Genomic DNA, 57,671 nt, shown 5'->3' with positions numbered 1-57,671 from the left:
GTCCGATCGGTGAACGTGCCGCTGCCACTGGCGCGCGCCTTCGAGTTGTTCACCACCCGGATGACCGAGTTCTGGCCCAAGGAGCATTCGATCGGCAGCTCGGAGCTCGCAGAGGTGGTCTTCGATCATCCCGATGGCTGGGCCGGGACCCTGGCACGCTTTGTCGGCATCGCGACCGAGACGGGTCAATGACCACCATGCAGCTGGCGTGCGAGGAGCGCCAAGACTTCGCGGACCTGCTCGCCGGGCTGGCGCCGGGGCAGTGGGAACAGCCCAGCTTGTGTGAGCGCTGGCGGGTGCGCGACGTCGTCGCCCACGTGCTCAGTTGCGACGAGCTCAGCCGGTGGGGGTTGGCGCGGCGGTTCCTTCGCGCGGGGTTTGTCCCCAGCTGCGCCAACGCGATCGGTGTCGCGGAGTACGCAGTTCGGTCCCCCGAGCAGCTCACCGAGCTGATGCGCGCCTGCAGCCCGCCGCGGGGCCTGACGGCGGGCTTCGGGGGTGATCGCGTTGCTAGACGGAGACGGCATGATTCACCAACAGGACATCCGACGACCGCTCGGTCTCCCGCGTGACATCCCGCCACAGCGGCTGCGGACCGCACTGGACTACGCGCTGACGTCTCCCGCGGTGCGCGGTGCCCGGCGGCCCGCGGCGCACGACTGGTCGCAACCGACCTCGACTGGACGCACGGCAGCGGTCCTGAGGTCACCGGTCCCGCGCAAGCGCTCCTGATGGCGATGGCGGCACGTCACGATGCCCTCAACCAACTATCCGGCCCGGGGAAAACGATTCTGGCCCAACGCATCTGAAGACGGGCTTAGTTCAGAAGCTCATATTCAGGACAAGACAGGGGTCTGCCCGAGTCAGGTGGCGGGGGTGCCGGTCTTGCGGTAGTGCTCGGCCTCGAGTTCGGCGATCGCGCGGGACGTGCGTTCGCGCAGCAAGATTGCGGCCGTCACACCGGCCACGACGGCGACAACCAGCGCGACCCAGGAGAACCGTGTCAGCCAGCGTTCGGCGGCCACCCCGGCGTAGTAGACGAGCGCGGTAGTCCCGCCGGCCCAGCAGATGCCGCCGGAAATGTTGGCCGCCAGGAAGCGCGGGTAGGGCATCTTTAGCGCACCGGCAAGCGGCCCGGCGAATATTCGCAGCAGCGCGATAAAGCGGCCGAAGAATACCGCCCGGACACCCCAGCGGTTGAATGTTCGCTCGGCGAGCGCCACGTGCCCGGGACCGAAGTGCGTCGGAAACCGCCGGCCCAGCCGGTCGAAGAGCGGCATGCCGAACCGGCGTCCGATCGAGTAGCCGATCGAGTCGCCGGCAACGGCGCCGATCACCGCCGCGACGCCTACGCCGATCGGGTTGACAGCCAGATCGTCATGCGACGCGAGCAGTGCCGCACTGACCAGCACGATCTCGCCGGGGAGGGGCACGCCCAGGCTCTCGATCCCGACCACACCGCCGACCAGTAGGTAGACCGCGAGCGGCGGGATTGACTGCAACAGGGCGTCGACATCCATGGGTCAAGAATGCCTCACGCACGGGGGGCGCACGCCGAAACGTCTTCGCATCGCGCGCCGACACGTTCCAACTGCGGACGCTTGGGGACTCGCCCGGGGGCCAAGGAGTAGCCGCGCAGCCGCCTCCAGAACCACGGCAGGAACAGGCCTTGCATCCAGCGCAGCTGAGCATAGCCGCGGGCCGCGAATGACGGTCGCACCGAATTGCTGCTTGCTTTGGCCCAATCATGGTTGCTGCCAGGCAAATTGATAGCTTCGGCCGCCGCGGCAGCGAACCGGAGGTGCCCTCCGGTGGACGCATGAAAACGGTCGATGGTCCGCATTTCCGGGTCGCGGACCGAGGCAGCTGTGTACAGGTCCACGAGGGCGAACCCGTAGCGGTCGATGGCCGCTCGGAGGGTCGTGTTGATGCGCGCGATCAGGCCAGACACGATCCGGCCAAGCGGGGTGAGTTGCGCGACGTTCGGGAAGGTCGTCGTCACCACCGTCACCCGGGATTCGGCGAGCGCCGCGTAAAGGTGCTAACGACGGTGAGGGACTTCATGCGAGGTCGGGACAGAAGCGCTTGCGCAGCCGGTTGAACGCCGTGGGTTCCCGGCAGGCCTGGTAGCGCTCGTGGAGTTGGCGCGCCAGCACCGGGGCCGGGGTGGCCGTGGTGTCCAGCTCGAAGTCGTATTCGGTGTCGGCGTGGGCGGCGCGGGCGCTGCCCCGGTTCCACCCGGGGTGGCGGTCGGCGCGTTCTTCCTCCCGGCGCGCCCCTTCCTCGTCGGACACGTGGACTCCCACCATCCAGACCCGACAGCCGTCGAAGGTCCGCAACGCGTCCACCAACCACTCGCGCTTCCAGATCACGTCGTCGGCAATGACGTTCATGCCGTAGTCCAGGTAGGCCCTGATGGCTCGGTGGCGGGCATGCATGGCCTTGTCCAGAAGCGGACCAGGGTGGATGGTGAACCACTCCCGGCCGTCGGCCTCGACCACACTGTCCCAGGTGTAGTACTCGGGCCGTACCCGCGCGAGGTCCAGCTGCTCCGGCGGCAGCGCGAACCAGAACAGGTCGATGCCCAGGTGCATCCAGCATTCGGCGGCCAGATCCTGAAACGCGCACGCGAGCGACGTCTTGCCCGCGCTGGATCCGCCGTTGAGGATGATCAGCTTGCCACTTGCCGGAACCGTCATAGCCATAGCCGCCCTAGGGTATCGGATCCGGTGGTTCGCAGACGGTGTCCGATCACCCTTGCGATAGCCATGGTTGCTCCATGGGCCCAAAATGACTGAGCCCGTCCACCGGTATCGTCGGGGTCCCGCTGAGACGCGCAACGCTGGCGATCGTCTCCTGCTGCACCGTCGGGGTCAACGTCCCGAAGACGTGGGTCAGCGGACCGTCACCACCAAAGTCGTGCAGCGCGACCGAGTGACCGTTGGGGCCGGGAACCTGCACCGGCTGCGGTTCATGCGGCCGAGACTTGTTTGATTGCGGCATAGGTATGCGAGGGAGGCTAGTGCCATTAAGACCTTCCTGCGCGTGATCACCAGATGCTGATGGTTTTGCTTGATTCGCTCTCGGGTTGTGGTCGATCGATTGTCCCCGCGCCGAATGCCGACGGTGGCTTGGCTACTGCGGGCCGGTGCTGCGGGGCGGGAGTCTGTGGGCAGACTGTCGGTGTTGTTCGCGGCCGCGGGTTGGATCCCAGCAGAAATTAACCGCATGCATGACAACAGGTTTCGTGAATCCATTTCCGCCGTGCGTACCGTTAGTGCATTGGCCGAAGAGCCGCGTGTCTGATCCGGTGGTATTGGCGAACGGGTCGTGAGACAAGGGAATTCTCTGACACGGAGTCACGGTTAGGCGAATGGTCTTCGAGTTGTTCGCTGCCGGGATAGGATCGATTGCTGCCGGGTGCTTGATCATGGGGCTTTCCTGATTGGGAGGTTGGCGGATGTCTTTCGTAATCGCGGGGCCGGAGGCGGTGACGGCGGCGGCGTCGAATTTGGCGGGGATCGGGTCTGCGCTCACGGCGGCGAACGCGGCGGCGGCGTTGCCGACGACGGCAGTGGTGGCGGCCGCGGCGGACGAGGTCTCGGCGGCGGTTGCGACCGTGTTCGGGTCGCACGCCCAGGGCTATCAGAGCCTCAGCGCGCAAATGTCGGCGCTGCACGACCGGTTCGTGCAGACCCTGGCGGCGGGTGCGGCCTCGTATGCGGCCGCTGAGGCCGCGAATGCCTCGCCGCTGGAGCAACTGCTGGGTTTGGTGAATGCCCCCACCCAGGCGTTGTTCGGGCGCCCGCTGATCGGCAACGGCACCAACGGCGCTGACGGGACAGGGGCTCCCGGCGGGCCGGGCGGGCTCTTGCTCGGCAACGGGGGCAACGGCGGTTCCGGCGCGGCGGGCCAGCCGGGTGGTGCCGGCGGGCCGGCCGGGCTGCTCGGTAACGGCGGGATCGGCGGGAAGGGCGGGGATTCGGTAACCGGGAACGGTGGCGCCGGTGGTGCCGGCGGTTCCGGTGGGTGGTTGCTGGGCAATGGTGGGACGGGTGGCGCCGGTGGAGCCGCGGGGACCGGCGGAGTCGGAGGTACTGGCGGGGTGGGCGGCGCGACGGGGTTGATCGGCAACGGGGGAACGGGTGGCTTTGGCGGGGCGCTGGGGACCGGAACCGCGGGCGGCGTGGGTGGGACCGGTGGGGTTGGCGCGGTGTTCGGTAACGGCGGCTTCGGCGGGCACGGCGGCCTCGGTGGCCCGACCGGCGGAGGCGGCGTTGGGGGCATGGGCGGGGCCGGCAGCTTTTTCGGTGGCGGCGGCGTTGGTGGCGTTGGTGGGGACGGCGCGGCCGGCGGGAACGGCGGCCCCGGTGGGTTCATCGGCAACGGTGGTATCGGCGGGCAGGGCGGGGCCGGCGCGCCCGGCGGTAACGGCGGTGCCGGTGGCACGTTGTTCGGCGACGGTGGCGCCGGCGGGCAAGGCGGGCCGGCCTTGGCGGGAATCCTCGGCGGCCTTCCCGGACAGGGCGGTAATGGGGGCAACGCCAACTGGTTCGGCTCCGGCGGCGCCGGTGGGCAGGGCGGTACCGGTCTGACGGGGGCAAACGGCCAATCGCCCGGTCCCCCTGCTGCGCCCGGTAACCCCGGTGCGGACAACACCGGCACCGGCGCTCAAACTGGCGGCAACGGGGATCCCGGTGCCGATGGCACCGCCGCCACCAACGAGAGCGGCGGAACCGGCGGCAAAGGCGGGCTAGGGCAGTCGACCGACGGCTTCGACGGCACAGGTGGCAACGGCGGCGATGGCGGGAAGGCTGGCACGGACGGTGGCAGTGGCGGCAGCGGCGGCGCCGGCGGCACCGGCCAAACCGACGGCAGCAACGGGGGTAAGGCGACCGGAGGTAACGGGGGCCAAGCTCAATCGGGTTCGACCAATGGCGGCGACGGTGGTGACGGCGGCGCGGGCGGCCTCGGCAACAACACGGGCAGTGGTGACGCCGTGGGCGGCAACGGCGCAAACGGCGGTGCCGCCAGCACCGCAGTGGGCGCCAATGGCCAGAACGGCGGCACTGGTGGTGCCGGTGGCAATGGCGGGCGCGGCGGCATGTTCGTCGGCAATGGCGGTGCCGGCGGCGCCGGCGGGATCGGAGGGACCGGTGGTGCCGGCGCCGCGGGCTTCTCAGGTGGTGACGGCGGGGCCGGCGGGGCGGCCCAGAGCGCCGGTGGGGCCGCCACTGGAGGCAACGGCGGATCGGCTGCCGCGGCCGGCAGTATTGGCGGGAACGGCGGTATCGGCGGCACCGGGGGCGTCGGCGGACACGGCGGCGCGGCCGGGTCGTTCATCGGTATCGGCGGCGCCGGCGGTGCCGGTGGTGTCGGTGGCACCGGCGGGGTCGGCGGTGTCGGTGGCGCTGGCGGCAGCGGTGGTGCCGGCGGCTCAGCCACCACCACCAGCAGCGGCATTGCAACTGGTGCCGCCGGCAATAACGGCCTGGTAGGCCTCGCCGGCGGCACCGGCGGTGTCGGGGGCGCGGGTGGCACCACCGGTGGCAGCGGCGGAGCCGGCGGGCTCATCGGATGGGCCGGCGCCACGGGCGCTGCCGGCGCCGGGGGCAACGGCGGCATGGGTGGCCAGGGTGGCGCCGGCGGCAGTGGCGGCGACGGCGGGAACGCTGTTGGTGGAGCGGGCAGCAAGGGCGGCACGGGTGGAAACTTCGCGTTGGGCGGCCAGGGCGGAGCCGGTGGCGCAGCCGGGGGGCCGGGCGGCCATGCCGGCAACGCGGGTCTACTGGGCGTTCCCGGCGACCCCGGCAAGGCCGGAACGACCACCATCATCCCGTGATGTCTGTTCGCCGGCCCTATCGCAGGTACCGTCAGTGTCATGCAAGCGAAGAGGGAGCGGGCGGCCGATTCGCTTGCGCCGCAGTATCCGATCGAATCGGTGGACAATGCGCTGAAGCTGCTGCTGCTGTTGGGCGAACGGCCGCACATCCGGTTGAGCGAGGCAACCCGGTATCTGGGTGTGGCGTCGTCCACCGCGCACCGGCTGCTGGCGATGCTGACCTATCGGGGGTTCGTCCGCCAAGACCCGGTGTCCAGGGCCTACCTGCCCGGACCGGCGTTAACAGGTGTGGCGTTTGCGATCTTCGGTCGCATCGACATCCAAGGCACCGCACTGCCGATCATGCGCAGCCTCAGCGAGCGCCTGCGGGAAACGACTCATGTCGGCATGCTGGACGGGCCGAGCGTCCGGTTCGTCGCCGCGGTCGAGGGCCCGACGGCGGTTCGGGTGGCCTCCCGGCTGGGCCGCACGCTGCCCGCGCACTGCACCTCGACGGGCAAGGTCTTGTTGGCCCAGTTGTCGGAAACCGAACTGCGGCAACTGCTTCCGCATGAAAATCTGGAGCGCGTCACCGCCCGCTCGATCGGCATCCGCACCGAGCTAGAGGCCGAGCTCTCCCGCATCCGCGAGCGGGGCTATGCCGTCAATCGTGAGGAAAGCGAGGAGGGCGTCGCCTCCGTCGCGGTGCCGATACCGACCCGGGCGCCGGGCCTGCGTCTCGCGCTCAACGCCGCGGCCCCACACAACCGGCTGGACAGCTCCCGGTACTCGACGATCGCCGCCGCACTTGTCAAGGCGGCCAAGGAGATTGGCGATCAACTCGGTTAGCGTCCGGTGACGATGCGGGCCCTGAGGGAGTCGAGGTGGGGGTACGCCCCCAGAGGGTGGGGGCACCTCCCGCTTGCGGGGGAGTGCCCCCACCCGCTTGCGGGGGCGAGGCGGACAATCCGACTTCGCCCAGCCGGGCGACCTCATGCCGCCACGCCGCTTCGACGGCGAAGGCCGGCCCCAGGTCCGGCAGGTCGTCCCAGTCCCGCTCGTCGATGTCACGCGGGACACCGCCGGCGGCGCGCACCCGCAACGACATTCGGGCGAGCTCGTCGAGGCTGATCGCCTGCAGGACGGTCTGCGCGACGGTGGCGGCGGCGCTGGTGATTCCGTGCCCGCGGCAGATCACCACCGGGCCGCCGCCCATCGCCGCCACCATTTCCTTGCCCAGCCGCGAGTTTCGGATCAGCACCGCGCGTTCGTAGACCGGCACCCCGCGGCGCGCCAGCCAGGCGCCGGAAATGTCGTAGGCCCCGTAGATCGGCCGGATCGCGATGCCGGCCAGGTCCGCGGCGACGATGGCCGCCGGGTGCAGGTGCGCGACGGCCCGAAATGTCCGGTCGGACAACATGGTTTCGATGTGGATCGGCAGCTCGTTGGGGACCCGGTATCCGTCGAGTTCTCCCTCGGCGCCCGCGGTGCCGTCGAAGGTGACGAGTCGAATATCGCTGGGGCGGGTGAATGCCAGCCCGGTGTCGGTGTCGCTGCGGCAGCGGATAAGCAGATGCTCGTCGTCGACCCGCAGGCTCAGATGCCCGAGGATGCCGTCGACCAAGCCACGCGCCGCGGCGACGCGGCAGGCTTGTGCCACCAACGCACGCTGCCGGTCGAGTTGGTCGGTCACGACCGCGCTCCGACGCCGAATCCGCCGTCCGGGTGGATCGTTTCGCCGGTGATGCCGCGGGAGCGGCCGGAGGCCAGGAACACGAAACTCCAGGCGTGGTCTTCGCCGGTGAGCGCCACGTTCAGCGGCGTGCGCACGGCCAGATAGCGCGCCCTGTCCGGGGTGTCGTCGAGGCGCGTGGTGTCGAGTCCGAGGCTGGACAGCCCGCGTAGGTCGGTGTTGAGGGTGCCGCCCGGCGCCACCCCGTTGACCCGGATCCGCGGCGCCAGCTCGTGCGCCAACGACGCCACCAGCCCGCGCACGGCGAACTTCGACGAGACGTACAGCACGCCGCCGCGCCCGGGATAGTACGACGACACCGACTCGGTCAGCACGATCGAGGATCCGGCGCCGGCCTGTAGCGCCGGGACCGCGGCCTGGACGGACCGCAGATGGCTCAGCACGTTGGTCCGGAACATTTCCTCGAACGCCGTGGGGAGGTCATCGGCGTCGATGTCGATGACGCCCTTGTAGAAGTCGAAAACGCCGACGCAGTTGACGAGCGTGTCGAGACCGCCGAACGCGGCGACCGCGGCGGCGATGGCGCGATCGTTGGCATCGCGGGTCACCGCGTCACCTTCGGTCACCGGCACCCCGGGCAACTGCTCGCGCAACTGGTCGCACTTGCCGCGATCACGTTCCAGCACGGCGACTTTCGCTCCTTCCGCGCGAAACGCGTCGACGACGGCCCGCCCGATGCCGGAACCGGCTCCCACGATCAGGGCCCGTTTGCCGTCAAGCCAGCCTGTCATCGTGGCCCTCGATCTCGTGGGGGTCATCGGGTAGCAGCGGGGCGCAGGAATTGCCGACCATGGCGGCCAGCGTGCGGGTGTTCTGCCAGGTCAACGCCTCGACCTCGAGCGCGTCCAGGGTGATCCACTGCCCGGTCCTGGGTGCGGTGATCAGTAGCCGCGATCCGTTGCGGGTGTCGACCCGCTGGATGACCACTTCGGTGAATTCGTTTGCGACGGTGATGGGCTCGCCGACCGGGTTCATAGGAACACCGCCAGGTTCTGCATCCGCAGCACCGCCTCGTCGGCAATGATCGTGCGGCGGGCCAGTTTCCATCGACCGTCACACGAGCGTAATAGGTCCTCGCGGCCGCAGGACAGCAATATGCCCTCGTTGACGTCGCCGCGGCTGCGGAACAGCAGCTCGGCCGATTCGACGATCAGGTGGTTGTCGTCCTCGCCCTCAAACGTGCGCACGTTGGTGACGAAGTGGCGCAGCCGCGATGGCGGATCTTCGGTCCAGGCGTGCTCGGTGGCGAAACGCGCGACCCGCTGGCTCAGCGAGTACTTGTCCTCGTCGAAATGGGCCATCCCCGGTGACGTGTCGAACCCGGCGCCGCGTGCGGTCGTGACGCGGACCGGCATCACATAGCGAATGTCGTCGGTCAGCGTGTCCAGCCACGTCCCATACAGCTGGGCATCCAACAGGTAGGCCTCGTCCACCAGGAACTGATGCGCCTGGAGATGACGAATGTCGTTGAACAGCAAGGGGTTTTTCATGCCGAGACCGCCAAGGGCCGCTCCAGATGGGCGGCCCACAACTTGAGCAACTCGCGCTGGTTGTACTCGTTGTAGCCAACCTGCGCCCGTCCCGGCCCGTGGAAGGACTCGGGCGGCAGCGCCTCGACCACGGGACGGTCGTCGGCGAGCAGGCCCATCCGGCTGTTCAGCAGCAGCCGCCGTGCCATCGAGCCGCCCGCGGTGGTGGTCAGCGACACCCAATTCTCCACGTCGTCCTGCTCGAACATGCCGGTCGACCCGAAGCACATCAGGTAGGCCCGGTAGGAGTTCTGCTGGAATTCCTCGGGTGCGGCGGCGTCGACCGCGAACCACGAACACACCTCGGTTTCGTGCTCGCTGACGGGCTGCCACTGCCGGATCGAGATGAAGGGCACCACTTCGTTGGTGCCGGGGAGCTTTGGCCAGTTGTGCACGAAACTCAGGTTAGGGAAGCAGGTGGCGGCCGAGATCATGAACCCGTCCTCGCCGACCACTCGCCGCTGCCGCGGGGTCCAGAGTTCTTTGATCCGGCTGATCATGTCGTCGGGGTAGCCGACGTAGCGCATGCGTTCCTCGAAGCTGCCCGGCGGCAGCTTGTAGGTGGTTCCGCCGCCACGGTCCGCCCAGTAGGTGGCGCCGTCTTTGCGCTTTTGCGCCTTGGGCTCGCGGAACAGGCCGATGTCGACGATCGACGCGTGCGTGTGCGGCGTGTGGTACATGTCGCCGGCGAAATTCTCGGCGCCGATCTTCCAGTTCGCCTTGATCCGCCAGCGCTGCGGTCCACGCAGTTGCAGGCCCCGGGCGCTCTGTTTGGTGTAGAAGTCCAGATAGAACCCGAAGTCGCCCAGGAAGTCCGCGAGCGGCTGGGCGGCTGGGTCCATGCTGATGAACAGCAGACCGTTGTAGGACGCCAGGTTCGGCGCGGGCAGCAAGGTCTGGCCGCTCTTCGCGAACCCCTCCTCCCCGCCGTACGCGTCACGGTGGAACGGCAGGCCGGTGAGCCGGCCGTCGTTGCGGTAGGACCAGCCGTGGTATGGGCAGCGGAAATTGGACGCGTTGCCCATCTCCACGCGGCATACCTGCATCCCACGGTGCAGGCACATGTTAAACATGGCGCGCACATCGCCATGGGAATCGCGGGCGATGATGAACGAGTCGTCGAGCACCCGGCGCACCACGTAGTCGCCCTCCTGCGGGATCTCGGACTCGTGGGCCACGAACATCCAGGCCCGGCTGAACAGCCGCTCCTTCTCCAGCGCGAACAGCTTCTTGTCGTTGTAGATGTGGGCAGGGATCATGCCCCGGCGGATGTTCTGGAAGACGTCGCGATGGTCTGTCACGGGGCCTCACAATCGCAGAAGAAATTTCTGTTATACAGAATATACCTCTGCTATAAAGAGATACTCGGGTGACAGCGCCTCCACATACAACGTCGAGCTAACTCACAGACAGCTCACAATGAACGATCAGCGGCGCCGGGGAATGCCGACGTTACGGTGATCACGGTGTGCCCGATGTGCACGAAGGCGCGAATCGGCCGGACGCCAACCGCCGTCTTTGCGTCTGAAAGGAGTAGCCACGTGAACGCCTACGACGTGCTCAAGGAGCATCACGTTGTGATCAAGGGGCTCGGCCGCAAGGTCAGCGAGGCGCCGGTGAACAGCGAAGAGCGCCATGCCCTTTTCGACGAGATGCTGATCGAGCTGGACATTCACTTCCGCATCGAAGACGACCTGTACTACCCGGCCCTATCGGCGGCCAGCAAACTGATCGCGATCGCCCATGCCGACCATCGCCAGGTGGTCGACCAACTTGGCGAGCTGCTTCGCACCCCGCAGTCCGCGCCCGGTTACGAGGACGAGTGGAACCTGTTCAAGAGCGTGCTGGAGGCGCACGCCGATGAAGAGGAACGCGACCTGATTCCCGCTCCCGCCCCGGTGCAGATCACCGACGCGGAACTCGAAGAATTGGGTAACAAGATGGCCGCCCTTATCGAGCAGTTGCGCGGCTCCGCCCTGTACCAGCTTCGTACGAAGGGCAAGGCAGCGCTGCTGAAGGCCGTCTAGCCCGCTCTAACGGTGGCCGATTCCGGCCATCATGATTGGCGTGAAGACCCGGATGTCCTCCCCGAACCGGGCGGACGCCGCCGCGGCGTCCTCGGCCGAGATCAGGCCCTCTCGGACCACGGCTTCCCGCAGGCTCTCGAACGAGAGCCTGAAGAAGTCGAAACCCGGTGAACGGGAGTCGATCACCCGGGCGCGGCCCTCGCCGCGCACGTCGATCAGCCCGGCGGCAGCCATGTCGGCGACGACGTGACGGCCGTAGTGAGGCTCGAAGCCGGCGCGCTGCATGAAGCGGATGATCGCCTCGGTCACCCGGTCGAGCCGAGCGTCACCACCTTCGAACCCGAAGGCGGTCCAGTCGTAGTCCTCGATCACTATCCACCCGCCGGGGCGCAACGTCGTGATCAGGCGGTCGAGGATCTGCCGGCGCTCGGCCAGGTGCTCGAGCACCAGCCTGGCATGAACCAGGTCGAACTCTTGCCGCGGCAGCTCGTCGCTTCGTATGTCGACGCGCCGGATTTCGATCGTGTCGCTGGCCAGCGGTTCGATGAAACGCGTGTCGATGTCGATCGCCACCACCGTGGCGCCGCGGCCGGTCATCCATTGCAGCAATGAGCCGCCGCCCGCACCGACTTCCAGGCAGTGCCAGGGCTTTTCGGCCCCGCCGATGCCGAGCTCGTCGAGGAGCGTTCGAGTGCCCGGGTCCCACAAACTCTCGATGCCACCCAGTCGGGTTCGCTCCTCGGAGAAGCCTTGGTCATAGACGTAGTCACGGGGCATGGCGCCAAGGCTAGTAGCCTCTCGCTTCGTGGAGGCCGCAGTGGACGGTGTCGCGTCGCAAGGCGAGATCACGGCGGAGATTGCCGCGATCGCGGCCGACTACCGGCGCTTGGGCGGCGGGGAAACCCAGCCGCGCCTCGACTACCCGCCGTATCGCAGCAGCGCCCTGCGTCATCCCAAGTTTCGGCCGCTGGCCGTTGATCCCGAGGAGGTCGAACGCTGGGCGCCGTGCTTCGGCCATCAGGACGTCGACCCCCTCGACGCTGATCTGACTGCCGGCCATCCGGGCGAGCCGATCGGGGAGCGCATCATCGTCACCGGGCGGGTGCTCGACGAATCCGGCCGGCCGGTGGCGGGCCAGCTGGTCGAGATCTGGCAAGCCAACGCCAGCGGCCGCTACCGCCACGAGTGCGACCTGCACCCGGCGCCGCTCGACCCGAACTTCATCGGCGCCGGCCGTTGTTTGACCGGGCCGGACGGGACATACCGCTTCATGACGGTCAAGCCCGGCCCGTACCCGTGGAGCAATCATCACAATGCCTGGCGGCCGGCTCACATTCACTTCTCGGTCTTTGGAACCGCTTTCACGCAACGCCTGGTCACCCAGATGTACTTTCCCGGCGATCCCTTGTTCGGATTGGATCCCATCTTCCAATCGATCGTGGATCCCGTTGCGCGCCAACGGCTGATCGCCGCCTACGACCACGACCTCACCCAGCCCGAATACGCGACCGGCTATCGGTGGGACATCGTGGTCTCCGGCAGTGACCGAACCTGGACCGAGGGGGTTCGGAATGGCTGAATTGGCCTGCACCCCGGAGCAAACCGTCGGACCCTTCTTCGGCCTCGGGATGGCGTATCCACGCGACAGCGAATTGGTCGGGGATGCGTATCCGGGGGCCATCCGGTTACACGGCATGGTTTACGACGGCGCCGGCGTCGGCGTCCCCGATGCCCTGATCGAACTCTGGCAGCCCGACACCGCGGGTCGGATCTCCCGGGCGGTCGGCTCGCTGCGGCGGGACGGTTGGACTTTTACCGGATGGGGTCGAGCGGCGACCGACGCGGACGGCCACTACGGATTCACCACCGTGATACCAGGTGCAGTGAGCGCAGGCCGACCGCCGTTCTTTGCGATCACAGTCTTCGCGCGGGGGCTCCTGCGTGGCCTGTTCACGCGCGCCTACCTGCCCGATGGTGACCTTGCCGCCGATCCGCTGTTGTCCACCGTCGACCCCGGGCGACGGGACAGCTTGGTGTGTATCGCCGAAAGTGCTTCGGGCCGATTACGATACCGCTTCGACATTCACCTGCAGGGCCCGAACGAGACGGTGTTCCTGGCGTACGAGGACGATCAGCGGTGACCAACCTGCTGTGGCCCGGGGACCAGCGGGCCGGCGAGCACATGACGGACCAGGCGCTGCTGCGATCGATGGTCGCGGTGGAATCCGCCTGGTTGGGCGCCCTGGCAGCCGCCGGCCTGGCGCCGCTCGACTGTGCCGGCGCTGACCTGTGGCGCCTAGTGGGTCACAACGACCGCGAGCACCTCGCGGTCAGCGCCGAGGACGGCGGCAACCCGGTCATCGGCCTGGTCGCACTGCTGCGCCGGCGAGCCGTCCCGGCGGTCGCCCCGTGGATCCACCGGGGCCTCACCAGCCAGGACGTTGTCGACACCAGCCTGATGCTTGGGGTGCGCGGCGTGGTCGATCACCTGATATCGCTTCTTGTGGAACAGATTTCAGTACTGTCGGCGCTCGCGGCCGCGCACCGGGCCACGCCGATGGTGGCCCGAACCCTGACCCAGCACGCGGCACCCACCACATTCGGTGCCAAGGTCGCCGGCTGGTTGAACGGTGTCGTCGACGCCCACCGGCAGCTGACCGAGCTCGTCACGCCGGCGCAGATCGGCGGTGCCGTCGGAACGCGGTCGGCCACCACAGAATTGGCGACCTTGCTCACCGGGGCGACGGACCCGGCAGCGGTCGCGGATCGCGTGGCACGCAGCGCCGCAACCACTTTGGGTTTGGACACCCGCTCACCATGGCACACCACACGGACGCCGGTCACCGCGGCCGCGGACGCCTTCGTCGGGTGTACCGATTGCTGGGGCCGCATCGCCTCGGATATCGTCATCCTGGTTCGCCCGGAGATCGGCGAACTAAGCGAGCCCGCCGCCGAAAATCGCGGCGGATCGTCGTCGATGCCCCACAAGCGCAACCCGGTGTTGTCCATCTTGATTCGACGTGCCGCCATTTCGGCGCCGCAATTGGCGGCGACGTTGCACACCGCGGCCGCGCTGGCCAACGACGAACGACCCGACGGCGCATGGCATGCCGAATGGGACACCCTGCGGAAGCTGGCCCGGTGGACCATTGTGGCGGGTTCGCAGTGCGGCGAGCTGCTGGCTGGACTAAGGGTTCACGCCGAGCAGATGGCAAAGAATCTCAGTGCGACAGCTGTGCTCGGTGAACAGCGCGCCATCGCCGACCTGGTGGGCAAGGAGCCGTCGGCAACCTATTTCGGTGCGGTCGACAGGTTGATCGACGAAACCCTGCAGCGGGCCGCGCGGGTTCTCAATGCTCGTTCGTGAGGCGTAGCAGGAATCGCGCGGTCGCTACGCGGGGTCTTCGTCGTCTTCGTTGTGTAGCAGTTTTTCGGGGTGGTGGAAGGTGTTCGTGCTAGGTTGGCTGCGGTCTAGGTGGGGCGGGGGTATCCATTCGGTGTCGCCGTTGGCGCGTTTGCGGGTGGTCCAGCCTTGTTCGGCTAGTGGGTGATGGCCGCCGCGGGCGAAGGTCAGGTCGTTGACGTTGGTGGTGCGGCACTGGGCGTAGGGGGTCAGGTGATGGACTTCGGCGTTGTAGCCCTTGACGTCGCACCCCGGCGCTGAGCAGCCGCGGTCCTTGGCGTACAGGACAATTCGTTGCCCCGGTGAGGCCAGGCGTTTGCTGTGATAGAGCGCCAGGGCCTTGCCCTGGTCGAAGATGGCCAGATAGTGCCTCGCGTGGCGGGCCAGGCGGATCACGTCGCTCATCGGCAGGATGGTGCCCCCGCCGGTGAGTGCGGTGCCGGCGGCGGCTTCCAGCTCGGCCAGGGTGGTGGACACGATGATCGACGCCGGTAGCCCGTTGTGCTGGCCCAAATCTCTGGAGGCCCAGCATGGCGCGTAGCGCGGCGTTGAGGCCGTCGTGGTTGCGCTGGCTGGCGGTGCGGGTGTCGGTGTCGATGGCGGTTTGGCTGGGGGTGGCGTCCACACAGGGGGTGTCGCTGTCGGGGTTGCACATGCCGGGGGCGGCCAGTTTGGCCAACACCGCCTCCAGGGTGGCGCGCAACTCGGGGGTGATCATCCCGCGCAGCTCCGACATGCCGTCGGACTGTTGGTTACCCAACCTCAGCCCGCGCCGCCGCGCCCGGTCCTCGTCGCGGTAGGTGCCATCGGGGTTGAGGCAGTCGGCGATGGTGTCGGCCAGCCCGGCCAATTGTTCGGGCCGGTATTGGGTGCCCTGGCGCGCCAGGTCGGCTTGGGCCTTATCGCGGGTGGCCGCGTCGACCCAGCCGGGCAGCTGGTGGTGGACGCGGCGGATCACCGCGACCTGACCGGCGCCGAGTTTCCCGGCTTTCTGCGCGGCGGCCGTCGCAGCCAGCGTCGGCGGTAGGGGTTCGCCGGTGAGCCCGCGGCGCGGCCCGAGGTCGGCGGCCTCGTTGATGCGTCGGGAGGCTTCGGCGCGGCTGGTCAGTGTCTAGTCGGCGATCGCATGCGAGAGCTTGGCGCCCAATTCTTCGGTAGTGGCTTGGCGGGCCAGGTTGTTGATCAACTGATGTTCGGGCACCGGCAGCCGACGGCGCACCCGCTCAACGCGTTCCAGCAGCGTCAGCCACTCCCGGGTGCTCAACGCATCGAATCTCAGCCCGACCACGCCGTCGACCGCGGCATCGAGTGCGTCGAACGCCGCGGTGATTGCCTCGCGATCCATACCGCGAAACTATCGCAGGCCACCGACAAGAAACGCCGCCCACAAACCACTGAAACCACAGTGACACAAGTGATTTCGTCAAATACCGAACCGCTTAGCGTTGAGCCCGGTTCGGCCTATGGTCGGCTAGGCGCTATCGCGTCGTGCCCTGGCCAATCGCGCGGCGTCCTGACTGACCGGAAAATGACCAAGGTGAGTGGGCGCCGCGAAGCGACCCGGCGGAGTGCAGCGGGCTCGATGGTGACCCGGTAGCCCATGGCGGCACGTTGTGCGAGGTAGTTGCGTAGTCGTCGTTGGGTGACGATGCGGTCGGTGTAGTAGTCGGGGGCGAGGTCATGGAAGCGGGTGGCCGGGTTGACCAGCAGGTGCCAGACGATGACCAGGATGGAGCGGGTGACCGCGACGAGGGCTTTGAGTTTGCCGCGGCGTTTGACTAGGCGCCGGTAGCGTTGGCCGAGGACGGTGTTGGTTTTGGCGGCCGCGGTCGCGGCCTCGCCGAGCGCACCTTTCAGATGCGGGTTTGCCTTGCCGGTCTTGCCGGCGCGGGTAACGGGCCCGGACTCGATGGTGCGCGGGCACAGCTTGGCCCACCGGCCCCGACACCACCACCGGCTTCTGCTTGTGCCTGCGTCGTGCTGCCACTTTCCTTGCCCTCCAATCCTCCCTGCCCTGAACAGCATGCGCCGAACGGCGCCGCCGTCAAGGCCCCCTACGGGCCGCTACGCGGTCGGGCTACGCCCGAGCTTGACCCCGACGCCTCCTTCGACGCGCCCAGCCAGGACCAGGAAGCCCCAAAACAAAGCAAAAACAAACGCAGCCGGGCCTTGACCGGCCCCGCTCCTTCAGGAATGACCTGCGGTGTTGTTCCCAAATTGTTAGTGGCCGTGCGGGTTTCGGTGTGGCGTTGACCTGCGGAAACCGAGTTGTCGCGCGTAGGTGGGCAGGGCGACCATCGCCTCCGGCAGAGGCCAGTGTTGCGGATGTGGCTAGAGCGCAATACAGACGGCTGGAGCAGCATTCGGGTCAATTGAGTCATGTTGCGCGCCAACGTAGTCCGGAGTGGCAGCGATTCGCTATCCTGGCGTCCAGATGCTCCTGAGCGACCGGCCCGCCATGAAGACTCCAGCAGCGCGCCGGGTTTTAGTGCACAATTTTCGACGCGTTACGAAGCAAACTCACAGGTCAGCGGGCTGCAATGATGCCGAGCTGCGAATCGTGAGCCAAGTCGGGTTACACAAGTGGTTTCGTCAAATACCGAACCGCTTAGAGTTGAGCCTGGTTCGGCCTTGGCCGGCTAGGCGCTATCTGCGTCGTGCCCTGGCCAATCGCGCGGCGAACTCCGGTGACTGGATCGATTTCGCCTGCGGCCCAAGCTCTAAGCGCTTGGCGAGTTCGTGGTGCTCGTTGTCGAGCGACCCCGGGTTTGCGGTGGCGCGCATCGTGGCCTTGGTTGCCAGCACCACCTCGCGCGGCGCGGCCGCGGGTCCGGCGGCCAGCTGCACCGCCGCACCGACGGGGTCGTCGGCAACACAAAGCGCCAAGCCGTGCCGCACAGCGGATTCGGCGTCGAAGCTCATCCCGAACAACAAGGCCGCGCGGGCGACTTGTGGTCCCACCGCTCGGTGCAGCATCCAGGTCGCACCCCCTCCCGGGTGCAATCCGAGCCTCTGGAAGCGGGCGTCGAACAGCGCGGCGGGGCCGGCGATGCGTACGTCTGCGGCCAGCGCGAGGTTCAGTCCGGCGCCGACGGCCGCGCCGTTGACCGCGGCAATCGTGGGCAGGCTGCAATTGCCGACGGCCATGAATCCGTCATAGAGCCGTATCAGTCCCGGTTCCGCCTCGCCGCCCGCGCCGGCGCCCAGGGCGCTCAGGTCGGCACCGGCGCAGAATGCTTTGCCTGCTCCGGTGATCACGACGGCGTGCACGCCGGGGTCGGCTTCGGCCCGTTCCACCGCGGCGCGCAGCCGTGTCGACATCTCGTCGGTGACGGCGTTTCGTCGATCGGGATCGTTGACGGTGATGACCGCGACGCGATTGGTGATGCTGAACAGGACAAGGTCGGACTGGACCATCTGGCACCTCCGTGCTGTCAGGGTTCATGAGGGCGGGCGTGACCCCGTGGGCCGGGCGTGGTCAGCAGCTCGACATCGTGTCCTCGGGCGAGGGTCGGCGCCCGGACGTTTTCCCGCAGCCGATCACCGACGGCGGTGTATTCACCGGTAAGTCGTTCCCGCGCGCGTTAGAGCTGGCTCGCCACGAAAGCCGCCGCCTGACTGGGCATCCCGGAGTGCAAATAGGATAGGTGCTCCGGGGAAAACAGCTCGTCATGCGTCGGCAGCGCCAGCCCCCCGGGAGAGCACACCGGATCGCCGGGCGCACATAAGTCAATGGCCTTCGCCCCATACCACGGGCTGATCTCGCTTATCGGCCCCCCGAGGAATCTGGTCGTCGGATTCCCGAAGACGGCGACCGCAGCGACATGCTCGGCCTCGTCCGCCGATAGCGTCGCGGCGTTGAAGCCCGCAACGGATGCTCGGGCGATGGTGATCAGATCTATCACCCCCGCGCCCTGCGAATATCCACCGAGTACAAGTTTGGTACTGGGACAGTTCGCAACCATCGACTGAACGTGAGCGCTCGCATCGCTGGCACCGGCGGATGCAGACGGAGCCAAATCCTCGGTGGCGGGGTAGTTGACCGGATACACCCCGATGGACCGACCCCCAACCCGCGAGCGCAGTGAATCGATAAATTCCTGTCCGACCCCACCAACACCAGGTGCCTCGTTGGTGCCGCGGGCGAATGTCACCTCGACGTCGGGGCAGGGAGCAGCGGAGGCGGGGACAGGGGCGATCGGTGCGCTTAGCGTCGCGCAGGTCGTCGCCACCGCGACACCCAGCAAACGAGTGAAATGGCGTGCGTTCACGTACCAATGCTGACACATCGCGACCGAAGCGTACCGCCCAAATTGCACGGCCTGCCCGACCGGATCGTGGGCTGCCCTCAGCGGGGTGGCGAATGCCCGCGGGGCGGCGGTCCTACGATCCGCCGCCGAGCGCCGCACCAGCGGGGCGGCGCGATCGCAATGCGCCGGCGATCGAACTGGCTGTTCCCCAAGTCGGCGACGTGGGCGGGCCGTCGCGCACGCCGAGATCGAACCGCCCCTGACCAGTGCCCCCGGCACGACTCGAACGTGCGACCTAGGGATTAGAAGGCCCTTGCTCTATCCACCTGAGCTACGGAGGCAATGCGCAGGTCAGTCTATCTAACGGCGGTCACCGACGGATTCCGGCGACACCACGCGCGCGAAAGGTCTTCCGCTGAGCCAATTATCGGTTATTGTGTGAGCCGCGACACACCTACAACACCGGCTGGTAAACAGCCGTTAACCGCAACGAAGCGTGTGCCTGACGTCGAGGGATGGCGTTTTATGTGTGTGACCGATGTGACTGCGCGGTGCTCGCGGGCCGGCGCCCATGCGCTGCGGCAAGGAGCGCGGCTGGCGGCCGACGCGAGAGATACCTGCCGGGCCTGCGCCCTGCTGCTGCGGGGCTCGCCGTTTGCGGTCAGTTGGCTTGCCGGCTGGCTATCCACAGAGTTTCCGCTGCACGTCGTGACCGGGCATGCGTTGTCCCGGATGACACCGTCGGCGATCGGCCGGGTTGCCACCACCTGGGCGGCCCAACGAGCCGACCAGGCTCTCACCGCTGCGCTCGAAGAGTCCTTCGGGCCCAAATTCCGCGATCTGGTGTATCACCCGACCGGCGGTCCGTCCGGGGATCCCTCCGGGGGTGCGCGCCGCGGCGGGCTGTTGCCGTCCGGGCCCCACCGTCGGTACGCGGCGCACACCTCCGACATCTCCTATGGCCCGGGTGGCCGTGACAATCTGCTCGACATCTGGCGGCGTCCCGACCAGGCGCCAGGCTGCCGGGCGCCGGTGCTCATACAGGTCCCGGGAGGGGCGTGGTCCGTCAACGGCAAACGCCCTCAGGCCTACACGTTGATGAGCCGGATGGTCGAACTCGGCTGGATCTGCGTCTCGATCAACTACAGCAAGAGCCCGCGCTGCACGTTCCCGGCGCACATCATCGACGTCAAGAGGGCGATCGCCTGGGTCCGCGAGAACATCGCCGACTACGGTGGCGACCCCGATTTCATCGCCATCACCGGCGGGTCGGCGGGCGCGCACCTGGCCTCCCTGGCCGCGCTCACCCCCAACGATCCGAAGTTTCAGCCCGGATTCGAAGACGCCGACACGACGGTGCAGGCGGTTGCTCCGTACTACGGCGTCTACGACTTCACCGACTTCGAGAACATGCATGAAATGATGCTGCCGTTCCTCGAGCACTTTGTGATGAAGGCCCGCTACTCTGAGGCGCCCGAGCGATTCACGGCGGCCTCGCCGATTTCGTACGTGCGCGCCGATGCGCCGCCGTTCTTCGTGTTGCACGGCGACAAGGACCCGATGGCGCCGAGCGCGCAAGCGCGGGTCTTCTGCGCCGCGCTTCGAAAGGCGGGGGCCTCGACGGTGGCGTATGCCGAGCTGGCCAACGCTCACCACGCCTTCGACATCGCTCCCACCGCCCGATCTCGGCTAGTCGCCGGTGCCGTCTCGGACTTTCTGGGTGTGGTCTACGGGCGGTGCCCCGGCTCGCGAATGGATCCGTTGGCGCTGTCGGCATCGCCGGCCAGCTGAGCAAGCCAATACCCCCGCAGTTCCAATTCATATGCGCGCCAGGGCTTGTCGTGTGCAAACTGTTGGGCGCCGGGGCGGCGCGTGAATACTGACCCGTGACCGGCTTTCACCAGCGCGTCAACCGGACTAGCGTTGTGTTGGCAATCGGGCTGGGTGGGTCTGAGGCAGGAGGCTTGATCGGCGGTGACAAGGTTGGCGCGTCGAGTTATCCACTACACGCGAGGTGGCGACCATGGTTGACTCCGTCGAACCCGGCGGGTTGTCCGACGAGCTTGGACCCGTCGACTACCTGATGCATCGAGGCGAGGCCAATCCGCGGACTCGTTCGGGGATCATGGCGCTGGAACTCCTCGACATCACGCCGGACTGGGACCGCTTCCGCACCCGGTTCGAAAACGCCTCCCGGCGAGTGTTGCGGCTGCGGCAAAAGGTCGTCGTGCCGACCCTGCCGACGGCGGCACCGCGCTGGGTGGTGGATCCCGATTTCAATCTGGACTTCCATGTGCGTCGGGTCCGCGTGTCCGAACCCGGCACGCTACGCCAGGTGTTCGATCTCGCGGAGGTGATGCTGCAGTCACCGATGGACATCTCGCGGCCGCTGTGGACGGCCACCCTGGTCGAGGGTCTTGCCGACGGCAAGGCCGCGACGCTGTTGCACGTCAGTCACGCGGTCACCGACGGCGTCGGCGGCGTCGAGATGTTCGCGCAGATCTATGACTTGGAGCGGGACCCACCGCCCAAGCCGACGCCCCCGCAACCCATTCCGCAGGATCTGTCCCCCAACGAATTGATGCGGCAGGGCATCAACCATCTACCCATCGCGTTTGTCGGTGGGGTCCTGGGCGCCTTATCCGGGGTGGTATCAGCGGCGGGGCGGGCGGTTCTGGACCCCGCGTCCACGGTTTCGGGGATCGTGGGTTACGCCCTTTCGGGGATCCGGGTGATGAACCGGGCCGCCGAGCCGTCGCCGCTGCTGCGCCGGCGCAGCCTGACCAGCCGCACCGAGGCAATCGACATCCCGCTCTCCGACCTGCACAAGGCCGCAAAGGCCGGTGGCGGGTCGATCAACGACGCCTACCTCGCCGGGCTGTGCGGCGCCTTGCGGCGCTACCACGAGGCCCTCGGTGTGCCGATCAGCACGCTGCCGATGGCGGTGCCGGTGAACCTGCGGGCCGACGACGACGCGACCGGTGGCAATCGATTCACCGGCGTCAACCTGGCCGCGCCGGTGGGCACCGTCGATCCCGCGGCCCGGATGAGGAAGATCCGTGCCCAGATGACGCAGCGCCGCGATGAGCCCGCGATGAACATCATCGGGTCCATCGCGCCGGTGCTGAGCATATTGCCGACAGCCGTGCTCGAAGGGATCACCGGTTCGGTGATCGGCTCCGATGTGCAGGCCAGCAATGTCCCGGTCTACCCGGGAGACACCTTCATCGCCGGCGCAAAAATATTGCGGCAGTACGGCATTGGTCCGTTGCCTGGTGTGGCGATGATGGTGGTGCTGATTTCCCGCGGCGGGTGGTGCACCATCACCGTGCGTTACGACAGGGCGTCCGTGCGAGACGACGAGTTGTTCGCCCGATGCCTGCTGGAGGGTTTCGACGAAATCCTCGCGCTGGCCGGCGATCCGGCACCACGTGCGGTGCCGGCGTCGTTCACCGCTGAGCCGGCCGATTCGGCGTCCCGATCGGCGTCGGGCTCATGAGCGCCGCAGAGGAGCAGGGAGCGCAACGCGAGACGCGCAAGCCGTCCCGCGATTTGCGGCTGCCCGGCTCGGTAGCCGAGATCATGGCCAGCCCCCCGGGCCCGAAGGTCGGTGCGTTTTTCGACCTGGATGGGACGTTGGTCGCGGGCTTCACCGCCGTCATCCTTACCCAGGAGCGCCTACGGCGCCGCGATGTGGGTGTGGGAGAGCTACTCGGTATGGTTCAGGCCGGCCTGAACCATACGCTGGGGCGCATCGAGTTCGAAGACCTCATCTCGAAGGCGTCCTCGGCGCTGGCCGGACGGTTGATAGACGACCTGGAGGAGATCGGCGAGCGACTGTTCGCCCAGCGGATCGAGTCCCGGATCTATCCGGAAATGCGTGAGCTGGTGCGGGCTCACGTGGCTCGGGGCCACACCGTGGTCCTCAGTTCGTCGGCGCTGACGATCCAGGTGAATCCGGTGGCTCGCTTCCTCGGGATTACCAACACGCTCACCAACAAGTTCGAGACCAATGAAGACGGGATGCTCACCGGCGGCGTGGCGAAGCCGATCTTGTGGGGACCCGGGAAAGCCGCTGCGGTACAGCGGTTTGCGGCCGAGCACGACATCGACCTCAAAGACAGCTACTTCTACGCCGACGGTGATGAAGACGTCGCGCTGATGTATCTGGTCGGCAACCCGCGGCCCACCAATCCCGAAGGCAAGATGGCCGCCGTCGCCAAACGCCGGGGCTGGCCGATTCTGAAGTTCAACAGCCGCGGCGGCGTGGGTATCCGGCGGCAGTTGCGAACGCTTGCCGGTTTCAGCACCATGTTCCCGGTCGCGGCCGGCGCAGTGGGAATCGGTCTGCTAACCGGCAGCCGCCGGCGAGGCGTGAATTTCTTTACCTCCACCTTTTCTCAGATGTTGCTGGCGACCGCCGGCGTGCACCTGAACGTGATCGGGAAAGAGAATCTGACCGCGCGGCGCCCGGCCGTATTTATCTTCAACCACCGCAACCAGGTTGACCCGGTCATAGCCGGTGCCCTGGTGCGTGACAACTGGGTTGGCGTGGGCAAGAAGGAACTCGAGAGCGACCCGATCATGGGCACCCTCGGCAAATTGCTGGACGGTGTGTTCATCGACCGGGATGATCCGGTCGCCGCGGTGGAGACTTTGCACACCGTGGAAGAGCGCGCCAAGAAGGGCCTGTCGATCGTGATCGCCCCCGAAGGCACCCGACTGGACACCACGGAAGTCGGGCCGTTCAAAAAGGGGCCGTTCCGCATCGCGATGGCGGTGGGGATCCCGATCGTCCCCATCGTGATCCGCAACGCGGAGATCGTCGCCTCTCGAAACTCCACCACGATCAATCCGGGCACGGTCGATGTCGCGGTGTACCCGCCGATTCCGGTCGACGACTGGACTCTCGACACGCTGCCGGAGCGCATCGCCGAGGTGCGCCAGGTGTACCTCGACACGCTGGCCGACTGGCCGGTCGACGAGCTGCCCGAGGTCGGGCTGTACGCCAGGGCCAAGAAGGCGGCACCGAAGAAGGGCGGCCGGACCCGCGCGACCAGGACCAGCACGAAGAAGGCTGCGACCAAGTCCGCAACGAAGACGACCGCGAAGCGGACCCAGCCAAGGGCCCCCGCGAAGGCCAAGGCCAGCCCGAACACGTCGAAGATCGATCTCAAAGACGCTGCGGCACAACGGCCCACCGCCAGTTCCGAATCTTCGAGCTCTGGGTCCAGAGGACGGCCGTGACCGCACCGGCTGCAGACGCCAGCGCGGTCCTCACCGCCGAAGACACGCTGGTGCTTGCGTCCATGGAGACTCCCGTCGAACTGGAACTGGTCATGGATTGGCTGCGCCAGCAGCGCGCCCGCAATCCAGAAGCGAGACTCGACATATTGAAGCTGCCCTCCCGCAATGCACCACCTATGGCGCTGACAGCGCTGGTCGAGCAGCTTGAGTCGGGCGCCGAATCCGGTGAAGACCGTTCGATCGTTCCCGTGCAGGTTTTCTGGCTCCCCCCCGCGGACCGCAGCAGGGCCGGCAAGGTGGCCGCGCTGCTCCCCGGTCGAGATCCCTACCACCCCAACCAACGTCAGCAGCGTCGCATCCTGCGCACGGATCCGCTGCGCGCGCGGGTGGTGGCCGGCGAGTCGGCCAAGGTGTCCGAATTGCGTCAGCAGTGGCGCGACACCACCGTCGGCGAAAACGAGCGCGATTTCGCCCAGTTCGTCACCCGCCGGGCGATCCTGGCGTTGGCCCGGGCCGAATACCGGATCCTGGGGCCGCAATACAAGTCTCCGCGGCTCGTGAAGCCAGAGATGTTGGCGTCGGCGCGATTTCGTGCCGGCCTTAAGCAGATCCCCGGTGCGACGGTCGAGGAAGCCGGAAAAATGCTCGACGAACTCGCGACCGGATGGAGCCAGGTGTCGATCGACCTGATCTCCGTCCTCGGCAGGCTGATCAGCCGCGGGTTCGACCCCGAATTCGACTACGACGAGTATCAGGTCGCGGCAATGCGCGCCGCGCTGGAGGCTCATCCGGCGGTCTTACTGTTCTCGCACCGGTCCTACATCGACGGTGCGGTGGTACCGGTGGCCATGCAGGACAACCGGTTACCGCCAGTGCACATGTTCGGCGGCGTAAACCTGTCATTCGGCGTGATGGGGCCCCTGATGCGCCGCGCGGGGATGATCTTCATCCGCCGCAATATTGGCGACGACGCACTGTACAAGTACGTGCTCAAGGAGTACGTCGGCTACGTCGTCGAGAAGCGGTTCAACCTGAGCTGGTCCATCGAAGGCACTCGGTCGCGCACCGGAAAGATGTTGCCGCCCAAGCTCGGGTTGCTGAGTTACGTGGCGGACGCGTACCTGGATGGCCGCAGCGACGACATCCTGCTGCAAGGGGTTTCGATCTGCTTCGACCAGCTGCACGAGATCGCCGAATATGCCGCCTACGCACGCGGGGGCGAGAAGACGCCCGAGGGATTCGGCTGGCTCTACAACTTCATCAAGGCGCAGGGTGAACGCAACTACGGCAAGATCTACGTCCGCTTCCCCGAGGCGGTCTCTATGCGCCAGTACCTCGGCGCACCGCACGGGCCGCTCGCTTCTGATCAGGCCGCGAAACGGCTTGCGCTGCAAAAGATGTCGTTCGAGGTTGCGTGGCGGATCCTGCAGTCGACGCCGGTGACAGCGACGGGATTGGTGTCGGCGCTGCTGCTCACCACTCGCGGGGTGGCGTTGACGCTCGATCAGCTGCACCACACCTTGCAGGACTCGCTTGATTACCTCGAACGAAAACAAACCCCGGTGTCCACCAGTGCGTTACGGCTGCGCTCGCGCGACGGCGTACGCGCGGCGGTGGACGCCTTGTCCAACGGGCATCCGGTCACCCGAGTGGACAGCGGCCGTGAGCCGGTGTGGTACATCGCCCCCGACGATGAGCACGCCGCGGCGTTCTACCGGAACTCGGTGATACACGCGTTTCTGGAGACCTCCATCGTCGAACTCGCGCTGGCGCACGCCAGGCGCGCCGAGGGCGATCGTGTGGCGGCCTTCTGGGACCAGGCGACGCGGTTGCGCGATCTGTTGAAATTCGATTTCTATTTTGCCGATTCGACGTCGTTTCGGGCCAACATCGCCGAAGAGATGGCGTGGCACGACAATTGGGAAGCCCATCTTGCTGCCGGGGGCGACGAGATCGAAGCCATGCTGTATGCGAAAAGGCCGTTGATGTCGGATGCGATGTTGCGGGTGTTCTTCGAGGCCTATGAGATCGTCGCGGACGTGTTGCGCGACGCCCCTGCCGGCGTCGGCGAGAAGGAACTGACGGAGACCGCTCTCGGGGTGGGCCGTCAGTACGTGGCGCAGGGCCGGGTGCGCAGCAGCGAGTCGGTTTCGACGCTGCTGTTCGCCACCGCGCGCCAGGTCGTTGCCGATCAGGATCTGATCGCATCGGCAGCGGATCTCGCCGAGCGCCGGAAGGCTTTCCGCCGCGAATTGCGGGACATTTTGCGGGATTTCGCCTATGTCGAGCAGATCGCGCGAAATCGATTCGTCGCCCGCGAATTCAAGGCGCAACATGGGCGGCAGGCTGGCCAAGCCCAATAACGCGGTTGGCGGCCGGGCCGTCCGGGTGCCCCCCCTGGTTATCGGCGTCGCGATGCTGGCGGGCGGCACGGCGGCCGCTACGACTTGAGCGGGCCGCCCACCCACACCGCTGCCGATCCCTCCGCTGGCCAAAGTCGCCGTCGTGTTCGCGTCATTGCCGCTGCACGCGTTCTTCGGCGTCGAACTGATGAGCACCCGAACCGTGCGCCGCCTACTACCGATCGGTGGGTCTGAGCTGGCACACCGACCTGCTGGGGGATCAGCGACTGGGCGGTGGAATCGCTTGGACGGCAGGCGAACGGCCCCTACGCTCGCGGCCCGACCGCCCATCCACAGTCGCGGCTTTGTCCACAGGCTCGCCGGCCAGTACTCCGGGGTCCCCGCGGCCTGTCGGTGCAGCCGGGCTGAATGAGCACCCGACACGAGCGCTACCCCGCGAATGAAAGGAAATTAGGTCAATGTTCGAAACACCGCTTACCGTCGTCGGCCACATCGTCAACAACCTCGAGCGCCGACAGGTCGGCACCCAGGAGGTCATCAAATTCCGGGTGGCCAGCAATTCTCGCCGCCGGACCGCGGATGGCGGGTGGGAGCCCGGAAACTCGCTGTTCATCAATGTCAACTGCTGGGGCAAGCTGGTTACCGGAGTGGGCGCGGCGTTGGGCAAGGGCGCGCCGGTGATCGTCGTGGGCCACGTCTACACCAGCGAGTACGAGGACCGCGACGGCAATCGCCGCTCGTCGCTGGAGATGCGTGCGACATCGGTGGGACCAGATGTGTCGCGGACGATCGTGCGCATCGAGAAGCCGGGCTACACCGGCCCGACCACCGAGGAGGCCACGGCACCCACGCCGGCCGAGGCCGACGCCGCCGCGGACACCGACGCTTCTGACAGCGCCGAGTCCGACGACTCGGCTGCCCTGCCACTGTCGGCCTAGCGATGCTCGGCGGTGCCTAGGATGGTCGGCGGGATATTTCGCCAAAGATCAGAAAGGCAATACCGCGGCATGGCTGAGTTCATCTACACGATGAAGAAGGTCCGCAAGGCGCACGGCGACAAGGTGATCCTCGACGACGTCACGTTGAGCTTCTACCCGGGAGCCAAGATCGGTGTCGTCGGTCCGAATGGGGCCGGTAAGTCGAGCGTCTTGCGGATCATGGCCGGTCTGGACAAGCCGAACAACGGCGAGGCTTTCCTGGCCACCGGGGCCACCGTCGGCATTTTGCTCCAGGAGCCGCCGCTGAACGAGGAGAAGACCGTTCGCGGCAACGTGGAAGAGGGTCTGGGCGACATCAAGGTCAAGCTCGATCGCTTCAACGAGGTCGCCGAATTGATGGCCACCGACTACTCCGACGAGTTGATGGAGGAGATGGGCCGCCTGCAGGAGGAACTGGACCACGCCGACGCGTGGGACCTGGACTCACAGCTGGAGCAGGCGATGGACGCGCTGCGCTGTCCGCCCCCCGACGATCCGGTGACCAACCTGTCCGGTGGTGAGCGGCGCCGGGTGGCGCTGTGCAAGCTGCTGCTCTCGAAACCGGACCTGCTGCTGCTCGACGAGCCGACCAACCATCTGGACGCCGAAAGCGTGCAGTGGCTCGAACAGCACCTTGCCGGCTATCCCGGCGCGATTCTGGCGGTCACCCACGATCGCTATTTCTTGGACAACGTCGCCGAATGGATCCTGGAACTCGATCGCGGCCGCGCGTACCCCTACGAGGGCAACTACTCGACCTACCTGGAGAAGAAGGCCGAGCGGCTGGCGGTGCAGGGCCGCAAGGACGCCAAGCTGCAGAAGCGGTTGCAAGACGAGCTGGCCTGGGTGCGGTCCGGGGCCAAGGCACGTCAAGCCAAGAGCAAGGCGCGTCTGCAACGCTACGAGGAGATGGCCGCCGAGGCCGAGAAGACGCGCAAACTCGACTTCGAGGAGATCCAGATCCCGGTCGGGCCGCGGCTGGGCTCCGTGGTGGTCGAGGTCGAACACCTCGACAAGGGGTACGACGGACGCACCCTGATCAAGGACCTGTCCTTCACCCTGCCGCGTAACGGCATCGTCGGCGTCATCGGCCCCAACGGGGTCGGCAAGACCACGCTGTTCAAGACCATCGTCGGCCTCGAGCAGCCGGACAGCGGCACCGTCAAGGTCGGCGAGACGGTCAAGTTGAGCTACGTGGACCAGGCCCGTGCGGGCATTGATCCGAAGAAGACCGTGTGGGAAGTCGTCTCCGACGGGCTGGACCACATCCAGGTCGGTCAGACCGAGGTGCCGTCGCGGGCCTACGTCTCGGCGTTCGGGTTCAAGGGCCCCGACCAGCAGAAGCCTGCCGGGGTGCTGTCCGGCGGCGAACGCAACAGGCTGAACCTGGCGCTGACGCTCAAGCAGGGTGGCAACCTGATCCTGCTCGACGAGCCGACCAACGACCTGGACGTCGAGACCCTGAGCTCGCTGGAGAACGCCCTGGTGAACTTCCCCGGTTGTGCGGTGGTGATTTCGCACGATCGCTGGTTTCTCGACCGGACGTGCACGCACATCCTGGCGTGGGAGGGCGACGAGGACAACGAGGCCAAGTGGTTCTGGTTCGAGGGCAACTTCGGGGGATACGAGGAGAACAAGGTGGAACGGCTCGGTGTCGAAGCGGCGCGTCCGCACCGAGTGACCCACCGCAAGCTGACACGGGACTAGTGTCAGCTCTGCCAGCGCGTCGTGAGTTGGGAGCAGTCGGAATGGCGATCGATCCCGGAGCTAGGCAGGACGTCGAGGCGTGGACCACGTTCGCCCGGAGTGCGGACATTCCAGACTGGATCTCGAAGGCCTACATCGAAAGCTATCGCGGTCCACACGACGGCGGGGCGGAGGACGCGACTGCCGTCGGCGCCGCTCCGACTCCGGCATCCCTGGTGACACCGGCCATGCTGGGTGCGCACTATCGGCTTGGCCGGCACCGCCCGGCCGGTGAAAGCCGCGTCGCGGTGTACCCGGCGGACGATCCCGCGGGCTTCGGTCCCGCGCTGCAGGTGGTCACCGACCACGGCAGCATGCTGATGGATTCGGTCACAGTACTGCTGCACCGGCTCGGAGTGTTCTACACGGCCATCATGACCCCGGTGTTCGAGGTGCGCCGCAGCCCGGCGGGGGAGCTGCTCGGCATCGAACCCAAGACGGGCGGCAGCTCGCGATACGTCGGCGAGGCATGGATACACGTCCAGCTCGTACCCTCCGTCGATCGCACGGGGCTAGCCGAAGTTGAACGGCTCCTGCCCAAGGTCCTGGCCGACGTGCAACGGGTTGCTCTCGACGCATCGGCGATGATCGCCACCCTGGGCGACCTGGCCGCGGATGTCGAAACCAACGCCGAGGGTCGCTATTCCGCGCCGGACCGTGAGGACGTCGCTGCGCTGCTGCGCTGGCTGGGCGACGGGAACTTCCTGCTGCTGGGGTACCAACGTTGCCAGGTGCACGGCAACGTGGTGTCCGGCGACGGGTCGAGTGGCCTGGGCGTCCTGCGCGCGCGCAGCGGTTCGCGCCCCCGGTTGACCGACGACGACAAATTGCTGGTCTTGGCCCAGGCGCGCGTCGGCAGTTACCTGCGCTACGGCGCTTACCCGTATGCCATCGCGGTCCGCGAATTCGGCAACGGCGCCGTGATCGAGCATCGCTTCGTCGGGCTCTTCACCGTCGCCGCCATGAACGCCGACGTGCTGGAGATCCCGACAATCTCGGGCCGGGTCCGCGAGGCGCTCGCGTTGGCCGAAAGCGACCCCATCCACCCGGGTCAGCTGCTACTCGACGTCATCCAGACCGTCCCGCGCCCGGAGCTGTTCAGCTTGAGCGCCGAACGGTTGTTGGCAATGGCCAAAGCCGTTCTGGACCTTGGATCGCAACGGCGCGCGTTGTTGTTCCTGCGCGCTGACCGCCTCCAGTATTTCGTCTCGTGCCTGGTCTATGTGCCCCGCGACCGCTACACCACGCCGGTGCGATTGCAGATCGAAGACATCCTGGTCCGCGAGTTCGGCGGGACACGACTGGAATTCACCGCTCGTGTCAGTGAATCACCCTGGGCGCTCATGCATTTCATGGTCCGGCTGCCCGAGGGCGACACTGCCTCCGGCCCGGTCGACGTGTCCGAAGCCAACCGCATCCGGATTCAGGGGTTGCTCACCGAAGCCGCGCGAACGTGGGCGGACCGGCTGATCGGCGCCGCGGCTGGGTTGCCCGACGGCATCGTCGGGCACGCCGACGCCGAGCATTACGCGTCCGCCTTTTCCGAGGCCTACAAGCAGGCCGTCAGCCCGACCGACGCCATCGACCACATCGCCATTATCAACGAGCTGGCCGATGATTCGGTCAAGCTGGTGTTCTCCGAACGCGACCAGTACGGGGTCGCCCAGCTGACCTGGTTCCTCGGTGGGCGCACCGCTTCACTGAGCCAACTGCTGCCGATGCTGCAAAGCATGGGCGTCGTGGTGCTCGAGGAGCGGCCGTTCACCGTCACCCGCCCCGACGGACTGCCGGTGTGGATCTACCTGTTCAAGATCTCGCCGCACCCCACCATCCCCTTGGCGCCGACCGAAGCCGAGCGGGACGCGACCGCGCAGCGATTCGCCGACGCGGTCACCGCGATATGGCACGGCCGTGTCGAGGTCGACCGGTTCAACGAGCTGGTGATGCGCGCGGGGCTGACCTGGCAACAGGTTGTCCTGTTGCGCGCTTACGCGAAGTACCTGCGGCAGGCGGGTTTTCCGTACAGCCAGTCCTACATCGAATCCGTATTGAACGAACACCCCTCGACCGCGCGATCGCTGGTCGTCTTGTTCGAGGCTCTTTTCGATCCCAGGCCGTCGGGTTTGCCCGCGAGCCGCGATGCGCAGGCGGCCGCCGCCGCGGTCGCCGCGGATATCGACGCGCTCGTGAGCCTGGACACCGACCGCATCCTGCGCGCGTTCGCGTCGCTGGTTCAGGCCACGTTGCGGACCAATTACTTTGTGACACGGGCGGGTTCGGCCCGCGGCCGCGACGTGCTGGCGCTCAAACTCAACGCGCAGCTGATCGACGAGCTGCCGCTGCCGCGCCCCAAGTTCGAGATCTTCGTCTATTCGCCCCGCGTGGAAGGTGTGCACCTGAGGTTCGGCCCCGTGGCGCGTGGCGGCCTGCGCTGGTCGGACCGTCGGGACGACTTCCGCACCGAGATCCTGGGTCTGGTCAAGGCGCAAGCGGTGAAGAACGCGGTCATCGTGCCGGTCGGGGCCAAGGGCGGATTCGTCGTCAAGCGACCGCCGTTGCCCACGGGCGATTCCGCGAGCGACCGCGACGCCATCCGCGCCGAAGGCGTGGCCTGCTACCAGTTGTTCATTTCCGGGCTGCTGGACGTCACCGACAACGTCGACCACGCGACCGGAAACGTGAACCCGCCGCCCGAGGTGGTGCGCCGTGACGGCGACGACGCGTACCTAGTGGTGGCCGCGGACAAGGGCACCGCGACGTTCTCCGATATCGCTAACGATGTCGCCAAGTCCTACGGATTCTGGCTCGGTGACGCGTTCGCTTCGGGCGGATCGGTGGGCTACGACCACAAGGCCATGGGCATCACCGCGAAGGGAACCTGGGAGGCCGTCAAACGGCACTTCCGGGAGATCGGCGTCGATACCCAGACGGAGGACTTCACCGTGGTGGGCATCGGCGACATGAGCGGCGACGTGTTCGGCAACGGCATGTTGCTCTCCAAGCACATCCGCCTGATCGCCGCCTTCGATCACCGCCACATCTTCCTCGATCCGGACCCCGACGCCGCGGCTTCGTGGGACGAGCGCCAGCGGTTGTTCAACCTGCCCCGGTCCAGCTGGGACGATTACGACAAGTCCTTGATCAGCGAGGGCGGCGGCGTGTACAGCCGCGAGCAGAAGGCCATCCCGATCAGCGCACAGGTCCGCGCGGCCCTTGGCATCGACGGTGACGTCACGGAGATGGCCCCGCCCAACCTGATTCGGGTGATCCTGCAGGCGCCGGTGGACCTGCTGTTCAACGGCGGGATCGGCACGTACATCAAGGCCGAAACGGAGTCGGATGCCGACGTCGGCGACCGCGCCAACGACCCGGTGCGCGTCAACGCGAATCAGGTGCGCGCCAAGGTTATCGGCGAGGGTGGCAACCTCGGCGTGACCGCACGGGGCCGAGTCGAGTTCGATCTGTCGGGCGGACGGATCAACACCGACGCGATGGACAACTCCGCCGGTGTGGACTGCTCCGACCACGAGGTCAACATCAAGATCCTGATCGATTCGCTCGTCACTGCCGGCAAGGTCAGGGCCGAGGAACGCAAGGAGCTGCTCGAGTCGATGACCGACGAGGTCGCCCGGTTGGTGCTGGCCGACAACGAGGACCAGAACGATTTGATGGGTACCAGCCGCGCCAACGCGGCCAGCCTGCTTCCGGTGCACGCCGACCAGATCCGGCACCTGGTGGCCGATCGCGGCCTGAGCCGCGAGTTGGAGGCGCTGCCGTCGGAGAAGGAGATCCAACGGCGGACCGAGGCCGGCATCGGGCTCACCTCGCCCGAGCTGGCAACCCTGATGGCGCACGTCAAGCTGGGACTCAAAGAGGATCTGTTGGGCACGGAACTGCCGGATCAGGACGTGTTCGCCTCCAGGTTGCCGCGGTACTTCCCGAAGCCGCTGCGCGAACGGTTCCCCACGGAGATCCGCTCGCACCAGCTGCGCCGCGAGATCGTCACCACCATGCTGGTCAACGACTTGGTAGACACCGCCGGCATCAGCTATGCCTTCCGGATCGCCGAGGACGTCGGCGTGACCCCGATCGACGCGGTGCGCACCTATATCGCCACCGACGCCATCTTTGGTGTGGATCACCTCTGGCGGCGGATCCGCGCGGCCAACCTGCCGGTGGCGCTGTCGGACCGGCTGACGCTGGACACCCGGAGACTGATCGACCGTGCCGGACGCTGGCTGCTGAACTATCGTCCGCAACCGTTGGCCGTCGGCGCCGAGATCAACCGATTCGCCGCGAAGGTCAAGGCGCTGACGCCGCGGATGTCGGAATGGTTGCGCGGCGACGACAAGGCCATCGTCGAAAAGGAAGCCGCGGAATTCATTTCGCAGGGCGCACCTCAAGACCTGGCCTACCGGGTCGCGACCGGGCTGTACCGGTATAGCCTGCTCGACATCATCGACATCGGCGACATCACCGAAATCGACGCCGCCGAGGTGGCGGACACCTATTTCGCGCTGATGGACCGACTGGGCACCGACGGCCTGCTGACGGCGGTGTCCGAGCTACCCCGAAACGACCGGTGGCATTCGTTGGCGCGCTTGGCGATTCGCGACGACATCTACGCCTCGCTGCGGGCGTTGTGCTTCGACGTGTTGGCCGTCGGCGAACCGGACGAAAGCGCAGAGCAGAAGATCGCCGAATGGGAACACATCAGCGCTTCCCGGGTGGAACGAGCGCGCCGGACGCTCACCGAGATCTACGACAGCGGCCAAAAGGATTTGGCGACACTGTCCGTGGCGGCGCGACAGATCCGCCGCATGACGCGCACCAGCGGCCGCGGATCCTCGGGATGAGCGTCGGGTTCGTCACCCCCGTGCCGGTGCGCTGGTCGGACATCGACATGTACCAGCACGTCAACCACGCCACCATGGTCACGATCCTCGAAGAGGCCCGTGTCCCGTTTCTCAGGGACGCTTTCGCCGCCGACATCGCGTCCACCGGTCTGCTGATCGCCGACGTCCGGGTCACCTACAAGGGTCAACTGCGGCTGGCGGATTCGCCGTTGCAGGTGACCATTTGGACCAAGCGGCTTCGGGCGGTGGACTTCACCCTCGGCTACGAGGTCCGGTCGGTCCACGCGGAGCCGGGTTCGAAGCCGGCCGTCATCGGAGAGTCGCAGTTGGCCGCCTTCCACATCGAGGAGCAGCGGCTGGTGCGACTGTCGCCGCAGCATCGGGAGTATCTGCAACGGTGGCTGCGATAGCCGAGCGCGGACTATGGTTGGGCCCGGAAAACAAGGCGGCCAACCGCACGGACCTGGCCACGTTCGTCGATCACGCGATGCGGCTCGACGACGCCGCGGTGATCCGACTGCGCGCACGATCCACCGGGTTGCTGACGGCATGGGTGGCAACGGGTTTCGACGTGCTGGCCAGCCGGGTGGTGGTCGGCAAGGTGCGGCCCGACGATTTGTCGGTCGGCGCCGACGAATTGGCGCGTGGTCTGGCTGCTATGGACGTCTCGGGCTACGTCGATCCCGGCTTTCCGATGGACTCGTCGTGGCGGGGTGCTCTGCCCCCGGAATCCGGCTTCACCCACCTCGAGGACGTGCCGGCCCGGGTGATGCTGGACCTGGCGCAGCAAGGCGCGCGACTCGCCAAGGAGCACGGCGGTGCCCATGGCCCGCCGGTTTCGCTTCTCGATCAGGAAGTCATCCGGGTCAGCTCGGCCGACGTCAGCGTGGGGCTACCGATGCGCTGTGTGTTCGCGTTGACCGCAATGGGATTCTTGCCGCAGTCGCCAGAGGCGATCGACGCCGACGAAATCATCCGGGTCCGGATCCTGCCGGCGTGGTTGCGTGTCGATGCCCGGTTCGGCTCGGTGTACCGGCGCCGCGGCCATCCGGCGCTGGTGCTGCGGTGACCGGACTGCGAGCTGGTAGGTAGCTACACCAGCCAGGCCGCGCTGTCGGGCGGCAACTTGCCGTCCACCAACGGCGAGCTCGCCAGGATGAGTTTCCCGTCGGGTAGCCCCACGGGATCCTCGCCGGCGTTGAGCACACACACAAGCCCGCCGCCACACCTCCGGAACACTAGTGTATTCCTAGGAGCACCAAGCCATTCGATCTCAGTACCTTCGAATTCATCACGCTCCCTGCGTAATTCGAGCGCTCGCCGAAAGAACGACAAGGTGGAGTCGGGATCTGCGCGCTGCTTTTCGACGGTCCACGCCGCCCATTCCGCGGGCATCGGCAACCAAGTGTCGGCACACGTCGAGAATCCGAACGGGGGAGCCTCGCCCGACCACGGGATCGGAACCCGGCAGCGATCGCGGCCGCGTTCGGTGTGCCCCGAGCGTTCCCACGTCGGGTCCTGCAGCACCTCGTCGGGCAGGTCCACGTCCGGCAACCCGAGTTCCTGCCCGTTGTAGATGAATACCGCGCCCGGCAGGGCGAGCATCAGCATCGCCATGGCCCGCGCCCGGCGCAGCCCGACGTCGCCGCCGCCGTACCGGGTGACCTCCCGGCCCACATCATGGTTGGCCAGCGTCCACGTGGGGGTGGCGTTTTCCAGCGCCGCGGCCTCGAGCGAGTTCAGCACCGCGTCGTGGATTTCGCCTGCGTCGAAATCGGTTCGGGTCAGCCGGAAATTGAAGCCGAGATGCAGTTCGTCGGCCCGCACGTATTCGGCCCAGCGGGCGTTGTCGTGGACCCAGACCTCGCCGACGGTTACCGCTCCGGGATAGTCGTCGATCACCGCGCGGATATCGCGATGGATCGCGTGCACGTGGGGGCGATTGAAGCGTGGGTCGTCATCGAGGTGGTGCAGCACCTCGATGTCCAGGTACTCCGAGTCCGGCAGGCCTGGCGGCTTGGCCATCCCGTGTGCGACGTCGATGCGGAAGCCGTCCACCCCGCGTTCCAGCCAGAAGCGCAGCGTCTTCTCGAAGTCGTCAAACGTATCGGGGTTGTCCCAGTTCAGATCGGGCTGCTCGGTGTCGAAGAGGTGCAGATACCACTGGCCGGGGTTGCCGTCCGGCTCGACCACCCGTGTCCAGGCTGGTCCGCCGAACACCGACTCCCAGTTGTTCGGCGGCAGCGCCCCGCTGGGCCCGCGGCCGTCGCGAAAGAAATAGCGATCCCGCGCGGCGCCCCCCGGGCCGGCGGCCAGCGCCGCCTGAAACCACGGGTGCGCCGAACTGGTGTGGTTGGGCACCACGTCCATGGTGACCTTGATGCCCCGCCGGTGCGCCGCGGCGATCAGGCGTTCGAACGCGGCCATGCCGCCGAACAGCGGGTCAATGTCTCGTGGATCGGAGACGTCGTAGCCATGGTCGGCCATCGGTGAGACGGTGACCGGGTTGATCCAGACGCCGTCGATGCCGAGCCATTCCAGATGGTCCAGCCGGGCCGCCAGCCCCCCGAGGTCACCGACCCCGTCGCCGTTGCTGTCGGCGAACGACCGCGGGTACACCTGGTAGAACACCGCACGCGACCACCACGGCTCCGGTCGACGAGCGCGTGCGCGAGGAGAGTCGGGGCCCGTCCGACCCGGCTCCGGTCGACGAGCGCGTGCGCGAGGAGAGTCGGGGCCCGTCCGACCTGAGCCGTCACCGGGCTCCGTTTCTTGGCTGGACATCAAAACCAGGAGTTGACGAGGGAGTGGGCGGCCATCTCCAGATAGTCCAGCAATTGACGGCGATGCTCGTCGTCGAGGGTATCCGAATCGATGGAGGCGACGGCGGTGTGCATGCACCGCAGCCACGCGTCGCGCTCGATCGGGGTGATCCGGAACGGGGCATGCCGCATCCGCAGCCGAGGGTGGCCACGCTGGTCGGAGTAGGTTCGTGGGCCACCCCAGTACTGCTCGAGGAACATCCGCAACCGTTCTTCGGCGCCCGCCAGGTCGTCCGCGGGATACAGCTCACGCAATATTTCGTCCTCGGGGACCTGCGCGTAAAAGCGCGACACGATCGCATTGAACGTCTCGGTGCCGCCGACCGCTTCGTAGAAAGACTGCTGTGGTACCGGTTCCATCGCCTCCATTGTGGTCCATGACCGGGCGGCACGGCGGGCCATGTCGCCTGCAGGCTGCGCGCGCAGCTCGCGGCATGGCACACGGGTTACTGCTCTTACCGATCTTCGTTCGACCGTGCCGGGCGGCGTGCGCCGAATCGTTGCTTGGCGCGCGCCATCTCGGCGGTAAGCCTCTCCAACAAGTCGCGCAGCGGCGACGGCGGCAGCCCCGCGCCGCCGGATTCGAACAAGGTCAGCTCGAGGCCTTCCCGGGCGCACTCGACGAAGGCCCACGGTATCCCGGGTTCGTCGGCACCTAAGCGTTCGCTGATGGTCGCCACCGTGTGCTCCTGCAGCCGAGCCATCTCTGCCAGCACCGACATGAGGCGATGCTCGTAACGAGCCCGTCGCGCAGCGGTATCGTCGCCGGCCTCCTGTGGATGCCCGTGTTCAGGCGAAATGCTGACGCAACCATCGGCGTCGACAACGAAGCCCTCATTGCGCGCGTCCGTTTCGATCGCAGATCTTTGACGGTCGAGGGCGCCCATCCCGGAGATACAGTCACCTATCGCTTGCAGTGCCGTCTCGAGCCGGTGCGGCAACTCGCGGCGCCGAGGCTCGACGCGGTCGGCCGCGTCGCGCTGTGCCAGCCCCTTCTCGATGCCACGCTTGGCCGCTAGAGCCGCCCGTCTGGATTGCGAGAAGTTCAGCGCTGCGGGCAACGCCGGATCTGGCTCTGTGATCTCGATGATGCGGTTCATCGACGCGAGCAGCTCCTCCACCGCTGCGCGCGGAGCGAGCGGATTTCGGGCGCGGCGTCGATAAAGCTCGGCTGTCGTGCCGTCATCGCCGAACGGAGCCGCCGAATCCTTAGCCATCACACTTCCCGCTCGCCGGTTCTCGCATGGAATGCCCCGCTCATACGGTCGCTTGTCACGTTCCTCGACCGCCGCGCGTAGGTCGTCGAGCGATGGCTACGGGCATTATCCCCCCGGCGGCAGCCCGGCGATGCACGACGAAATCCGTGCCCCAATACCCCCCGTTCACCGGTTCGACACGGCGTGGGCGCACCAATTGGCGTGCAGTTGGCAGCGAATCATGGTGGACTGTTCCGCGGAGGATTTATGGCGCATGCGAAGAAGCGCCGCGGCCACCGCGGTTCCGGTGTCGCGGCAGGCCTAGCCGGGCACGCACCCGCCCCATCTCTGCACAGTGTCTACTCCCACCACCTCACCCCCGGTGCCGACACCCATCCGCCGAACCGCCACGACAGCGCGTCGATCTGGAATCGGCGTCGGGTGCTGCTGCTGAACTCGACCTATGAGCCGCTCACCGCGTTGCCGATGCGACGGGCGATCGTCATGGTGATCTGTGGGAAGGCCGACGTGGTGCACGATGATCCGGCCGGGCCGGTCATCCACTCGGCGACCAGGTCTATCGTGGTGCCGTCGGTGATCCAGCTGCGGTCCTATGTGCGGGTGCCCTACCGAGCCCGAGTCCCGATGACCCGTGCTGCGCTGATGCACCGCGACCGGTTCTGCTGCGCCTATTGCGGCGCAAAGGCCGACACCGTCGACCACGTGGTGCCACGCAGCCGCGGCGGGGACCACTCCTGGGAGAACTGCGTCGCCTGCTGCTCGACCTGCAACCACCGCAAGGGTGACAAGCTGCTCGCCGAGCTCGGCTGGGCGTTGCGCCGTGTGCCGCTACCACCGACGGGCCAGCACTGGCGACTGTTGTCGACGGTCAAGGAGCTGGATCCGGCGTGGGCGCGATACCTCGGTGAAGGCGCTGCGTAACGAAATCGCGTGTCCTAAGTGCCCGGTTCATTCCCCGTTGGGATACCGTTTGCGTCGTGAGCATTCTGCAGATCCACCTCTTGTTCGTGGGAATTCCGTTGTTGGTGGTTGCTGTGCTGGCGGGTCTGATCTTTTCCCGCAAGGGGCCCCACCCCGCGACCTACCAATTGTCGGAGCCGTGGACACATCCGCCGATCCTGTGGGCCGCCACCGACGAGGTTGTCGGCGACGCCCACAGCGGACATGGGGGCCATGAGGCATCGGAGTTCACGATTGGGGGTGGCGCCAGTGGCACGTGGTGATGTCGCGACGATCGAGCACACCAAGCTGCCGAAGGGTTGGGTGCTCACCACCAGCGGACGAATCTCTGGCGTCACCGAGCCGGGGGAAGTGTCCGTGCACTACCCGTTCCCAATCAAGGACCTCGTCGCCGTGGACGACGCGCTCAAGTACGGCTCGCGCTCGTCCAACGCGCGGTTCGCGATTTATCTCGGCGACCTGGGCAGCGACACCGCCGCGCGGGCCCGGGAGATTCTGGCCAAGGTGCCGACGCCCGACAACGCGGTGCTGCTCGCCGTCTCACCCGAGCAGTGCGCCATCGAGGTGGTCTACGGCTCGCAGCTGCGGGGTCGCGGCGCCGAGTCGGCCGCACCGCTTGGGGTCGCCGCCGCTGCGTCGGCGTTCGAGCAGGGCAGCCTGATCGACGGGCTGGTCAGCGCGATCCGCGTGCTCAGTTCGGGGATTTCGCCGGCGTAGCGCGCCGGTTAGCTCGCCGACCCTGCGGTCAGCGCGGCGATCGGAGCGATTTGGTCGCACTGAGCGCAGTCTCGATCACACGGCCTCGTCCCCGCCCTGACGGCGGATGTTCGAATAGGCAGTGGACAGACGGGGTTCGCTGACTGCCTGATCTAGGCATGACCTCACCCTGCACACCCCGTTGGGTTCGACCGGTTCACGCTCGCCGGCGGCAGCCCGACCGACACCGCGGGCGCGCCGCCCTCGAGGAATTGCCGCCCGACCCGGCGGCCCTCGCCGCGATGGCCGCGTCCTACGGCATCGAGATCCTGGGGCCGCCTCCTGCCCCGTGACCGACCGTCATGCCGCGTCGAAGCTACGCGCCCTAAGCGCCCGCTTCACGCCCGCTTGACCCTCGAGCACCAGCCGGCGCAATGCCGGCGGCACCTCAGATTCCGGGGCGGTCAGAAAACTGTCGGCGGCAGCGATGCCCGCCTCGCTGATGTCCCAATGGGGATACAGGCCGACCACCACCGATTGCGCGACCTCGCTGGACCGTCGCGCCCAGACTCCCGGGATGGCTTCGAAGTAGCGCGCAGTCAACGGCTCGAGCAGCTCGCCTTGTCCCGGAGCGGCGATGCCCGCGATTATCGCGCGGCCGGTGGCGTTGGCCAGGGTGTCGTCCTCGACGACGGTGGTGAATGCCCTGTCCTTGACGTCGAACTGCGGCCGCGCCGCGGCGGCCTGGGCGGCGTGCCGCTTGCCCGCCGCCGTCGGGTCCCGTTGCGCTTCGGCGTCGATCCGCGGCGTCTGCGGGCCGTCGGCGTCGATGGCGCCTGCGGTTGCCAGCGCGGTCACGATGCGCCACCGCAAGTCGGTGTCCACCGTCAAGCCGCCCAATCCCTGCTCAACGGGGTCCGCGTCGAGTAGCAGCCTCAGTGTCTCCACGTGACGCGGCGACAACACCGACGAGCACAGCGCGTTGACGAAGGCGAGCTGGTGATCCGATCCGGGCTCGGCAGACCGCGCCAATTCCAGCACCCGGTCGGCGTACTGCGGCCAGCCAACCTCGCGGGCCCAGCCCGGCTCGGCATAGGAACCCAGCGCGGTCTGCGCCTGCAACAACAGCCGCTGTGCCACCCCGACCTCGGTTTCGGCGTACACGCCGCCGGACACCAACGACACGAAGTCGCGGGCACGCAATTCGGCCTCGCGGGTCATCTCCCAGGCCGCCGACCACACCAGCGTGCGGGGCAGCGGCTCGGCGATATCGGCAATGCGCGCGAGTGCCGTTCGCAGCGACTGGGCGTCCAGCCGCAGTGAGCAGTAGGTGAGGTCGTCGTCGTTGACCAGGATCAGTTTGCCGCGCGAAACGCCAACCAGCGCAGGAACATCCGTGCTCGACCCCGAGACGTCAAGTTCCTCCCGGTGGACACGCACCAGTTTCCCGGACCCGTCGTCGTCGTAAATGCCCACCGCCAGCCGGTGCACCCGGGTCTCGCCCGCGCCGGGCGCGGCGCCGCTCTGGGTCACCGCGAACCGGGTGAATCTGCCCCCATTGCCGTCGGTGCCGTCGACGTCGAAATCCGCCCGCAATGTGTTGAGCCCGGTGGTCTTCAGCCATTGCTGGCCCCAGTTCGACAAGTCGCGGCCGGAGGCGTTCTCCAGCGCGGCGATCAGATCGTCGAATGTGGCATTCCCGAATGCGTGCGTGCGGAAGTAATCCCGAAGCCCAGCCAGGAAGTGCTCCAGGCCCACGTAGGCAACGAGCTGCTTGAGCACCGAAGCGCCCTTGGCGTAAGTAATTCCGTCGAAGTTCACCTCGACCGCCGCCAGGTCGGGGATGTCGGCGGCGATCGGGTGCGTCGACGGCAACTGGTCCTGGCGGTACGCCCACGACTTTTCGACGTTCGCGAAGGTGGTCCACGCTTCGGTGTATTCGGTCGCCTCGCTTTGACACAGCACCGACGCGAAGGTGGCGAAGGATTCGTTTAGCCACAGGTCGTCCCACCAGCTCATGGTGACCAGGTCGCCGAACCACATGTGGGCCATCTCGTGCAGCACCGTCTCCGCGCGCCGTTCGTAGGAAGCCCGGGTGACCTTGCTGCGGAAGACGTAGTCCTCCAGAAACGTCACCGCGCCGGCGTTTTCCATCGCGCCTGCGTTGAACTCCGGGACAAACAGCTGGTCGTATTTGCCGAACGCATAGGGCAGGCCAAAGTGCTTGTGGTAGAAGCCAAATCCCTGTTTGGTCTGGGTGAACAGCCGCTCGGCGTCCATGTGTTGGGCCAGCGAGGCCCGGCAGTAGATGCCCAGCGGGATTTCCCCGTGTTCATCGCGATAAGTGTCCGTCCACTCGGCGTATGGCCCGGCGATCAGCGCCACCAGGTAGGTGCTCATCCGCGGTGTGGTGGCGAAGGTGTGTACGCCGTTTGCGACGTCCGTCGTCGCGCCGTTGGAAATCACCTTCCAGTGCTCGGGCGCGGTCACCCGCACGTCGAACGTGGCCTTGAGGTCGGGCTGGTCGAAGCAGGCGAACATGCGCTTGGCGTCGGCGGTTTCGAATTGCGAGTACAGGTACGTCTCGCCGTCCACCGGGTCGACGAAGCGATGCAGGCCCTCGCCGGTGTTGGAATAGCGGCAGTCGGCGTCGACCACGACGACATTGCGGTCGGCCAGTCCGCGCAGCGGAATCCCGGTCGATTCGTCATACCCGGAGACATCGAGCTGCCGACCGTTGAGGCTGGCGTTGCGGACGGTGTCGGCGGCGATGTCGATGACCGTCTCGGCGCCGGCGAGCGCGTCGAAGACCACGGTGGTGGTGGAGCGGAAAGTGCGTTCGCCCGGGGCGCCCCTACCGTCGGTCACGTCGAGGTTGATCCGGTAGCTGTCGACGGTGATCAGGGCGGCGCGTTCGACCGCCTGGTCACGGGTGAGGTTTGGAAGGGCCACGCGCTCTAACTTAAACGTGCCGGCGGGAACAGGCGCGGGGCCACTGGTGTTGTTCAGGGTTGTCCTGAACGGTGATTCGACCCTGGACGAAAGGACCGCAGCATGCCCGCAAAGTCTGTCGCCGATTTCTGGTTCGACCCGCTCTGCCCGTGGTGTTGGATCACCTCGCGTTGGATTCTCGAGGTGGAGAAGGTTCGCGATATCGAGGTGAACTTCCACGTCATGAGCCTGGCGATACTCAACGAAAACCGGAAAGATCTGCCCGAGCAATATCGGGAAGGACTGGCGAAGGCCTGGGGACCGGTGCGGGTGGCCATTGCCGCCGAGCAGGCCCACGGTGCCAAGGTGCTGGACCCGCTTTACACCGCGATGGGCACCCGGATTCACAACGAGGACAACAAGGACCTCGACGAGGTCATCACGCTATCGCTGGCCGACGCGGGCTTGCCCGCGGAACTGGCCGAGGCCGCAACCAGCGACGCCTACGACGAGGCCCTGCGCACGAGCCACCACGCCGGGATGGACGCGGTCGGAGACGACGTCGGCACGCCCACCATCCACGTCAACGGTGTGGCATTCTTCGGGCCGGTGCTCTCGAAGATTCCGCGCGGCGAGGAGGCCGGCAAGCTCTGGGACGCCGCGGTCACGTTCGCGTCCTACCCGCACTTCTTCGAGCTCAAGCGGACCCGCACCGAGCCGCCTCAATTCGACTGAGCCGCGCGCTGACCCACGCCGGATGCCGCGACGGTGTCGGGCACAATGTCCAGCATGCGCGTCTACCTGGGTTCTGACCATGCCGGATTCGAGCTCAAGCAGCAGATCATCGAGTACCTCGAGAAATCAGGGCACGAGCCGATCGACTGCGGCGCGTTCAGCTACGACGCGGACGACGACTACCCGGCGTTTTGCATCGCCGCGGCGACGCGCACGGTGGCCGACCCGGGTAGCTTGGGCATCGTGCTGGGCGGATCGGGCAACGGTGAACAGATCGCCGCCAACAAGGTGCCCGGAGCCCGCTGCGCGCTGGCATGGAGCGTCCAGACCGCGACATTGGCCCGTGAACACAACAACGCCCAGTTGATCGGCATCGGCGGCCGCATGCACACCGTCGCCGAGGCGCTCGCCATCGTTGACGCCTTCATGACCACTCCGTGGTCGAACGCCGAACGCCACCAACGACGTATCGACATTCTCGCCGAATACGAACGCACCCATGAAGCGCCGCCGGTGCCCGGCGCGCGGGCCTGAAAGACAACCGTGCCCGAGGGGCATACCCTGCACCGGCTCGCCCGTCTGCACCAGCGCCGGTTCGCCGGCGCGCCGGTGGCCGTCTCCAGCCCGCAGGGCAGATTCGCCGACTCGGCCGCCGCTGTGGACGGTCGGGTGTTGCGGCGCACCAGCGTGTGGGGCAAGCACCTCTTCCATCACTACGTAGACGGTCCGGTTGACGGCCCGATCGTCCACGTGCATCTCGGGCTCTACGGCACCTTCACCGAATGGGCACGGCCCGCGGGTGCGCCCGTCCCGGAACCGGTCGGGCAGGTGCGGATGCGAATGGTCGGCGCCGACTACGGCACCGACTTGCGGGGCCCCACGGTATGCGAGGTGATCGACGAAAGCCAGGTCAGCGACGTGCTGGCCCGACTGGGCCCCGACCCGCTGCGCAACGACGCCGACCCAGCGTGGGCGTGGACCCGAATCACGAAGTCCCGCAGGCCCATTGGCGCGCTGCTGATGGACCAGACGGTCATCGCCGGCGTCGGTAACGTCTACCGCAGCGAGTTGCTGTTTCGGCACCGTATCGACCCGTTCCGGCCTGGGCAGCGGATCACCGAGGCGGAGTTCGACGCCGTATGGACCGATCTGGTGGCGCTGATGAAAATCGGTTTGCGTCGCGGCAAGATCATCGTGGTGCGTCCCGAGCACGACCACGGCCCGCCCTCATACCTGCCGGACCGACCCCGCACCTACGTCTACCGCCGTGCCGGCGACCGATGCCGGGTGTGCGCAACGACGATCCGCACCGCCGTGCTGGAAGGCCGCAACGTGTTCTGGTGTCCCACCTGCCAAGCGTGACAACGCGTCTGCTCACTTCACCCCGAGGGCGGCGTAGACCTCGTTGGACAGGGCGAGGCTGCGCGGGTCGGCGTTGGCCTTGGTGGCGTCGAACCTGTTCATCACGTACGCGTAGCCGATCCGGTGCTCGAGATCGACGAAGCCGAAGGAGCCGCCCAGCCCGCCGTGGCCGAAGATCCGCCGGTTGGGCCCGTTGATGCCACGCTGGTTGAGCATGTAGCCCAGACCCCACCCGTGGTCGGCGACCCGGGGGCCGAGCACCAGGTCGGTGTCGAACCCGCCCTGCGACACCCGGACGAGGTCCATGTGCTCGCGGCTGAGCAATTTCTCCTGCGCGAGCGCGTTGTAGAACGTCGCCAATCCCAGCGCCGACACGTGGCCGTTGGTGCCGGGGAACTCGAGCTGGCGCCACAGTTGCAGGTCGTTGGAGCCGAGTTCGTCGTCGGGGGCGAAACCCATCGAGATCGACAGCGCCGCCTTGGGGTGCTCGGCCAGGGTGGTGGGATAGCCGGGGGCGTGGACGTCGGCGAGCATTTGGCGGATGTGCGGCTTGTTCACCCGATCGGCGCAGCGGTGTTGTTCGGCCGGGGACAAGCCGATGTGGACGTCGGCGCCCAGCGGCTCGGCGATCTCGGTGCGCAGGTACTGGCCGACGGTGCGACCGCTGACACGGCGGAACACCTCGCCGAGGATGAAGCCGAACGTGGTCATGTGGTAGCCCTGGGCGGTGCCGGGCTCCCACCACGGCTCGGCGGCGGCCAGTTGCTCGCAGACGAAGTCCCAGTCGGCGACTTTTTCCCAGCTCATGCGGGTGCGTGGCGCGATGACGCCCGATCGGTGGCTCATCACCATGGCCAGCGAGATGGCTTCCTTGCCCGCCTGCCCGAACTCGGGCCAATACCGCGCGACGGGCGCCTGCAGGTCCAGTTCACCGCGGTCGGCGAGTTGGTGGACGCAGGTGGCGGTCAGGCCCTTGGTGCCGGAGAGCACCGTGGCCAGAGTGTCTTGTTGCCAGGGCCGGCTACCGGAGGCGTCGGCGGACCCGCCCCAGAGGTTGACGACGAGATCACCGTCCACCCACACCGCAACGGCTGCGCCGACCTCGTTGCGCAGCTCGAAGTTGAGCTCGAATGCGTCACGCACTCGGCCGAACTCGGGCGCGCATGAGCCTTTGATGTCGACTTCGCCCATGGCGCCTTTCTGTCGAGCGAATGCCTTGCCCGAGCGGGCGACGGGAATCGAACCCGCGTCGCTAGTTTGGAAGACTAGGGCTCTACCATTGAGCTACGCCCGCGTGTATTAGTCGAGCGAGACTGTACGTGGTGGCAGAGATCAAATCTAATCGACGCGGTTACGTGACCGTTCTGTGAGGCTGGTGAGGTCGCTGCGGGGCTGGCGCCGTCGGGCCGTAGGATCGCGAGGTCAGTGCGGGGTGTAGCGCAGCTTGGTAGCGCATCCGCTTTGGGAGCGGAAGGCCGCAGGTTCAAATCCTGTCACCCCGACCAACACTCACCGGCAGAACGACAACAAGGAGCACCCGTGAAGAGCACCGTCGAACAGTTGAGCCCGACGCGGGTTCGCATCAATGTGGAGGTGCCTTTCGCCGAGCTCGAGCCCGATTTCCAGCGGGCCTACAAGGAGCTGGCCAAACAGGTGCGGCTGCCCGGCTTCCGGCCGGGAAAGGCGCCGGTCAGGCTGCTTGAGGCGCGTTTCGGTCGGGAGCAGATGCTCGATCAAATCGTCAACGATGCGCTGCCCAGCCGCTACGGTCAGGCGCTGGCCGAGTCGGAAATTCAGCCGCTCGGCCGGCCCAACATCGAGGTGACCAAGAAGGTGTACGGCCAGGACCTGGCTTTCACTGCCGAGGTCGACGTCCGTCCCAAGATCACTCTTCCGGACCTGAGCGCGCTGACGGTCTCGGTGGATCCGATCGAGGTCAGCGACGACGACGTCGATGCCGAACTGCAGTCATTGCGCGCCCGGTTCGGCACCCTCACCGGGGTCGACCGGCCGGTGGCCGTCGGCGACTTCGTCTCGATCGACTTGTCCGCCACCGTCGACGGCGAGGACGTACCGGGCGCCGCCGCCGAAGGCCTGACCCACGAGGTCGGCTCCGGCCGGCTGATCGCAGGCCTCGACGACGCGCTCGTCGGGTTGTCCGCTGACGAGTCCCGGGTCTTCACCGCCAAACTGGCGACCGGCGAGCACGCCGGAGATGATGCGCAAGTTACCGTCACCGTCAGGTCCATCAAGGAACGCGAGCTGCCCGAACCCGACGATGAATTCGCGCAATTGGCCAGCGAGTTCGACACCATTGACGAGCTGCGGGCCAACCTTCGCGACCAGGTGCGCCAGGTGAAACGGGCCGCGCAGGCCGAGCAGATTCGCAACGCCACGATCGACGCCCTGCTCGAGCAGGTCGACGTGCCGTTGCCGGAGTCGTACGTGCAGGCCCAGTACGACAGCGTCATACACAGCGCGCTCAGCGGCCTCAACCACGACGAGGCCAGGTTCAATGAGCTGCTCGTCGAGCAGGGGTCGTCGCGCGAGGCGTTCGACGCCGAGGCGCGCAGCGCCTCAGAGAAGGACGTCAAGAGGCAGCTGTTGCTGGATGCGTTGGCCGATGACCTCAAGGTCCAGGTCGGCCAGGACGACCTGACGGAACGACTGCTGACGACGTCCCGCCAGTACGGCATCGAGCCGCAGCAGCTGTTTGGCTACCTTCAGGAGAACAACCAGCTGCCGTCGATGTTTGCCGACGTCCGGCGCGAGCTGGCCATCAGGGCGGTGGCCCAGGCGGCCACGGTCACCGACACCGACGGGAACGCGATCGACACCAGCGAGATTTTCGGCAAGCGCGCCCAGGCCGACGAGGCCGCCGCGACCGACGAGGACGGCCAGGCCGACGCTGACGAGGCCGACGAGGCCGCTCCATGACGCTGTGAGCGAACGCGCCGGTTTCAGGGGCGCGCGACCGCCACACAACGGGCCCGGTTGGTTAGGGTCGGTGCATAGCAGAACTCCAGAAAGCAGGTAAGCCAGTCGTGACTGTCATGCGTTCGAACTCGCAGGGTCTATCCCTCACGGACTCGGTCTATGAGCGCTTGCTGTCCGAGCGCATCATCTTCCTGGGTTCGGAGGTGAACGACGAAATCGCCAACCGGCTGTGCGCACAGATTTTGCTGCTCGCCGCCGAAGACGCCACCAAGGACATCTCGTTGTACATCAACTCCCCGGGTGGATCGATCAGCGCCGGGATGGCGATCTACGACACCATGGTGCTGGCGCCTTGTGACATCGCCACCTACGCGATGGGCATGGCCGCATCGATGGGCGAATTTCTTTTGGCGGCGGGCACCAAGGGTAAGCGCTACGCGCTGCCGCACGCACGCATCCTGATGCACCAGCCGCTGGGCGGGGTGACCGGTAGCGCGGCCGACATCGCCATCCAGGCCGAGCAATTCGCCGTCATCAAGAAAGAGATGTTCCGGCTCAACGCCGAATTCACCGGCCAGCCGATCGAACGCATCGAGGCGGATTCGGATCGCGACCGCTGGTTCACCGCCCAGGAAGCCCTGGAATACGGTTTCGTCGACCACATCATCACCCGCGCCCAAGTCAACGGAGAAGCGCAATGAATCCTTACATCCAACCCCAGGCGCGGTACATCCTGCCGTCGTTCATCGAGCACTCCAGCTTCGGCGTCAAGGAATCCAACCCCTACAACAAGCTGTTCGAGGAACGCATCATCTTTCTCGGCGTCCAGGTCGACGACGCGTCCGCGAACGACATCATGGCGCAGCTGTTGGTGTTGGAGTCGCTGGATCCCGACCGTGACATCACCATGTACATCAACTCGCCGGGTGGTGGCTTCACGTCGCTGATGGCGATCTACGACACCATGCAGTACGTGCGGGCCGACATCCAGACGGTGTGCCTGGGACAGGCCGCCTCGGCGGCTGCGGTGCTGCTGGCCGCCGGAACGCCGGGGAAGCGGATGGCGCTGCCCAACGCCCGGGTGCTGATCCACCAGCCGTCGCTGTCGGGCGTGATCCAGGGGCAATTCTCCGATCTCGAGATCCAGGCCGCGGAGATCGAGCGGATGCGCACCCTGATGGAGGCCACGCTGGCCCGCCACACCGGCAAGGACGCCGCGGTGATCCGCAAGGACACCGACCGGGACAAGATCCTGACCGCGGAGGAAGCCAAGGACTACGGCATCATCGACACCGTGCTCGAGTACCGGAAGCTTTCCGCGCAGACCGCCTAACTTTCCTGCCGAGTAGACGTAAAAGCCCCCAAAACCGGTGGTTTTCGGGGGCTTTTACGTCTGTTCGCGCAGGAGGGCCGCCACCGCAGCGATGTCGGCCGGCCCGACCCGGCAGCAACCGCCGATGATGCGCGCCCCGGCCGCAGCCCACTGGCGGGCAAGCTGCCCGGAAAATCGCCGCGATCCCGTCCAGGCGCGGCCGTTCCAGCGCTCACCGCTATTGGGGTAGACGATCACCGGCTTGCCGATGTCTGCGATAGCGATTGCCGGTAGCACGTCGCCCGGGGCGCAGCAGTTGACGCCGATCGCGACGATCTCCGGCACCCCCTCGGCCACCGCGAACGCGTCGGCGAGGGGTTGTCCGGCGCGGGTGCGCGTCCCGGAAATCGTGTAGCTGAGCCAGGCCGGCACGCCAAGGCCGTGCACCAAGTTGACGAGTGCCTCGGCTTCGTCGACATCGGGGATGGTTTCCAGGGCGAGCACGTCCGCGCCGGCGGCCGCCAATACCTCCAGCCGCGGCCGATGCCACCGGGTTAGCCCCGCGACGGACAGGCCATAGCGCCCGCGATATTCGGACCCGTCGGCGAGCGCCGCACCATACGGCCCGATCGAGGCGGCGACCCAGAGACCGTCTTTGCCGACTTCTTCTCGTGCGGTCATCGCGAGTTCGACGCTGCGGCGCAGCAGCGCGCCGGCATCGTCCCGGCCAATCCCATGAGCCGCGAAGCCCTCGAACGATGCTTGGTAACTGGCCGTCGTGGCGATCTTCGCGCCGGCGCGAAAATACGCGGCATGCACCGCGATGATCTCCTGTGGAGCGTCCAGCAGCAGCCTCGCCGACCATAGGGGATCGGACAGGTCGTGACCGCGGGCCTCGAGCTCGGTGGCCAGGCCGCCATCGCCGATCAGCACCGAATCGCCGATCAATCCCACGAAGTCACTGTAGGGTGTGCACCCGGGGGGTCCGGCGCGACGGGTCCGCCGGCTTGCGGGCCTCGGTCGCGTAACGAGCGCGACACGCCCAGAACACGGATTGCGCGTTGTTCGCAAGTGAGGGGTGCCGTCGGGCTATATGTTTCATTCGGACGGGAAGACGTGAACAACCACGAATACCAAGGACGCTATTCGGCGCTAACGGTCGCGGCGGGCCGGAGCAAGCGGGTAGCGTCGTGGGATACAGGCGACACAGCAAGACGAACGGCGAACAGGAAGTAGGCCCTGAAGCATCATGGCGCGCATTGGAGATGGCGGTGACCTGCTGAAGTGTTCGTTCTGTGGGAAGAGCCAAAAGCAGGTCAAGAAACTCATTGCGGGCCCCGGCGTGTATATCTGCGATGAGTGCATCGACCTGTGCAACGAGATCATCGAAGAGGAACTCGCCGACGCCGACGATGTGAAACTCGATGAGCTGCCCAAGCCCGTCGAGATCCGGGAGTTCCTCGAGGGCTATGTCATTGGGCAGGACACCGCCAAGCGCACGCTGGCCGTCGCCGTCTACAACCATTACAAGCGGATCCAGGCCGGTGAGAAGAGCCGCGACTCTAGATGCGAGCCAGTCGAGCTGACCAAGTCCAACATCTTGATGCTCGGGCCTACCGGCTGTGGCAAGACCTACCTGGCTCAGACGCTGGCCAAGATGCTCAACGTGCCGTTCGCCATTGCCGATGCCACCGCGTTGACCGAGGCCGGCTACGTCGGTGAGGACGTCGAGAACATTTTGCTCAAGCTCATTCAGGCCGCCGACTACGACGTCAAGCGCGCCGAGACCGGCATCATTTACATCGACGAGGTCGACAAGATCGCCCGCAAGAGCGAGAACCCGTCGATTACGCGCGACGTCTCCGGTGAAGGCGTCCAGCAGGCCCTGCTGAAGATTCTCGAGGGCACCCAGGCATCGGTTCCCCCGCAGGGTGGCCGCAAGCACCCACACCAAGAGTTCATCCAGATCGACACCACGAACGTGCTGTTCATCGTCGCGGGCGCGTTCGCCGGGTTGGAAAAGATCATCTACGAGCGAGTCGGAAAGCGTGGCCTGGGCTTCGGCGCCGAAGTTCGCTCGAAGGCCGAGATCGACACCACCGACCACTTTGCCGATGTGATGCCCGAGGACCTGATCAAGTTCGGTTTGATCCCCGAATTCATTGGCCGCCTGCCCGTAGTCGCCTCGGTCACCAACCTGGACAAGGAGTCGTTGGTCAAGATCTTGTCCGAGCCGAAGAACGCACTGGTCAAGCAGTACACCCGGTTGTTCGAGATGGACGGCGTGGAGTTGGAGTTCACCGACGATGCGCTGGAGGCAATCGCCGATCAAGCGATTCATCGTGGCACCGGCGCCCGCGGTCTTCGGGCGATCATGGAAGAAGTCCTGTTGCCCGTGATGTACGACATTCCCAGCCGCGACGATGTCGCCAAAGTGGTCGTCACCAAGGAGACCGTGCAGGACAACGTGCTGCCGACCATCGTGCCGCGCAAGCCGTCGCGTTCCGAGCGCCGCGATAAGAGTGCCTAGCGCGCGGCCCGCAATCGGACTCGGGGAAAGTGACCAACACCACAGTTTGATTTCGCTGTTGCCACCAACCCCTGCTGATCCCCTTCTGACTTCGGCTTTTGGTTCTGCGCACCCCGTGTACGCAGGCTCGGAGCCGGCCATTTACCCAAAAACAAGTGCCATAATTGATACCGCCAGTGACACAAAACGTGAGTGCGCCGGAGTCGCTCCGACGACGCGTAACCTGATCTGCAATGCGGAGTGCCTGTCCGGATAACAGATGGAAGGCGGAGACGTGGATCCGAACGGCAGCAGAGCCCGGCCAGAGTCTCATATCGGGCCCCAACGGCAGCGCCTGGAAAATGTCGTTATCCGCTTCGCCGGTGACTCGGGCGACGGAATGCAGCTGACCGGCGACCGGTTCACCTCGGAGGCAGCGCTTTTCGGTAACGACCTGGCGACCCAACCGAACTACCCCGCCGAGATCCGAGCCCCCGCGGGCACCCTCCCCGGAGTTTCGTCCTTCCAGATTCAAATCGCCGACCACGACGTCCTGACCGCCGGTGACCGGCCCGATGTGCTTGTCGCAATGAACCCGGCAGCACTGAAGGCAAACATAGGCGACCTGCCGCGTGGCGGAATGGTCATCGCGAATTCCGACGAGTTCACCAAGCGCAACCTGATGAAGGTGGGCTACGTGACGAATCCGCTGGAGTCTGACGAGCTCGAGGAGTACGTCGTGCACGCGGTCGCCATGACGACGCTCACGCTGGGCGCTGTCGAGGCGATCGGCGCATCGAAGAAAGACGGCCAGCGCGCCAAGAACATGTTCGCCCTCGGCCTGTTGTCATGGATGTACGGGCGGGAACTCGAGCACAGCGAAGCCTTCATCAGGGAGAAGTTCGCTCGCAAGCCCGAGATCGCGGAGGCCAACGTGCTGGCCCTCAAGGCGGGCTGGAATTACGGCGAAACCACCGAGGCTTTCGGCACCAGCTACGAGGTCTCGCCGGCGACGCTGCCGGCCGGCGAGTACCGACAGATCTCCGGCAACACCGCGCTGGCCTACGGAATCGTCGCCGCCGGTCAGCTCGCGGGCATCCCGGTTGTCCTCGGCAGCTATCCGATCACGCCGGCGTCGGACATTCTGCACGAGCTGTCCAAGCACAAAAACTTCAACGTGATCACCTTCCAGGCGGAAGACGAGATCGGTGGCATCTGCGCCGCGCTGGGCGCGGCTTACGGCGGTGCGCTGGGAGTCACCAGCACATCGGGGCCGGGCATTTCGCTGAAGTCCGAAGCGCTCGGGCTGGGTGTGATGACCGAATTGCCGTTGATTGTCATCGACGTGCAGCGGGGCGGGCCGTCGACCGGTCTGCCCACCAAAACCGAGCAGGCCGACCTGCTTCAGGCGCTCTACGGCCGCAACGGAGAATCGCCGGTGGCCGTAATCGCGCCGCGGTCTCCCTCCGACTGCTTCGAGACCGCCCTCGAAGCGGTGCGCATCGCGGTGTCGTACCACACTCCGGTGATCGTGTTGTCCGACGGCGCGATCGCGAACGGCTCCGAGCCTTGGCGGATCCCGGACGTCGGTTCGCTGCGGCCCATCAGGCACACCTTCGCCAAACCGGACGAGCCCTTCCAGCCCTACGCTCGCGACCCCAAAACGCTCGCCCGCCAATTCGCCGTTCCGGGTACTCCCGGCCTGGAACACCGCATCGGCGGCTTGGAAGCGGCGAACGGCTCGGGCAACATCTCCTACGAGCCCGTCAACCACGACCTCATGGTTCGGTTGCGCCAGGCCAAGATCGACGGCATTCGGGTGCCCGATCTGGAGGTCGACGATCCGACCGGAGACGCCGAACTGCTGCTGATTGGGTGGGGCAGTTCCTACGGCCCGATCGGGGAGGCCTGCCGGCGGGCACGCCGCAAGGGCATCAAGGTCGCGCATGCGCATCTGCGGTATCTGAGCCCCTTCCCGGCCAACCTCGGTGACGTCCTGCGAAGCTACCCGCAGGTGGTTGCGCCCGAGATGAACTTGGGTCAGCTGGCGCTGGTGCTGCGCGGCAAGTACTTGGTCGACGTGCAATCGGTCAGCAAGGTCCAGGGTGTCTCGTTCCTGGCCGACGAAATAGGGCGCGTCATCCGTGCCGCGCTAGGCGGGACCCTGGCCGAAATTGAACAAGACAAGACGATGGTCGCCAGACTGGCGGCGGCCACGGTCGAAGCGGGAGCTAGCGCATGACCGACCTGATCGGGAATCTGGCGGGCACAGACCTCGGGTTGACTCCGAGGTTGACCAAGAACGATGGGGTGCCCACCACGGACCAGCCGCAAAAAGGCAAGGACTTCACCAGTGACCAGGAGGTGCGCTGGTGCCCGGGCTGCGGCGACTACGTCATCCTGAACACCATCCGCAACTTTCTGCCCGAACTCGGGCTGCGCCGCGAGAACATCGTGTTCATCAGCGGCATCGGCTGCTCCAGCCGGTTCCCGTACTACCTGGAGACCTACGGATTTCACTCGATCCACGGCCGTGCGCCTGCGATAGCCACCGGCCTGGCGCTGGCCCGCGAGGATCTTTCGGTGTGGGTGGTCACCGGCGACGGTGACTCATTGTCGATCGGCGGCAACCACCTGATCCACGCGCTGCGCCGCAACGTCAACATCACCATCCTGCTGTTCAACAACCGGATCTACGGGCTGACCAAGGGTCAGTACTCGCCGACCTCGGAGGTCGGCAAGGTCACCAAGTCCACGCCGATGGGTTCGCTGGATCACCCGTTCAACCCGGTGTCATTGGCGCTGGGTGCCGAGGCGACCTTTGTGGGGCGCGCACTGGACTCCGACCGCAACGGGCTCACCGAGGTGCTACGCGCCGCCGCGCAGCATCGCGGCGCCGCCCTGGTCGAAATCCTGCAGGATTGCCCGATCTTCAACGACGGCTCGTTCGACGCGCTCCGCAAGGAGGGCGCCGAAGAGCGGGTGATCAATGTCCGGCACGGCGAGCCAATCGTCTTCGGCGCCAATGGTGAGTACTGCGTCGTGAAGTCCGGCTTCGGCCTCGATGTGGCCAAGACAGCCGACGTGTCCGTCGAGGAGATCGTCGTGCACGACGCGCACGCCGACGATGCGGCCTATGCGTTCGCATTGTCGCGTCTGTCCGATCAAAACCTCGACCACACCGTGCTGGGGATCTTCCGGCACGTCAGCCGGCCCACCTACGATGACGCGGCGCGCTCGCAGGTCGATGCCGCGCAGAGCTCGATCCCGTCCGACGCCGCCGCGCTGCAATCGCTGCTGCGCGGGCGCGACACCTGGACCGTCGACTGACGTGGCTACGTCGGTGCCTGACGCCGTGTCCTTGGCCGGGGTCATACTCGCCGGAGGCGAATCGCGGCGCATGGGTCGCGACAAAGCCACCCTGCCGTTCCCGGAGGGCAGCGCCACCACGCTGGTCGAGCATGTGGTCGGCGTTGTCGGCCAGCGATGCGAGCCGGTGTTCGTGATGGCCGCCCCCGGCCAACCGTTGCCCGCGCTACAGGTGCCGGTCATCCGCGATGACCTGCGGGGGCTGGGACCGTTGCCGGCGACCGGGCGTGGGCTGCGTGCGGCTGCCGAGGCGGGTGCCCGGCTGGCGTTCGTCTGCGCTGTCGACATGCCCTTTCTGACCGTCGAATTGATCGATGGGCTCGCCCGCCGTGCGATCGAGACCAACGCCGAAGTGGTGCTGCCTTGGGACGGTCGCAGCCATTACCTGGCCGCGGTGTACCGTACCGACCTGGCCGACCGGGTCGATGCACTGGTGGCTGCCGGCGTGCGCAGGATGAGCGCCCTTGCGGACGCTTCGGATTCGCAGCGGATCGTGATGTCGGATTCCCGGTCGCTGACCAACGTCAATGCGGCGGCCGACCTGCGCACCACCGGTGCGGCGTTAAATTAGGCAAGAATTTACAAAGATTGGCGGATATCAGGCCTTTCTGCCGAGCATTCTGAATTAAAATGTTATTAGCGGCAACCGCAAAATCTGCAATTCCAACGGTCGGCCACGGGCCATCTTACCCGAGACGGTGAAGGTGTGCCGTATTATGTTGCAGGCCAGACTATTTGGGTTTCAGATGGGCATCGGTGCGCGGGCAAATCATCAACTGGCATACGGCTGCGACACGATCCGTCCGGGCGCTCAGGTGGCATCGCGACGGCGATCTGCGCTCATTACTGGGCGGTGCCCAATGATGATGACGGACAACGTTATTAGATATGGTTGGTGAGTACCGCAGTCGTCCTCGTGAGTTTGAGGTGATGCATCCGCCAGCTGTTGGTCGGCGAATAATGCTATAGCACAATGCCTTTGGATCTAACCGCTGAACGCGGCGGCCCATGTTCAGATGGCAACGTGTGTTGTGCCAGCAAAGCTGGCGCGGCCTAAGGTCGTTCTCTCCAATATCTTCCGTGGCGCCATTCCGGAACCGGAGGCATCGCGCGGCTCCGCCAGCCCGTGTCTCAGCTCACAATATTTGCGTGATTCGGCTCACCACGGAACCGCCGTCACCAGAGATTGGCTTCCGGCCAAAAATGTGGTTGACCTGCGAGAACAATTCCGCGATCGCTTTGTAATCGGCTCGTTATAGAACGGAAATGCCCGCGCGGCGGAGATGACGAATCCAAATCGTTATCGTACGGTCCCTCTTAGCCCGAGAACGGGCATTGGAAATCAACAGAAAACTGAATCCACGGACCCACGTGTGAGCGGAGCTGCGGGACGGCCCGAGCCGCCCCGCAGGCGGTGGCTAGGAGCCCCGCCGGGCAGATCGAGCCCTCCGCTGTCGTGCCAGAACGAGACGGCACGTCCCAAAGCAGCAATCCAAATGGACGAGGCACCCTGCCCACGCCCGCGTGGGCTTGCTTTGGCGCGCGCACGCGAAAGGAACCATGTTGAAGAACGTCCGCAAGACGCTCATCGTCGCCGCGATCACAGGGACGCTCGTGACTGTGCCCTCAGCCGGTATCGCAAACGCGGAGCCGGGCTTGGACCCCAACGTGGCCCCCGGCCCGGAGCCTGTGGGCTTTGAGCCGAACGTGGCTGGCCCGGACGACCCGTCGGTTGACGCGCCGCCTGCGCCGGAGCCCGTGGGCTTCGACCCGAGCGTGCCCCCGCCGCCGGCCCCCGACATCGCCCCGGTGGACGTGCCGCCCGCTGCAGAACGGGTGGACTTCGACCCGAACATCGGGTCGCCGCAGGCGCCTGAGGAGGCCCTGCTACCGCCGCTGGTGGAAGCGCCGCCCCCTGCTCCCGCCCCGGTTAAGGCGTACAGCGTGAACTGGGACGCGATCGCGCAGTGCGAGTCCGGCGGAAACTGGTCGATCAACACCGGCAACGGTTACTCCGGTGGGCTGCAGTTCACAGCCGGTACCTGGCGTGCCAACGGAGGCACCGGATCCGCCGCCAGCGCGAGCCGTGAAGAGCAGATCCGGGTGGCCGAGAACGTGCTGCGTTCGCAGGGCATCGGCGCCTGGCCGGTCTGCGGCCGCCGCGGCTAACGAGCAGGAGTGACGCCAGTGCCGGGCCTTCGGGCCCGGCACTGGCATCTGTGGCGCCGGGTGGGTACAGCGAACGCCGACCGCGCCGCCACCGATGCCCGCTACCGGGTGAACATAGCCTCGGGTACCGGTCCGGCTGCGCGGCTGGCGGAGGCACCGAGAAGCGCGGGTCGTAGATTGATGACGCGGCCGATCTACGCCGACTCGCGTACCAGCGATCTGATCCGCGGCCGGCGAAAAACGGCGAACCGGGCGAAAGCTGTCGGCAGGTCGGCGGTTCGCTCGACAAAGGCCCGCAAGATCGCGGCGTCTTCTATCCGTTGGCAGCCGCCCTGGCCCAGATGTGGGCGTATCGGATGGGCCGCATCGCCGACCAGCACCACGCTCCCCCGTGCCCAATGCCGGGCGCGGCTGCGATCGTAGAGGTCGTTACGCACCACGTCGGCCTCCGCTGTGGCCGCCAGGACGCTCGGGATGGGTTCGGGCCATCCGGCCAGCTTGCCCGCGGGCAGGGTAGCTTCCGCGGAACGACTGCCGCCCCGCTGGCGCGCGTTCGGTTGGGTACCAATATGTCCGGCCAGGACCGGCCGGGACGTGACCGGTTTCCACACCGGGTCCGAGCGTCTGGCCGGCCAGCCGGAGGTCCATGGCGTAGCAAGCCATCCCGCGCCATGCGGTAT

The 57,671-nt window shown here is 66.6% G+C and carries 48 protein-coding genes, 3 tRNA genes and 5 pseudogenes (2 of these 56 cut by a window edge); 33 read left to right on the top strand and 23 right to left on the bottom strand.

All coding sequences use genetic code 11. The features are described from left to right. Together G6N24_RS12640 and G6N24_RS12635 are read left to right on the top strand one after the other, a co-directional pair. On the top strand, positions 1-192 hold the 3' portion of the coding sequence (locus G6N24_RS12640; protein WP_139822655.1) for an SRPBCC family protein. It extends 33 nt beyond the left edge of the window; the window shows 192 of its 225 coding nt (coding positions 34-225); the start codon falls outside the window, past its left edge; it ends in the stop codon at positions 190-192. Between the two features lie 5 nt (positions 193-197). Next, positions 198-809: pseudogene (locus G6N24_RS12635) on the top strand (maleylpyruvate isomerase family mycothiol-dependent enzyme). A 54-nt stretch (positions 810-863) separates the two neighbouring features. On the opposite strand, the gene G6N24_RS12630 reads toward G6N24_RS12635, so the two are convergent. The 4 genes from G6N24_RS12630 to G6N24_RS12615 are packed head-to-tail and all read right to left on the bottom strand — an operon-like array spanning position 864 to position 3,003. Then, positions 864-1,520: a DedA family protein gene (locus G6N24_RS12630; protein WP_085163234.1), complete on the bottom strand. Its 657-nt coding sequence runs from the start codon at positions 1,518-1,520 to the stop codon at positions 864-866. Between the two features lie 14 nt (positions 1,521-1,534). Beyond that, positions 1,535-2,002: an SGNH/GDSL hydrolase family protein gene (locus G6N24_RS12625; protein ID WP_232070549.1), complete on the bottom strand. Its 468-nt coding sequence runs from the start codon at positions 2,000-2,002 to the stop codon at positions 1,535-1,537. 58 nt (positions 2,003-2,060) lie between these two features. Further along, positions 2,061-2,705, bottom strand: coding sequence for a phosphotransferase-like protein (locus G6N24_RS12620; protein ID WP_232070548.1), 645 nt, complete (start codon positions 2,703-2,705; stop codon positions 2,061-2,063). A gap of 46 nt (positions 2,706-2,751) precedes the next feature. Next, positions 2,752-3,003: a hypothetical protein gene (locus G6N24_RS12615; protein WP_085163237.1), complete on the bottom strand. Its 252-nt coding sequence runs from the start codon at positions 3,001-3,003 to the stop codon at positions 2,752-2,754. Between the two features lie 457 nt (positions 3,004-3,460). Between G6N24_RS12615 and G6N24_RS12610 the strand changes: the two genes are divergently transcribed. Both G6N24_RS12610 and G6N24_RS12605 read left to right on the top strand, forming a co-directional pair. Further along, positions 3,461-5,842: a PE family protein gene (locus tag G6N24_RS12610; RefSeq protein WP_163745501.1), complete on the top strand. Its 2,382-nt coding sequence runs from the start codon at positions 3,461-3,463 to the stop codon at positions 5,840-5,842. Between the two features lie 39 nt (positions 5,843-5,881). Beyond that, entirely contained in the window at positions 5,882-6,670 is a 789-nt protein-coding gene (locus tag G6N24_RS12605; RefSeq protein WP_085162979.1) for an IclR family transcriptional regulator, read from the top strand. 130 nt (positions 6,671-6,800) lie between these two features. Here G6N24_RS12605 and G6N24_RS12600 read toward each other — a convergent pair. The 5 genes and pseudogenes from G6N24_RS12600 to G6N24_RS12580 form a co-directional block, all read right to left on the bottom strand. Further along, positions 6,801-7,514: pseudogene (locus tag G6N24_RS12600) on the bottom strand (class II aldolase/adducin family protein); the annotation flags it as partial. After that, positions 7,511-8,305 carry a 3-(cis-5,6-dihydroxycyclohexa-1,3-dien-1-yl)propanoate dehydrogenase gene (gene hcaB, locus G6N24_RS12595; RefSeq protein WP_085162977.1) on the bottom strand — a complete coding sequence of 265 codons (795 nt, stop codon included), beginning with the start codon at positions 8,303-8,305 and terminating at the stop codon, positions 7,511-7,513. The gene hcaB and the pseudogene G6N24_RS12600, both read right to left, overlap by 4 nt. Next, positions 8,289-8,549 (bottom strand): dihydrodiol dehydrogenase, encoded by a 261-nt coding sequence (locus G6N24_RS12590; protein WP_085162976.1) that lies wholly within the window; start codon positions 8,547-8,549, stop codon positions 8,289-8,291. The genes hcaB and G6N24_RS12590 overlap by 17 nt, the downstream gene beginning before the upstream one ends. After that, complete coding sequence (locus G6N24_RS12585; protein WP_085162975.1) at positions 8,546-9,064, bottom strand: 3-phenylpropionate/cinnamic acid dioxygenase subunit beta; 519 nt, start codon at positions 9,062-9,064, stop codon at positions 8,546-8,548. Before G6N24_RS12585 ends, G6N24_RS12590 begins: the two co-directional genes overlap by 4 nt. Then, on the bottom strand, positions 9,061-10,362 hold the full coding sequence (locus tag G6N24_RS12580) for a Rieske 2Fe-2S domain-containing protein (protein WP_085162991.1): 1,302 nt from the start codon (positions 10,360-10,362) through the stop codon (positions 9,061-9,063). The genes G6N24_RS12585 and G6N24_RS12580 overlap by 4 nt, the downstream gene beginning before the upstream one ends. Before the next feature lie 282 nt (positions 10,363-10,644). Between G6N24_RS12580 and G6N24_RS12575 the strand changes: the two genes are divergently transcribed. Next, the gene (locus tag G6N24_RS12575) at positions 10,645-11,130 is read left to right on the top strand and encodes a hemerythrin domain-containing protein (protein WP_085162974.1); all 486 of its coding nucleotides are present in this window, start codon (positions 10,645-10,647) and stop codon (positions 11,128-11,130) included. A 6-nt stretch (positions 11,131-11,136) separates the two neighbouring features. Here the strand turns inward: G6N24_RS12575 and G6N24_RS12570 are convergent, their stop codons facing one another. Continuing rightward, positions 11,137-11,907 (bottom strand): class I SAM-dependent methyltransferase, encoded by a 771-nt coding sequence (locus G6N24_RS12570; RefSeq protein ID WP_085162973.1) that lies wholly within the window; start codon positions 11,905-11,907, stop codon positions 11,137-11,139. Positions 11,908-11,935: 28 nt separating this feature from the next. Here G6N24_RS12570 and pcaH point away from each other — a divergent pair, with 28 nt between their 5' ends. From pcaH to G6N24_RS12555, 3 genes are read left to right on the top strand one after another with little or no spacing between them, the layout of a single operon-like run. After that, a complete protein-coding gene (pcaH, locus tag G6N24_RS12565) occupies positions 11,936-12,709 on the top strand; it encodes a protocatechuate 3,4-dioxygenase subunit beta (RefSeq protein ID WP_232070547.1) in 774 nt (257 codons plus the stop codon). Next, positions 12,702-13,271, top strand: a complete 570-nt coding sequence (gene pcaG, locus G6N24_RS12560; protein WP_085162972.1) for a protocatechuate 3,4-dioxygenase subunit alpha — start codon at positions 12,702-12,704, stop codon at positions 13,269-13,271. Before pcaH ends, pcaG begins: the two co-directional genes overlap by 8 nt. Continuing rightward, positions 13,268-14,497, top strand: coding sequence for a lyase family protein (locus G6N24_RS12555; protein WP_085162971.1), 1,230 nt, complete (start codon positions 13,268-13,270; stop codon positions 14,495-14,497). The genes pcaG and G6N24_RS12555 overlap by 4 nt, the downstream gene beginning before the upstream one ends. Positions 14,498-14,521: 24 nt before the next feature. Here G6N24_RS12555 and G6N24_RS12550 read toward each other — a convergent pair. The 5 genes and pseudogenes from G6N24_RS12550 to G6N24_RS12530 all read right to left on the bottom strand — a co-directional run bounded on the left by G6N24_RS12550 (position 14,522) and on the right by G6N24_RS12530 (position 19,124). Further along, positions 14,522-15,878, bottom strand: a pseudogene (locus G6N24_RS12550) (HNH endonuclease signature motif containing protein). Between the two features lie 116 nt (positions 15,879-15,994). Further along, positions 15,995-16,558, bottom strand: coding sequence for a transposase (locus G6N24_RS24595; protein ID WP_232070546.1), 564 nt, complete (start codon positions 16,556-16,558; stop codon positions 15,995-15,997). Between the two features lie 621 nt (positions 16,559-17,179). Then, positions 17,180-17,950, bottom strand: a complete 771-nt coding sequence (locus tag G6N24_RS12540; RefSeq protein WP_085162970.1) for an enoyl-CoA hydratase — start codon at positions 17,948-17,950, stop codon at positions 17,180-17,182. Positions 17,951-18,117: 167 nt separating this feature from the next. Beyond that, complete coding sequence (locus G6N24_RS12535) at positions 18,118-18,804, bottom strand: cutinase family protein (protein WP_372514470.1); 687 nt, start codon at positions 18,802-18,804, stop codon at positions 18,118-18,120. Positions 18,805-19,050: 246 nt separating this feature from the next. Then, positions 19,051-19,124 (bottom strand) — tRNA-Arg (locus tag G6N24_RS12530). Between the two features lie 184 nt (positions 19,125-19,308). Between G6N24_RS12530 and lipQ the strand changes: the two genes are divergently transcribed. The 10 genes and pseudogenes from lipQ to G6N24_RS12480 all read left to right on the top strand — a co-directional run bounded on the left by lipQ (position 19,309) and on the right by G6N24_RS12480 (position 35,041). Next, the gene (lipQ, locus tag G6N24_RS12525) at positions 19,309-20,574 is read left to right on the top strand and encodes an esterase LipQ (protein WP_085162969.1); all 1,266 of its coding nucleotides are present in this window, start codon (positions 19,309-19,311) and stop codon (positions 20,572-20,574) included. A gap of 232 nt (positions 20,575-20,806) precedes the next feature. Next, a complete protein-coding gene (locus G6N24_RS12520; RefSeq protein WP_085162988.1) occupies positions 20,807-22,282 on the top strand; it encodes a WS/DGAT/MGAT family O-acyltransferase in 1,476 nt (491 codons plus the stop codon). Further along, entirely contained in the window at positions 22,279-24,030 is a 1,752-nt protein-coding gene (locus G6N24_RS12515; protein WP_085162968.1) for an HAD-IB family hydrolase/lysophospholipid acyltransferase family protein, read from the top strand. The genes G6N24_RS12520 and G6N24_RS12515 overlap by 4 nt, the downstream gene beginning before the upstream one ends. Continuing rightward, on the top strand, positions 24,027-26,393 hold the full coding sequence (locus G6N24_RS12510) for a glycerol-3-phosphate 1-O-acyltransferase (protein WP_085162967.1): 2,367 nt from the start codon (positions 24,027-24,029) through the stop codon (positions 26,391-26,393). Before G6N24_RS12515 ends, G6N24_RS12510 begins: the two co-directional genes overlap by 4 nt. Positions 26,394-26,484: 91 nt before the next feature. Next, positions 26,485-26,701: pseudogene (locus tag G6N24_RS12505) on the top strand (cytochrome c oxidase assembly protein); the annotation flags it as partial. 150 nt (positions 26,702-26,851) lie between these two features. Further along, positions 26,852-27,331, top strand: a complete 480-nt coding sequence (locus tag G6N24_RS12500) for a single-stranded DNA-binding protein (RefSeq protein ID WP_085162966.1) — start codon at positions 26,852-26,854, stop codon at positions 27,329-27,331. A 69-nt stretch (positions 27,332-27,400) separates the two neighbouring features. Next, on the top strand, positions 27,401-29,077 hold the full coding sequence (gene ettA / locus G6N24_RS12495; protein ID WP_085162965.1) for an energy-dependent translational throttle protein EttA: 1,677 nt from the start codon (positions 27,401-27,403) through the stop codon (positions 29,075-29,077). A gap of 41 nt (positions 29,078-29,118) precedes the next feature. Further along, on the top strand, positions 29,119-33,972 hold the full coding sequence (locus G6N24_RS12490) for an NAD-glutamate dehydrogenase (protein WP_085162964.1): 4,854 nt from the start codon (positions 29,119-29,121) through the stop codon (positions 33,970-33,972). Then, positions 33,969-34,382 (top strand): acyl-CoA thioesterase, encoded by a 414-nt coding sequence (locus G6N24_RS12485; RefSeq protein ID WP_085162963.1) that lies wholly within the window; start codon positions 33,969-33,971, stop codon positions 34,380-34,382. Before G6N24_RS12490 ends, G6N24_RS12485 begins: the two co-directional genes overlap by 4 nt. After that, positions 34,379-35,041, top strand: a complete 663-nt coding sequence (locus tag G6N24_RS12480; RefSeq protein ID WP_139822638.1) for a hypothetical protein — start codon at positions 34,379-34,381, stop codon at positions 35,039-35,041. The genes G6N24_RS12485 and G6N24_RS12480 overlap by 4 nt, the downstream gene beginning before the upstream one ends. A gap of 23 nt (positions 35,042-35,064) precedes the next feature. Here the strand turns inward: G6N24_RS12480 and G6N24_RS12475 are convergent, their stop codons facing one another. The 3 genes from G6N24_RS12475 to G6N24_RS12465 all read right to left on the bottom strand — a co-directional run bounded on the left by G6N24_RS12475 (position 35,065) and on the right by G6N24_RS12465 (position 38,011). Continuing rightward, positions 35,065-36,756, bottom strand: coding sequence for a glycoside hydrolase family 13 protein (locus tag G6N24_RS12475; protein ID WP_085162961.1), 1,692 nt, complete (start codon positions 36,754-36,756; stop codon positions 35,065-35,067). Further along, positions 36,756-37,154: a globin gene (locus G6N24_RS12470; RefSeq protein WP_085162987.1), complete on the bottom strand. Its 399-nt coding sequence runs from the start codon at positions 37,152-37,154 to the stop codon at positions 36,756-36,758. The genes G6N24_RS12475 and G6N24_RS12470 overlap by 1 nt, the downstream gene beginning before the upstream one ends. Positions 37,155-37,249: 95 nt before the next feature. Further along, the gene (locus tag G6N24_RS12465) at positions 37,250-38,011 is read right to left on the bottom strand and encodes a hypothetical protein (RefSeq protein WP_085162960.1); all 762 of its coding nucleotides are present in this window, start codon (positions 38,009-38,011) and stop codon (positions 37,250-37,252) included. 246 nt (positions 38,012-38,257) lie between these two features. Between G6N24_RS12465 and G6N24_RS12460 the strand changes: the two genes are divergently transcribed. The 3 genes from G6N24_RS12460 (at position 38,258) to G6N24_RS12450 (ending at position 39,688) form a co-directional block, all read left to right on the top strand. After that, entirely contained in the window at positions 38,258-38,932 is a 675-nt protein-coding gene (locus tag G6N24_RS12460; RefSeq protein ID WP_085162959.1) for an HNH endonuclease, read from the top strand. 65 nt (positions 38,933-38,997) lie between these two features. Then, positions 38,998-39,234: an aa3-type cytochrome oxidase subunit CtaJ gene (gene ctaJ, locus G6N24_RS12455; protein ID WP_085162986.1), complete on the top strand. Its 237-nt coding sequence runs from the start codon at positions 38,998-39,000 to the stop codon at positions 39,232-39,234. After that, entirely contained in the window at positions 39,221-39,688 is a 468-nt protein-coding gene (locus G6N24_RS12450) for a DUF5130 domain-containing protein (protein ID WP_085162958.1), read from the top strand. Before ctaJ ends, G6N24_RS12450 begins: the two co-directional genes overlap by 14 nt. A 339-nt stretch (positions 39,689-40,027) precedes the next feature. Here the strand turns inward: G6N24_RS12450 and pepN are convergent, their stop codons facing one another. After that, positions 40,028-42,619: an aminopeptidase N gene (gene pepN / locus G6N24_RS12445; RefSeq protein ID WP_085162957.1), complete on the bottom strand. Its 2,592-nt coding sequence runs from the start codon at positions 42,617-42,619 to the stop codon at positions 40,028-40,030. A gap of 102 nt (positions 42,620-42,721) precedes the next feature. On the opposite strand from pepN, the gene G6N24_RS12440 reads away from it, so the two are divergent. Genes G6N24_RS12440 through G6N24_RS12430 form a run of 3 tightly spaced genes read left to right on the top strand, consistent with a single transcriptional unit; the run spans position 42,722 to position 44,695 of the window. Continuing rightward, positions 42,722-43,333 carry an Rv2466c family mycothiol-dependent reductase gene (locus G6N24_RS12440; protein ID WP_085162956.1) on the top strand — a complete coding sequence of 204 codons (612 nt, stop codon included), beginning with the start codon at positions 42,722-42,724 and terminating at the stop codon, positions 43,331-43,333. Between the two features lie 54 nt (positions 43,334-43,387). Continuing rightward, on the top strand, positions 43,388-43,867 hold the full coding sequence (locus G6N24_RS12435) for a ribose-5-phosphate isomerase (protein ID WP_085162985.1): 480 nt from the start codon (positions 43,388-43,390) through the stop codon (positions 43,865-43,867). Positions 43,868-43,876: 9 nt separating this feature from the next. Next, on the top strand, positions 43,877-44,695 hold the full coding sequence (locus G6N24_RS12430; protein ID WP_085162955.1) for an Fpg/Nei family DNA glycosylase: 819 nt from the start codon (positions 43,877-43,879) through the stop codon (positions 44,693-44,695). 12 nt (positions 44,696-44,707) lie between these two features. Here G6N24_RS12430 and G6N24_RS12425 read toward each other — a convergent pair whose 3' ends face one another. Further along, positions 44,708-45,886: a serine hydrolase domain-containing protein gene (locus G6N24_RS12425; protein WP_085162954.1), complete on the bottom strand. Its 1,179-nt coding sequence runs from the start codon at positions 45,884-45,886 to the stop codon at positions 44,708-44,710. Between the two features lie 32 nt (positions 45,887-45,918). Further along, a tRNA-Gly gene (locus tag G6N24_RS12420) sits at positions 45,919-45,989 on the bottom strand. A gap of 134 nt (positions 45,990-46,123) precedes the next feature. On the opposite strand from G6N24_RS12420, the gene G6N24_RS12415 reads away from it, so the two are divergent. The 4 genes from G6N24_RS12415 to clpP2 all read left to right on the top strand — a co-directional run bounded on the left by G6N24_RS12415 (position 46,124) and on the right by clpP2 (position 48,965). Continuing rightward, a tRNA-Pro gene (locus tag G6N24_RS12415) sits at positions 46,124-46,200 on the top strand. A gap of 34 nt (positions 46,201-46,234) precedes the next feature. Then, positions 46,235-47,632 (top strand): trigger factor, encoded by a 1,398-nt coding sequence (gene tig, locus G6N24_RS12410; protein WP_163745500.1) that lies wholly within the window; start codon positions 46,235-46,237, stop codon positions 47,630-47,632. 116 nt (positions 47,633-47,748) lie between these two features. Beyond that, entirely contained in the window at positions 47,749-48,333 is a 585-nt protein-coding gene (clpP1, locus tag G6N24_RS12405) for an ATP-dependent CLP protease proteolytic subunit ClpP1 (RefSeq protein ID WP_085162952.1), read from the top strand. Next, positions 48,330-48,965 carry an ATP-dependent CLP protease proteolytic subunit ClpP2 gene (gene clpP2, locus G6N24_RS12400; protein WP_085162951.1) on the top strand — a complete coding sequence of 212 codons (636 nt, stop codon included), beginning with the start codon at positions 48,330-48,332 and terminating at the stop codon, positions 48,963-48,965. The genes clpP1 and clpP2 overlap by 4 nt, the downstream gene beginning before the upstream one ends. Positions 48,966-49,019: 54 nt before the next feature. Here the strand turns inward: clpP2 and mmuM are convergent, their stop codons facing one another. Then, complete coding sequence (gene mmuM, locus G6N24_RS12395; RefSeq protein ID WP_085162950.1) at positions 49,020-49,898, bottom strand: homocysteine S-methyltransferase; 879 nt, start codon at positions 49,896-49,898, stop codon at positions 49,020-49,022. Positions 49,899-50,193: 295 nt separating this feature from the next. Between mmuM and clpX the strand changes: the two genes are divergently transcribed. The 5 genes from clpX to G6N24_RS12370 all read left to right on the top strand — a co-directional run bounded on the left by clpX (position 50,194) and on the right by G6N24_RS12370 (position 56,991). Beyond that, positions 50,194-51,474 carry an ATP-dependent Clp protease ATP-binding subunit ClpX gene (gene clpX / locus G6N24_RS12390; RefSeq protein WP_036456241.1) on the top strand — a complete coding sequence of 427 codons (1,281 nt, stop codon included), beginning with the start codon at positions 50,194-50,196 and terminating at the stop codon, positions 51,472-51,474. Positions 51,475-51,748: 274 nt separating this feature from the next. Further along, complete coding sequence (locus G6N24_RS12385) at positions 51,749-53,695, top strand: 2-oxoacid:acceptor oxidoreductase subunit alpha (RefSeq protein ID WP_139822631.1); 1,947 nt, start codon at positions 51,749-51,751, stop codon at positions 53,693-53,695. Next, positions 53,692-54,783, top strand: coding sequence for a 2-oxoacid:ferredoxin oxidoreductase subunit beta (locus G6N24_RS12380; protein ID WP_085162948.1), 1,092 nt, complete (start codon positions 53,692-53,694; stop codon positions 54,781-54,783). Before G6N24_RS12385 ends, G6N24_RS12380 begins: the two co-directional genes overlap by 4 nt. A 1-nt stretch (position 54,784) precedes the next feature. Continuing rightward, positions 54,785-55,393 (top strand): molybdenum cofactor guanylyltransferase, encoded by a 609-nt coding sequence (gene mobA / locus G6N24_RS12375; RefSeq protein ID WP_139822630.1) that lies wholly within the window; start codon positions 54,785-54,787, stop codon positions 55,391-55,393. A gap of 992 nt (positions 55,394-56,385) precedes the next feature. After that, positions 56,386-56,991, top strand: coding sequence for a transglycosylase family protein (locus tag G6N24_RS12370; protein WP_085162984.1), 606 nt, complete (start codon positions 56,386-56,388; stop codon positions 56,989-56,991). On the opposite strand, the pseudogene G6N24_RS25855 reads toward G6N24_RS12370, so the two are convergent. Beyond that, a pseudogene (locus G6N24_RS25855) lies at positions 56,988-57,671 on the bottom strand (NAD(P)-binding protein); it runs 294 nt beyond the window's last position. The gene G6N24_RS12370 and the pseudogene G6N24_RS25855 overlap by 4 nt on opposite strands.

Source organism: Mycobacterium lacus (assembly GCF_010731535.1).
Taxonomy (GTDB): Bacteria; Actinomycetota; Actinomycetes; order Mycobacteriales; family Mycobacteriaceae; genus Mycobacterium; species Mycobacterium lacus.
Note: the sequence above shows the minus strand (reverse complement) of the source record. Positions and strands in the feature narration are given on the sequence as shown.

Excerpts from the sequence above, each read along its gene's own strand:
- G6N24_RS12590 (WP_085162976.1), bottom strand. The coding sequence starts at position 8,549 with ATGAACCCGGTCGGCGAGCCCATCACCGTCGCAAACGAATTCACCGAA.
- G6N24_RS12605 (WP_085162979.1), top strand. The coding sequence starts at position 5,882 with ATGCAAGCGAAGAGGGAGCGGGCGGCCGATTCGCTTGCGCCGCAGTAT.
- G6N24_RS12425 (WP_085162954.1), bottom strand. The coding sequence starts at position 45,886 with ATGGGCGAAGTCGACATCAAAGGCTCATGCGCGCCCGAGTTCGGCCGA.
- G6N24_RS12620 (WP_232070548.1), bottom strand. The coding sequence starts at position 2,705 with ATGGCTATGACGGTTCCGGCAAGTGGCAAGCTGATCATCCTCAACGGC.
- G6N24_RS12485 (WP_085162963.1), top strand. The coding sequence starts at position 33,969 with ATGAGCGTCGGGTTCGTCACCCCCGTGCCGGTGCGCTGGTCGGACATC.
- G6N24_RS12380 (WP_085162948.1), top strand. The coding sequence starts at position 53,692 with ATGACCGACCTGATCGGGAATCTGGCGGGCACAGACCTCGGGTTGACT.
- G6N24_RS12470 (WP_085162987.1), bottom strand. The coding sequence starts at position 37,154 with ATGGAACCGGTACCACAGCAGTCTTTCTACGAAGCGGTCGGCGGCACC.
- G6N24_RS12630 (WP_085163234.1), bottom strand. The coding sequence starts at position 1,520 with ATGGATGTCGACGCCCTGTTGCAGTCAATCCCGCCGCTCGCGGTCTAC.
- pcaG (WP_085162972.1), top strand. The coding sequence starts at position 12,702 with ATGGCTGAATTGGCCTGCACCCCGGAGCAAACCGTCGGACCCTTCTTC.
- G6N24_RS12460 (WP_085162959.1), top strand. The coding sequence starts at position 38,258 with ATGGCGCATGCGAAGAAGCGCCGCGGCCACCGCGGTTCCGGTGTCGCG.
- G6N24_RS12475 (WP_085162961.1), bottom strand. The coding sequence starts at position 36,756 with ATGTCCAGCCAAGAAACGGAGCCCGGTGACGGCTCAGGTCGGACGGGC.
- G6N24_RS12440 (WP_085162956.1), top strand. The coding sequence starts at position 42,722 with ATGCCCGCAAAGTCTGTCGCCGATTTCTGGTTCGACCCGCTCTGCCCG.
- G6N24_RS12570 (WP_085162973.1), bottom strand. The coding sequence starts at position 11,907 with ATGCCCCGTGACTACGTCTATGACCAAGGCTTCTCCGAGGAGCGAACC.
- clpX (WP_036456241.1), top strand. The coding sequence starts at position 50,194 with ATGGCGCGCATTGGAGATGGCGGTGACCTGCTGAAGTGTTCGTTCTGT.
- G6N24_RS24595 (WP_232070546.1), bottom strand. The coding sequence starts at position 16,558 with ATGCTGTTCAGGGCAGGGAGGATTGGAGGGCAAGGAAAGTGGCAGCAC.
- G6N24_RS12585 (WP_085162975.1), bottom strand. The coding sequence starts at position 9,064 with ATGAAAAACCCCTTGCTGTTCAACGACATTCGTCATCTCCAGGCGCAT.
- lipQ (WP_085162969.1), top strand. The coding sequence starts at position 19,309 with ATGTGTGTGACCGATGTGACTGCGCGGTGCTCGCGGGCCGGCGCCCAT.
- clpP1 (WP_085162952.1), top strand. The coding sequence starts at position 47,749 with ATGCGTTCGAACTCGCAGGGTCTATCCCTCACGGACTCGGTCTATGAG.
- G6N24_RS12540 (WP_085162970.1), bottom strand. The coding sequence starts at position 17,950 with ATGGTCCAGTCCGACCTTGTCCTGTTCAGCATCACCAATCGCGTCGCG.
- G6N24_RS12500 (WP_085162966.1), top strand. The coding sequence starts at position 26,852 with ATGTTCGAAACACCGCTTACCGTCGTCGGCCACATCGTCAACAACCTC.
- ettA (WP_085162965.1), top strand. The coding sequence starts at position 27,401 with ATGGCTGAGTTCATCTACACGATGAAGAAGGTCCGCAAGGCGCACGGC.
- G6N24_RS12515 (WP_085162968.1), top strand. The coding sequence starts at position 22,279 with ATGAGCGCCGCAGAGGAGCAGGGAGCGCAACGCGAGACGCGCAAGCCG.
- G6N24_RS12465 (WP_085162960.1), bottom strand. The coding sequence starts at position 38,011 with ATGGCTAAGGATTCGGCGGCTCCGTTCGGCGATGACGGCACGACAGCC.
- G6N24_RS12520 (WP_085162988.1), top strand. The coding sequence starts at position 20,807 with ATGGTTGACTCCGTCGAACCCGGCGGGTTGTCCGACGAGCTTGGACCC.
- G6N24_RS12435 (WP_085162985.1), top strand. The coding sequence starts at position 43,388 with ATGCGCGTCTACCTGGGTTCTGACCATGCCGGATTCGAGCTCAAGCAG.
- clpP2 (WP_085162951.1), top strand. The coding sequence starts at position 48,330 with ATGAATCCTTACATCCAACCCCAGGCGCGGTACATCCTGCCGTCGTTC.
- G6N24_RS12580 (WP_085162991.1), bottom strand. The coding sequence starts at position 10,362 with ATGATCCCTGCCCACATCTACAACGACAAGAAGCTGTTCGCGCTGGAG.
- hcaB (WP_085162977.1), bottom strand. The coding sequence starts at position 8,305 with ATGACAGGCTGGCTTGACGGCAAACGGGCCCTGATCGTGGGAGCCGGT.
- G6N24_RS12615 (WP_085163237.1), bottom strand. The coding sequence starts at position 3,003 with ATGCCGCAATCAAACAAGTCTCGGCCGCATGAACCGCAGCCGGTGCAG.
- G6N24_RS12490 (WP_085162964.1), top strand. The coding sequence starts at position 29,119 with ATGGCGATCGATCCCGGAGCTAGGCAGGACGTCGAGGCGTGGACCACG.
- G6N24_RS12610 (WP_163745501.1), top strand. The coding sequence starts at position 3,461 with ATGTCTTTCGTAATCGCGGGGCCGGAGGCGGTGACGGCGGCGGCGTCG.